At 68.6% G+C, this 57671-nt stretch carries 53 protein-coding genes (1 of these 53 running past the window's edge); 36 read left to right on the plus strand and 17 right to left on the minus strand.

The genetic code is table 11. The features are described 5' to 3' along the window. Positions 1-60 precede the first annotated feature (60 nt). The 3 genes from ACWIGI_RS33510 to ACWIGI_RS33520 are packed head-to-tail and all read right to left on the minus strand — an operon-like array spanning position 61 to position 2698. A complete protein-coding gene (locus tag ACWIGI_RS33510; RefSeq protein WP_454207195.1) occupies positions 61-882 on the minus strand; it encodes an ABC transporter permease in 822 nt (273 codons plus the stop codon). Further along, a complete protein-coding gene (locus ACWIGI_RS33515) occupies positions 879-1694 on the minus strand; it encodes an ABC transporter permease (protein ID WP_454207196.1) in 816 nt (271 codons plus the stop codon). Before ACWIGI_RS33515 ends, ACWIGI_RS33510 begins: the two co-directional genes overlap by 4 nt. Next, on the minus strand, positions 1694-2698 hold the full coding sequence (locus ACWIGI_RS33520) for an ATP-binding cassette domain-containing protein (RefSeq protein ID WP_454207197.1): 1005 nt from the start codon (positions 2696-2698) through the stop codon (positions 1694-1696). Before ACWIGI_RS33520 ends, ACWIGI_RS33515 begins: the two co-directional genes overlap by 1 nt. 370 nt (positions 2699-3068) lie before the next feature. Here ACWIGI_RS33520 and ACWIGI_RS33525 point away from each other — a divergent pair, with 370 nt between their 5' ends. The 3 genes from ACWIGI_RS33525 to ACWIGI_RS33535 all read left to right on the plus strand — a co-directional run bounded on the left by ACWIGI_RS33525 (position 3069) and on the right by ACWIGI_RS33535 (position 5197). Further along, positions 3069-3551 (plus strand): hypothetical protein, encoded by a 483-nt coding sequence (locus tag ACWIGI_RS33525; RefSeq protein ID WP_454207198.1) that lies wholly within the window; start codon positions 3069-3071, stop codon positions 3549-3551. A 120-nt stretch (positions 3552-3671) separates the two neighbouring features. Continuing rightward, positions 3672-4412 (plus strand): ABC transporter ATP-binding protein, encoded by a 741-nt coding sequence (locus ACWIGI_RS33530; RefSeq protein ID WP_454207199.1) that lies wholly within the window; start codon positions 3672-3674, stop codon positions 4410-4412. Beyond that, the gene (locus ACWIGI_RS33535; protein ID WP_454207200.1) at positions 4409-5197 is read left to right on the plus strand and encodes an ABC transporter permease; all 789 of its coding nucleotides are present in this window, start codon (positions 4409-4411) and stop codon (positions 5195-5197) included. The genes ACWIGI_RS33530 and ACWIGI_RS33535 overlap by 4 nt, the downstream gene beginning before the upstream one ends. 82 nt (positions 5198-5279) lie before the next feature. Here ACWIGI_RS33535 and ACWIGI_RS33540 read toward each other — a convergent pair whose 3' ends face one another. After that, entirely contained in the window at positions 5280-7034 is a 1755-nt protein-coding gene (locus ACWIGI_RS33540) for an ABC transporter ATP-binding protein (RefSeq protein WP_454207202.1), read from the minus strand. After that, positions 7031-9661, minus strand: coding sequence for an ABC transporter ATP-binding protein/permease (locus tag ACWIGI_RS33545; RefSeq protein ID WP_454207204.1), 2631 nt, complete (start codon positions 9659-9661; stop codon positions 7031-7033). The genes ACWIGI_RS33540 and ACWIGI_RS33545 overlap by 4 nt, the downstream gene beginning before the upstream one ends. Before the next feature lie 208 nt (positions 9662-9869). Here ACWIGI_RS33545 and ACWIGI_RS33550 point away from each other — a divergent pair, with 208 nt between their 5' ends. Further along, the gene (locus tag ACWIGI_RS33550) at positions 9870-10442 is read left to right on the plus strand and encodes a TetR/AcrR family transcriptional regulator (RefSeq protein WP_354991049.1); all 573 of its coding nucleotides are present in this window, start codon (positions 9870-9872) and stop codon (positions 10440-10442) included. 12 nt (positions 10443-10454) lie between these two features. On the opposite strand, the gene ACWIGI_RS33555 is transcribed toward ACWIGI_RS33550, so the two are convergent. Together ACWIGI_RS33555 and ACWIGI_RS33560 are read right to left on the minus strand one after the other, a co-directional pair. After that, positions 10455-11570 (minus strand): agmatine deiminase family protein, encoded by a 1116-nt coding sequence (locus ACWIGI_RS33555; RefSeq protein ID WP_454207206.1) that lies wholly within the window; start codon positions 11568-11570, stop codon positions 10455-10457. 56 nt (positions 11571-11626) lie between these two features. After that, complete coding sequence (locus ACWIGI_RS33560; RefSeq protein ID WP_454207208.1) at positions 11627-12823, minus strand: serine/threonine-protein kinase; 1197 nt, start codon at positions 12821-12823, stop codon at positions 11627-11629. A 277-nt stretch (positions 12824-13100) separates the two neighbouring features. Here ACWIGI_RS33560 and ACWIGI_RS33565 point away from each other — a divergent pair, with 277 nt between their 5' ends. Both ACWIGI_RS33565 and ACWIGI_RS33570 read left to right on the plus strand, forming a co-directional pair. Beyond that, on the plus strand, positions 13101-14189 hold the full coding sequence (locus ACWIGI_RS33565) for an agmatine deiminase family protein (protein WP_454207210.1): 1089 nt from the start codon (positions 13101-13103) through the stop codon (positions 14187-14189). Between the two features lie 192 nt (positions 14190-14381). Then, positions 14382-15344 carry a ferritin-like domain-containing protein gene (locus ACWIGI_RS33570; protein ID WP_454207212.1) on the plus strand — a complete coding sequence of 321 codons (963 nt, stop codon included), beginning with the start codon at positions 14382-14384 and terminating at the stop codon, positions 15342-15344. A gap of 229 nt (positions 15345-15573) precedes the next feature. Here the strand turns inward: ACWIGI_RS33570 and ACWIGI_RS33575 are convergent, their stop codons facing one another. After that, positions 15574-16368, minus strand: a complete 795-nt coding sequence (locus ACWIGI_RS33575; RefSeq protein ID WP_454207214.1) for an SDR family NAD(P)-dependent oxidoreductase — start codon at positions 16366-16368, stop codon at positions 15574-15576. 581 nt (positions 16369-16949) lie between these two features. Between ACWIGI_RS33575 and ACWIGI_RS33580 the strand changes: the two genes are divergently transcribed. Next, positions 16950-17564, plus strand: a complete 615-nt coding sequence (locus tag ACWIGI_RS33580; RefSeq protein ID WP_454207216.1) for a cutinase family protein — start codon at positions 16950-16952, stop codon at positions 17562-17564. 17 nt (positions 17565-17581) lie between these two features. Here the strand turns inward: ACWIGI_RS33580 and ACWIGI_RS33585 are convergent, their stop codons facing one another. Both ACWIGI_RS33585 and ACWIGI_RS33590 read right to left on the minus strand, forming a co-directional pair. Then, positions 17582-18082, minus strand: coding sequence for a hypothetical protein (locus tag ACWIGI_RS33585; protein WP_454207218.1), 501 nt, complete (start codon positions 18080-18082; stop codon positions 17582-17584). A gap of 191 nt (positions 18083-18273) precedes the next feature. Beyond that, positions 18274-19521 (minus strand): thioester reductase domain-containing protein, encoded by a 1248-nt coding sequence (locus ACWIGI_RS33590; RefSeq protein WP_454207220.1) that lies wholly within the window; start codon positions 19519-19521, stop codon positions 18274-18276. A 321-nt stretch (positions 19522-19842) separates the two neighbouring features. Between ACWIGI_RS33590 and ACWIGI_RS33595 the strand changes: the two genes are divergently transcribed. Then, positions 19843-20748: an Ig-like domain-containing protein gene (locus ACWIGI_RS33595; protein ID WP_454207222.1), complete on the plus strand. Its 906-nt coding sequence runs from the start codon at positions 19843-19845 to the stop codon at positions 20746-20748. 90 nt (positions 20749-20838) lie between these two features. On the opposite strand, the gene ACWIGI_RS33600 is transcribed toward ACWIGI_RS33595, so the two are convergent. Further along, on the minus strand, positions 20839-21192 hold the full coding sequence (locus tag ACWIGI_RS33600; RefSeq protein WP_454207224.1) for a hypothetical protein: 354 nt from the start codon (positions 21190-21192) through the stop codon (positions 20839-20841). 342 nt (positions 21193-21534) lie between these two features. Between ACWIGI_RS33600 and ACWIGI_RS33605 the strand changes: the two genes are divergently transcribed. From ACWIGI_RS33605 to ACWIGI_RS33645, 9 genes are all read left to right on the plus strand, one after another. Further along, a complete protein-coding gene (locus tag ACWIGI_RS33605) occupies positions 21535-21867 on the plus strand; it encodes a hypothetical protein (RefSeq protein WP_454207226.1) in 333 nt (110 codons plus the stop codon). Next, entirely contained in the window at positions 21848-22369 is a 522-nt protein-coding gene (locus ACWIGI_RS33610; RefSeq protein WP_454207227.1) for a DUF6879 family protein, read from the plus strand. The genes ACWIGI_RS33605 and ACWIGI_RS33610 overlap by 20 nt, the downstream gene beginning before the upstream one ends. After that, the gene (locus ACWIGI_RS33615; protein ID WP_454207228.1) at positions 22366-23202 is read left to right on the plus strand and encodes a helix-turn-helix domain-containing protein; all 837 of its coding nucleotides are present in this window, start codon (positions 22366-22368) and stop codon (positions 23200-23202) included. Before ACWIGI_RS33610 ends, ACWIGI_RS33615 begins: the two co-directional genes overlap by 4 nt. 35 nt (positions 23203-23237) lie before the next feature. Next, positions 23238-24203 carry a non-homologous end-joining DNA ligase gene (gene ligD, locus ACWIGI_RS33620; protein WP_454207230.1) on the plus strand — a complete coding sequence of 322 codons (966 nt, stop codon included), beginning with the start codon at positions 23238-23240 and terminating at the stop codon, positions 24201-24203. 48 nt (positions 24204-24251) lie between these two features. Further along, on the plus strand, positions 24252-24668 hold the full coding sequence (locus tag ACWIGI_RS33625) for a hypothetical protein (RefSeq protein ID WP_454207231.1): 417 nt from the start codon (positions 24252-24254) through the stop codon (positions 24666-24668). A gap of 163 nt (positions 24669-24831) precedes the next feature. After that, positions 24832-27060, plus strand: a complete 2229-nt coding sequence (locus ACWIGI_RS33630) for an MMPL family transporter (RefSeq protein ID WP_454207232.1) — start codon at positions 24832-24834, stop codon at positions 27058-27060. A 94-nt stretch (positions 27061-27154) separates the two neighbouring features. Then, positions 27155-28387: a sensor histidine kinase gene (locus ACWIGI_RS33635; RefSeq protein WP_454207234.1), complete on the plus strand. Its 1233-nt coding sequence runs from the start codon at positions 27155-27157 to the stop codon at positions 28385-28387. Further along, positions 28384-29070 carry a response regulator transcription factor gene (locus tag ACWIGI_RS33640; RefSeq protein ID WP_454207236.1) on the plus strand — a complete coding sequence of 229 codons (687 nt, stop codon included), beginning with the start codon at positions 28384-28386 and terminating at the stop codon, positions 29068-29070. The genes ACWIGI_RS33635 and ACWIGI_RS33640 overlap by 4 nt, the downstream gene beginning before the upstream one ends. A 263-nt stretch (positions 29071-29333) precedes the next feature. Further along, on the plus strand, positions 29334-30152 hold the full coding sequence (locus ACWIGI_RS33645; protein WP_454207238.1) for a ParA family protein: 819 nt from the start codon (positions 29334-29336) through the stop codon (positions 30150-30152). A gap of 56 nt (positions 30153-30208) precedes the next feature. On the opposite strand, the gene ACWIGI_RS33650 is transcribed toward ACWIGI_RS33645, so the two are convergent. Then, positions 30209-30631 (minus strand): hypothetical protein, encoded by a 423-nt coding sequence (locus tag ACWIGI_RS33650; protein ID WP_454207239.1) that lies wholly within the window; start codon positions 30629-30631, stop codon positions 30209-30211. Positions 30632-31146: 515 nt separating this feature from the next. Here ACWIGI_RS33650 and ACWIGI_RS33655 point away from each other — a divergent pair. The 12 genes from ACWIGI_RS33655 (at position 31147) to ACWIGI_RS33710 (ending at position 46260) form a co-directional block, all read left to right on the plus strand. After that, positions 31147-33378 (plus strand): SulP family inorganic anion transporter, encoded by a 2232-nt coding sequence (locus ACWIGI_RS33655; RefSeq protein ID WP_454207241.1) that lies wholly within the window; start codon positions 31147-31149, stop codon positions 33376-33378. Positions 33379-33507: 129 nt separating this feature from the next. Then, positions 33508-35718, plus strand: a complete 2211-nt coding sequence (locus ACWIGI_RS33660; RefSeq protein WP_454207243.1) for a SulP family inorganic anion transporter — start codon at positions 33508-33510, stop codon at positions 35716-35718. A gap of 215 nt (positions 35719-35933) precedes the next feature. Beyond that, on the plus strand, positions 35934-36353 hold the full coding sequence (locus tag ACWIGI_RS33665) for a TIGR02611 family protein (protein WP_454207347.1): 420 nt from the start codon (positions 35934-35936) through the stop codon (positions 36351-36353). Continuing rightward, positions 36320-36982, plus strand: coding sequence for a (2Fe-2S)-binding protein (locus tag ACWIGI_RS33670; RefSeq protein WP_454207245.1), 663 nt, complete (start codon positions 36320-36322; stop codon positions 36980-36982). Before ACWIGI_RS33665 ends, ACWIGI_RS33670 begins: the two co-directional genes overlap by 34 nt. A 170-nt stretch (positions 36983-37152) precedes the next feature. Continuing rightward, positions 37153-39210: a threonine--tRNA ligase gene (gene thrS, locus ACWIGI_RS33675; RefSeq protein ID WP_454207247.1), complete on the plus strand. Its 2058-nt coding sequence runs from the start codon at positions 37153-37155 to the stop codon at positions 39208-39210. Next, on the plus strand, positions 39207-39836 hold the full coding sequence (locus ACWIGI_RS33680; protein ID WP_454207249.1) for an HIT family protein: 630 nt from the start codon (positions 39207-39209) through the stop codon (positions 39834-39836). The genes thrS and ACWIGI_RS33680 overlap by 4 nt, the downstream gene beginning before the upstream one ends. Before the next feature lies 1 nt (position 39837). Continuing rightward, positions 39838-40527 carry a phosphatidylinositol phosphate synthase gene (gene pgsA / locus ACWIGI_RS33685; RefSeq protein WP_454207251.1) on the plus strand — a complete coding sequence of 230 codons (690 nt, stop codon included), beginning with the start codon at positions 39838-39840 and terminating at the stop codon, positions 40525-40527. Next, positions 40524-41522 carry a phosphatidylinositol mannoside acyltransferase gene (locus ACWIGI_RS33690; RefSeq protein ID WP_454207253.1) on the plus strand — a complete coding sequence of 333 codons (999 nt, stop codon included), beginning with the start codon at positions 40524-40526 and terminating at the stop codon, positions 41520-41522. Before pgsA ends, ACWIGI_RS33690 begins: the two co-directional genes overlap by 4 nt. Next, positions 41519-42643 (plus strand): glycosyltransferase family 4 protein, encoded by a 1125-nt coding sequence (locus ACWIGI_RS33695; RefSeq protein WP_454207254.1) that lies wholly within the window; start codon positions 41519-41521, stop codon positions 42641-42643. The genes ACWIGI_RS33690 and ACWIGI_RS33695 overlap by 4 nt, the downstream gene beginning before the upstream one ends. Continuing rightward, on the plus strand, positions 42643-43686 hold the full coding sequence (locus tag ACWIGI_RS33700) for an NUDIX hydrolase (RefSeq protein ID WP_454207348.1): 1044 nt from the start codon (positions 42643-42645) through the stop codon (positions 43684-43686). The genes ACWIGI_RS33695 and ACWIGI_RS33700 overlap by 1 nt, the downstream gene beginning before the upstream one ends. Before the next feature lie 196 nt (positions 43687-43882). Continuing rightward, the gene (locus tag ACWIGI_RS33705; protein WP_454207256.1) at positions 43883-44551 is read left to right on the plus strand and encodes a hypothetical protein; all 669 of its coding nucleotides are present in this window, start codon (positions 43883-43885) and stop codon (positions 44549-44551) included. 83 nt (positions 44552-44634) lie between these two features. Further along, complete coding sequence (locus ACWIGI_RS33710) at positions 44635-46260, plus strand: hypothetical protein (protein ID WP_454207258.1); 1626 nt, start codon at positions 44635-44637, stop codon at positions 46258-46260. 345 nt (positions 46261-46605) lie between these two features. Here the strand turns inward: ACWIGI_RS33710 and ACWIGI_RS33715 are convergent, their stop codons facing one another. Both ACWIGI_RS33715 and ACWIGI_RS33720 read right to left on the minus strand, forming a co-directional pair. Next, a complete protein-coding gene (locus tag ACWIGI_RS33715; RefSeq protein ID WP_454207259.1) occupies positions 46606-47736 on the minus strand; it encodes an acyl-CoA dehydrogenase family protein in 1131 nt (376 codons plus the stop codon). Between the two features lie 123 nt (positions 47737-47859). After that, positions 47860-48033 carry a hypothetical protein gene (locus tag ACWIGI_RS33720; RefSeq protein ID WP_454207261.1) on the minus strand — a complete coding sequence of 58 codons (174 nt, stop codon included), beginning with the start codon at positions 48031-48033 and terminating at the stop codon, positions 47860-47862. Between ACWIGI_RS33720 and ACWIGI_RS33725 the strand changes: the two genes are divergently transcribed. The 7 genes from ACWIGI_RS33725 (at position 48020) to ACWIGI_RS33755 (ending at position 55341) form a co-directional block, all read left to right on the plus strand. Further along, positions 48020-48679, plus strand: a complete 660-nt coding sequence (locus tag ACWIGI_RS33725) for a winged helix-turn-helix transcriptional regulator (RefSeq protein WP_454207263.1) — start codon at positions 48020-48022, stop codon at positions 48677-48679. The genes ACWIGI_RS33720 and ACWIGI_RS33725 overlap by 14 nt on opposite strands. 151 nt (positions 48680-48830) lie before the next feature. Continuing rightward, a complete protein-coding gene (pdxS, locus tag ACWIGI_RS33730) occupies positions 48831-49733 on the plus strand; it encodes a pyridoxal 5'-phosphate synthase lyase subunit PdxS (protein ID WP_454207265.1) in 903 nt (300 codons plus the stop codon). Positions 49734-50128: 395 nt separating this feature from the next. After that, positions 50129-51013 (plus strand): MHYT domain-containing protein, encoded by an 885-nt coding sequence (locus tag ACWIGI_RS33735; protein WP_454207267.1) that lies wholly within the window; start codon positions 50129-50131, stop codon positions 51011-51013. A gap of 66 nt (positions 51014-51079) precedes the next feature. Next, positions 51080-51733 (plus strand): hypothetical protein, encoded by a 654-nt coding sequence (locus tag ACWIGI_RS33740; protein WP_454207269.1) that lies wholly within the window; start codon positions 51080-51082, stop codon positions 51731-51733. Between the two features lie 253 nt (positions 51734-51986). After that, complete coding sequence (locus ACWIGI_RS33745) at positions 51987-53258, plus strand: nucleotidyl transferase AbiEii/AbiGii toxin family protein (RefSeq protein ID WP_454207271.1); 1272 nt, start codon at positions 51987-51989, stop codon at positions 53256-53258. Further along, positions 53258-54457 (plus strand): nucleotidyl transferase AbiEii/AbiGii toxin family protein, encoded by a 1200-nt coding sequence (locus ACWIGI_RS33750; RefSeq protein ID WP_454207273.1) that lies wholly within the window; start codon positions 53258-53260, stop codon positions 54455-54457. The genes ACWIGI_RS33745 and ACWIGI_RS33750 overlap by 1 nt, the downstream gene beginning before the upstream one ends. Continuing rightward, a complete protein-coding gene (locus tag ACWIGI_RS33755) occupies positions 54454-55341 on the plus strand; it encodes a nucleotidyl transferase AbiEii/AbiGii toxin family protein (protein ID WP_454207274.1) in 888 nt (295 codons plus the stop codon). The genes ACWIGI_RS33750 and ACWIGI_RS33755 overlap by 4 nt, the downstream gene beginning before the upstream one ends. Positions 55342-55359: 18 nt before the next feature. Here the strand turns inward: ACWIGI_RS33755 and ACWIGI_RS33760 are convergent, their stop codons facing one another. The 3 genes from ACWIGI_RS33760 to ACWIGI_RS33770 form a co-directional block, all read right to left on the minus strand. Continuing rightward, positions 55360-56142, minus strand: a complete 783-nt coding sequence (locus ACWIGI_RS33760) for a DUF1963 domain-containing protein (protein WP_454207276.1) — start codon at positions 56140-56142, stop codon at positions 55360-55362. An 18-nt stretch (positions 56143-56160) separates the two neighbouring features. Then, complete coding sequence (locus ACWIGI_RS33765) at positions 56161-56733, minus strand: DUF1990 family protein (protein ID WP_454207278.1); 573 nt, start codon at positions 56731-56733, stop codon at positions 56161-56163. 149 nt (positions 56734-56882) lie between these two features. Further along, a protein-coding gene (locus ACWIGI_RS33770) for an alpha/beta hydrolase (RefSeq protein WP_454207280.1) crosses the window boundary here: on the minus strand, positions 56883-57671 show its 3' portion. Its footprint extends 192 nt past the window's final position; only the last 789 of its 981 coding nucleotides appear in the window; its start codon lies beyond the right edge, outside the window; the stop codon is at positions 56883-56885.

Consider the following 57671-nt stretch of genomic DNA (forward strand, 5'->3'; position numbering starts at 1 on the left):
CGATACGACAAGGCCCCCGCAGCGTCCGCCGCGGGGGCCTTGTTGCCTGGCTACATCGAATCAGCGCCGCTGTTCAGCCGCGTGCCGATATCCCCGAACCGCGAGCGGCCCGAACACCACGATCAACCCGACGGTCCAGAGCACGGTGATGGCAAGAGGTTCGGCAACCGCCCCGCCCTCGGTCAGTCCCTTGATCGCGTCGATCGCCGGAGTCATCGGCTGATGCCGCACGACCGGCTGCAACCAGCCCGGATATTCGGTCACCGGCGCGAATCCGCCGTTGAAGAACAACAGCAGCAGGAACAAGCCACCCAGTTGCTGCACGGCCTGCTTGCCCGAAGCGACTGCCGCCAAGGCGATCACCGGCACCGCGATGCCGACGGCGAAGATCATCGGAACGACGATCGCGCCCAGCGCGGCCAACAGTCCGTGCTCGAAGCGGAAGCCCAGCGGAATCGCCACCAGGAACAGCACGATGGTCGCCGGCCCGGTGCGCAGGGCCTCGGCGAGCAGTCGCCCCGCGATGAAGCCGGCGCGCGGGACCGGGAGTGTCCAGGTGCGCGCCAGCAGGCCGGAATCCCGTTCGTAGATGAGGGTGATTGCGGTGGCCAGCGTGCCGAAGAGCGCGCCGACCAGGGCTACCAGTCCGGCGTTGCCGTACACGCTGTCCCCGCCGCCCATCGAGGTGACGGTCTTGCCCAGCACCAACTGGAACATCAGCAGCATGAAGGCCGGAAAGACCATGGACTGCACGATGATTCCGGGTTCTCGGGACCACGAGCGCAGCAGCGCGCTCGCGTGCACCAGCGATTGGCGGATCAGGGACACCGAGTGGCGGGCGGGCCAGGTTGGCGCGGTGGGAGTGGTCGTGGTCTGGGTCATCGGCCCACCTGTGCTCGGCCCGCGGCCGTGATCGCGAGCAGGCCCGCGGAGAGGAGTCCGGCCGACCACAGCAGGGCGGCGGTCAATTCGGGATCGGTACCCGCCGCGAGGCCGCGCAGGGCGTCGGCGAAGACCGAGAGCGGCTGGTTGCGGACGAAGGGCTGAATCCAGTCCGGAAAGCCTTCGGCCGGAACGAGACCGGTGGAGGCCATCACCAGGATGAGCTGCGGGATCATGAGGATGCTGGCCACCGAGACCGAGTTGCGCGCCACCGTGCCGATGGCGTCGGTGAGCATGCTCAGGGCCAAGCCGAAGATCACGACCAGGATGATGAACGCCGCGGTGTCGATCGCCGAACCGTGGAATCGGAAGTCCAGGCTGTACCCGATGCCCACACCGCCGGCCAGGGCCAGCAGCATGCGCACGATCACCCAGGCCATGCGGCCGAGGAAGGGCGTGACGCGGGGGATGGGCAGGGACATCATGCGCTCGTGCACTCCGGCGCGGGCATCGTGCCCGGCGACCTCGGTGGCGCTGATGGCGGTGAACAAACCGGCCTGCAACAGGATGATCGGCGTGAGGAATTGCGCGTAATGCCCGCCGCCGAGTTCGAATTGGCGATGCAGCGGCACGTAGAAGCAGACGAAGAAGATGACGGGGCCGAAGACGGCGAAAATGCCGTCACCGGAACGGATCGCGGCCAGAATCTTCTGCCGGGCCAGGGTGGCGGTCGCGGCTCCCAGACCGACCGACGCGCGTGCGGTGGTGCCCGCTCGCGTGACGGCGGCGGGTTCGGCGGTGAGAGTGGACATCAGCGCGACTCCGTGAGCTGGAGGAAGACCTCGTCCAGCGAGGGCTGGCGCAGTCCGATGTCGACGACATCGATGTTCGCGCCGCGCAGGCGCGAGATGACATCGGAGACCGTGGCCATGCCCTCGGGGGCTCGCACCACCAGGCGGGGATGCGCTGCCGCGCCGGAAGCCGTTCCCTCGGAAGGCGATTCGACGATGTCCAAGCCCTCGAGCAGTGCGACCGTGCGCGCGGTGTCCGAGCGCTCGATGAGCGTCACCTCGCACACCGCCGCACCGATTTGCTGCTTGAGCTGTCCCGGCGTGCCCGCCGCCACCACCGCGCCCTGATTGAGCATGACGATGTGGTCCGCGAGCCGGTCCGCCTCCTCCAGGTACTGCGTGGTCAGCAGCACCGTGATGCCCTCGGCGCGCAGGCCGGTGACGGTGTCCCACACCGAGGCTCGGCTGCGCGGGTCCAGGCCGGTGGTCGGCTCGTCGAGGAACAGCACTTCGGGCCGGGTGACCAGTGCGCTCGCGATGTCGACGCGGCGCTGCATGCCGCCCGAGAGCGCGCTCACGCGCCGATCGCGCACCGTGCCCAGATCGAATTGCTCGACCAGTTCATCGATGCGGGTTTTCAGCGCGTGTCCCCGCAGGCCCGTGAGCTTGCCGAAGACCGCGAGGTTCTCCACCGCGGTCAGTCCGCCGTCCAGCGCGGCGTATTGCCCGGTGAGAGAAACGAGTTCGCGCACGCGCCCGGCGTCGGCCACCACATCGTGACCGCAGATGCGGGCGATGCCGGAGGTCGGCCGCTGCAGGGTGGACAGCAGGGTGACCGTGGTGGTCTTGCCGCTGCCGTTGGGGCCGAGCAGGCCGAGTACCTCGCCCGGCGCCACCTCGAACGATATTCCCTTGAGCGCCTTGACTTCTCCGTAGGCCTTGACCAGCTCGCCGACCTCGATCGCCGGCGTTGCCCCCTCGGCGTCGCGCTCCGCCCCCGGTGTACCGGCGTCCGGCGAGGTCACGACGCCCGCGCCACGGTCGGCACGAACCGCGGTAGGGCGTTCGGTGAATGGATCCTCATCGGCATGTCGATTCCCTCCTCGTGAGCCCGTTCGGGCTCGGTTCTTGTTAGGCAAGGCTAGACTAACCAATGGGTGTGTGCTGTGACCCCGCTCTCTCCGGGTCGCCCAGGTAGGAGGCCCTCACATGCGGCGATGGGTACTCCACTTAGGATTGACTTACCTAACTGGCTTGGTTAGCGTGAAGCTTGCCCGCTCGAGCTGCGCCCCGCGATCGCTCCACCCCGCGGGTGAGCGCCGTACCCGGTCTCGCGGCCACACCGTGAATGCCACTGCGGCGCACTGTTTTCGCTCGCCGTCCAGAAGGGCTGTCATGCCAATATTCATTCGCGTCGCCGTCGTTGCGATCGCCGCCGCCATCCTCGGTCTGGGCTTCGCGCAGCCGGCCTCGGCCGACTTCTCCATTCGTGAGGCCCAGGCTTCGGACCTTTATGTCCGTGACGAGGTTCCGAGCCTGCACCAGCTCGAGAAGCAGTTCGCTGCCTTCTGGAACCCGAACATCGGCATGGATCCCAAGATCGAGGTCACCTACAACGGCCCCGGCGCGCGTCCGGCGCTGGAGCAGGTCATGCAGGCCAGCACCATGTACGACTTCTTCTCGATCCAGGGCCGCGCGATCGGTCCGGTGCAGATCTCCGGCGACCGTCTCTCGGTCAAGGTCGAGGGCCTGATGGCCGGTTTCCCCGCGACCAGCACCATGTACCACTTCATCCGGGAGTCCGGACTCTGGAAGTACGACTGGAAGGCCACCTGCGCCGAGATGGAGTGCTCCGGCGATCCGAGCTTCGGATACTGATCCCACCCACTCGGCACCTCGGAGCGACCCCCCGGATGCATTCACACCGGGGGGTCGTTTCGTGTGCGGAGGGTCTCAGAAAGTGAATTCGACTGTGACAGAGTTATTCAGGACAGCGCTGTGATCGCCGTACGCGGGGTCACCAAACGTTTCGGTGGCACCACCGCGGTGGACGAGGTCTCCTTCGACGCCGAAGCCGGCGGCGTCACCTACCTGCTCGGGCCGAACGGCGCGGGCAAGACCACGGTGATGCGGATGATCGCCGGACTGGCGCGCCCGAGCGCGGGCACGATCACCGTCAACGGCCGATCCCTGCGGGACTACCCGAACACCCTGGGGGAGATCGGTTTCAGTCTCAGTGCGTTCGCCCGGAATCCGCACCACACCGCCGCCCGGCATCTGACCTGGCAGGCCAGGCTGGGTGGAATGCCGAAGAGCGTTGTCGGCGAGGCCCTGGACCGGGTCGGCCTCGGGCCGGTCGCGGGGCGCGCGGTCGGCGGTTTCTCCTTCGGCATGTTGCAGCGCCTCGGCATTGCCTCGGCCCTGCTGGGCGATCCCAAGACCGTCGTGCTGGACGAGCCCGCGAACGGCCTCGACATCGAGGGCGTGCTGTGGCTGCGGGACCTGGTGACCGGGCTTGCGGGGGAAGGCAAATGCCTGCTGGTGGCCTCGCACAACCTGACCGAGGTCGAGATCACCGGCACGCGCATCGTCATCATGGGCAAAGGCCGGGTGCTCTCGGACACCACGAAGGACGAACTGGTCGCCAAGGGCACCGGACCGCGCAAGCTGGAGTCCGCCTTCATCGACATCACTCGCAACAGCGTCGAGTACACCGCGACCGGGGGTGCGGCGAAATGATTCTCACCTATTTCGCACAGTCGGTGCGCAGTGAAATCGCCAAGCTCTACCCGCGCAGTTCGCTCTGGTACGCGGTGGTGCCGCTGGCGCTGATCATTCCGGTGGCGATCAATTTCGGCATCGCCAAGGCGACCCAGTCCAATACCTTCCGCGGGGCGGGCGGCATGGACACCAACAACGCCGCCTACTGGATCCTCATCTTCTCCACCTTCATTCTCATGTCCGGCGGGGTGAGCTCGCTGTGCGCGGAGTTCAAGGATCGCACCGCCGAGACCGCGTTCGCGATCCAGCCGCGCCGCTGGCTGCTGCCGGTGGCCAAACTGGTCGTCTACGGCACGATCACGGCGGGTACGGCGTTCGTGGCGACCCTGATCATGCTCGCCGGGTTCCCGCGCATGTTCCCCGAGATCTGGGGTGAGGTGGACGCGACGTCCTCGGACGGCATTCGCCTGCTGATCGGGGTCCCGTTCTTCGCGCTGCTGATCTGCGCTCTGGGACTGGGGATTTCGGCGCTGATGCCCAAGCCCGGCCTGGTCGTGATGGTGGTGCTGCTCTGGAAGTTCGGCATCGAGGTGTTCGTGACCTTGATCCCCGGCGACGTCGGTCTGGTCCTGCAGCGACTGTCGCCCTTCAAGAACGGTGAGCTGGGCGTCGGTCAGCTCTCGACCATCAAGAGCTACTTCGGCGGCCAGAACGGTTCGCTGCTGTTCTTCACGGTGCTGTGCGTGGCGATCTTCGTGATCGGCACGGTGCGCCTGTCGATCTCGGACACCAAGAGCGAGTGAGTTAGCCCGGATACGGCGAAGGCCGCCGCGGGAACCGATCGGTTCCGGCGGCGGCCTTCTCGTTTGTCGGCGAACCCCGGGTTCAGGCCCGGCCGGCGGTGGCCAGGCGCCAGCCGGCGGCGTCGCGCTGGTGGGCCCAGAACTCGGCGAAGCGGCCCTCGGCGGCCAGGAGCTCCTCCACGGTGCCGTCCTCGACCACGCGGCCGCTCTCGAGGAACAGCACCCGGTCCGCGCCGGCGATGGTGCTCAGGCGGTGGGTCACCACGATGCGGGTGCGGGCGCGGGGATCGTCCGCGATCGCGGTCACCACGGCGGCCTCGTTCTCCGCGTCCAGGGCACTGGTGCCCTCGTCCACGAGCAGGATCGCGGAGGGCTTCAGCAGGGCGCGGGCGATCGAGACGCGTTGGCGCTCACCGCCGGACAGGGCCGTGCCCGCGTCGCCGACGAGGCTGTTCACACCCTCGGGGAGCCGGGCGGCGAACTCGTCCACGCGGGCCAGGCGCAGTGCGGCGTCGAGTTCGTCGGCGGTGGCGTCCGGATTGCCCGCCAGCACGTTGTCGCGGATGGTGCCCGCGAACAGGTACGGCTGCTGGAACACCATGGAGGTGTCGGCCGGGCGCTGGGCCGGGTCCAGACCGCCGCGGTCGACGCCGCCGACGGTGACGCTGCCCGAATTCGGGGTCTCGAGACCTGCGACCAGGGAGAGCAGGCTGCTCTTGCCCGAGCCGGACGGGCCGACGATGGCGGTGATCTCACCGGCGCGGAATTCGATGTCCAGGCCGTCGAGCACGAGCGGCGCGGCGTCGTCGTACGAGAACCGCACATCGCGCAGGGCGACCCCGGCGGCGGTGTTCGCGCCGGTGCGCTCGTCTGCCACGGCGGGCCGCTCCGGGCCCGGCGCGTCGACGACGGATCGGATGTCGCGCAACGTGTTCCGGCTGGTCTCGATGGCCGGGGCCAGATCGCCGATGGCCGCGAACGGCTCCAGGAAGCGGACCACGACCACGATGAGCGCGATGGCCTCGGGGGTGCCGACGGTGCCGCGCACCGCCAGCCACGCGGTGGTGCCCGCGAGCAGGATGAGCGCCACCTGGCTCGCCAGGCTGAACAGCACCTGACCCGGAACGTTCAGCAGCAGCAGGCGCACGGTCGCACTGTGCTGGGCGTCCAACGCGGCGCCGGTCTGGCTGCGCGCCGGCTCCACCCGCCGGGCCGCGCGCAGGGCGGCCTGGGTGCGGGCGAATTCCAGAATGCGTTCGGTGAGAACGCTGTTGGAGTCGGCGGCCGCCTTGTCCGCGACGCGGGTGATGCGCCCGGTCGCCCACAGCGCGCCCAGCAGCAGCGGCACGGTCAGCAGTGCGACCACGCCCAGCTGCCACGAGATCGGCAGCAGCGCCAGGCCGATCACGATGGGGAGCAGGATGCCCTGAATGATCGGGGTGACCAGGTAGCCGACCAGGCCGACCAGGTCCGGTCCGGTGGTGGCGATGGCCCGGCGGGTGATCGCGGAGTTGTCCTCGTCGAACCAGCGCAACGGAATGCGCGCCACCTGGCTCGAGACATCGCGCTGGGCGCGGTTGAGAATGCCGAAGCCCAGGTCGAATCCGATGCGCGAGGCGATGGAATCGATGATCCAGCCCGCGATCACGGCCACGGTCAGCGCGCCGACCCAGCGCCAGGCGTCGGCCGGGGTGTCGCCGAACAGCGCCGACACCAGCGGCACCACCAGCACGACCGCGATGGCGCGCACGATGGTGGAGGTTCCGATCAGGGCCAGATATCCGATCCAGCGCCGCCGATCCGCGGGCGGCAGCAGGCTCAATACGGTGCGCATCATCGCACGGTCTCCTTCGTGTCGGCGGTGGCGCCGGCATTCCACAGCTGCTGGTAGCGCCCGTCGACGGCGAGCAGTTCGGTATGGGTACCCGATTGGGTCACCCGGCCTTGTTCGAGCACGACGATGCGGTCGGCTTCGGTGATGGTGCGCAGGCGGTGCGCGATGACCAGCACGGTGCGACCCACCGCGAGCCGGTCCAGTGCCTGCTGCACCAGGTACTCCGACTCCGGGTCCGCGAAGGCCGTCGCCTCGTCGAGGATGAGCACCGGGGTGTCGGCGAGCAGGGCGCGCGCGATGGTCAGGCGCTGCTTCTCGCCGCCGGACAGCGTGGCCGACGCGCCCAGGACCGTGTCGTAGCCCTGCGGCAGGCGCAGGATGCGTTCGTGCAGTTGGGCATCGCGCGCGGCCTGTTCGATGGCGGCGTCGCTCGCGTCCGGCACCGCCAGCGCGATGTTCTCGCGCACGGTTCCGGCGATCACCTGCGCGTCCTGGAAGACGAACCCGATGCGGGTGTACAGCTCGTCCGGGGTGAATTCGGTGATGTCCCGGCCGCCGACTCGGATCGCGCCGCCGTTGATGTCGTGGAAGCGCGCCAGCAGCGCGGCCAGGGTCGACTTGCCCGCACCGGACGGGCCGACCAGGGCGGTGATGGTGCCGGGCTCGAGGGTGAGCGAGATGTCCTGCACGACGGGAACACCGGGGCGGTAGCCGAAGGTCACGTCATCGAAAACGACATGGCCGGGCTGGTTCTCGGTGTTCGCGGCCGCGCCGGCTCGCACGTCGAGTTCGTTCTCGTCCAGGGCGACCTGGATGTTCTTGGCGGCCAGGCGGCCCTCCCGCAGACCCGACAGGCCGTAGCCGATGCCGAGCAGGCGCGAGCCGAAGGTGGTGCCCAGGAACAGGAACGGCAGCAGATCGACCGGCTCGAGGCTGCCGGACACGATCATCGCGGTGCCGACGGTCAGGGTGAGCCACAGGAAGGTGACCGGGCGCGTGATGAGGTCCATGACGGACTTCTTGCCGACGAACGGCCGCTGCCAGCCGTCCAGGAAGCCGATGTACTCGTCCAGGCTGCGCCGGAACGGGGAGGCCGCCGAGCCGCCGAACACGCGAATCACGGGCTGGCCTTCCAGGTACGAGGTGGCCTCGCCGTTCATCTTCTCGGCCCAGCGCTGCGACTGCATGATCTTGGGCCCGGAGGAGGCCATCATGGTCAGCATGGTGAAGACGTAGCCGAGCACCGGCACCAGCAGCACCAGGGCCAGTCGCCAGTCCACCCAGAACAGGTAGCCGAGCACGGCCAGCGGGGCGACCACGGCGGCGACCGCGTCGATGACCGCGTGGGTCACCAGGTAGTGCAGCGACAGGGTGTCGCCGGTGATGAGCTTGTTGATCTTGCCCGGGCCGCGGGCGGTGAACCAGCCCAGCGGGAGCCGCGCCAGCTTGCTCAGCAGCCGGGACCGCAGATCGCGGCTGAAACGCGCGTCGACCGCGTGCAGCCAGAATTGCAGGATCGCTTCCAGCAGCGCGCCCAGACCCATCAGGCCCAGGGCCCACAGGCCGAGCGTCCAGAGCTTGGATTCCTCACTCGCGCCGAGCAATTCGCGCGCCAGCTCGACCAGCAGCACGAACGGCGCGAGCTGGACGAGGGTGATGACGAACTGCAGGACCGCAGCGGCCCACAGCTTGCGGCGGACGCTGTCGAACAGGCGGCTGCCCGCCTGGGAACGCCAGCGGCCGGGGGTGGCGGGCGCGGGGGCGGCGGGGGCTTCGGTGGCGGTGGCCGCGACGGCCGGGGCGGGAGTCGCCTCGACGGCTTTCTCGACGACCGTGGCGGCCGCGCCGTTCGTGCTCTGTGCGGCTTCGGCCTCGGCCCCGTCGCGCTGCTTGCCCATCGCGCGCCCGTGCACCCAGTACGCCTGCGCGTAGACATCGGTCTTGGGGAAGCCGAAATCGTCCTTGAGCCGGGCGCGAATAAGCTTGAGCGACTTGGATTCCGGGCCGGCCCACGCGTACCAGTTGGACCAGTCGCGGGCCTCGAGAGCGGCGGCGAAGGAGGCCTCGGAGGTACGCGGGACCCAGTGCACGCGCGCGAGCGGATGCTCGGTGAGCGGGATCAGCAGGTCGTCGTCGTGGTGCTGCTCGAGGTAGACCTCGACGGCCACGTGCGGAGGCACCGCGGCCAGGATCGAGTTGATCGCCGGAATCGAGGCGGAATCACCGATCAGCAGGTAACCGGCGGGCAGATCGTCCGGGGTGATGGGAAAGCCCTTGGAGCCGAACGAGGTGACCTCGATGGTCTCCCCGCCCTTGACCCGGCCGGCCCACGCGGACGCGGGTCCGGCGGGTTCGTGCAGCACGAAGTCGATCGCGAAGCGGCCGTTGTCCAGATCGGCCTCGGCGATGGTGTAGCCGCGCTGGAATTCCGATTCCGAGCCCTCGGGATCGGGGAACCAGATCCGCAGCCAGGCGGTCGGCTCCATCGTGATCTCGTCGAAGAGCGAGGGTGCGGTCAGCCAGACCCGCAGGTATCGCGGTGTGGTCTGCTCTATCTCGAGCACCGTGGCGGTGTGGTACTGAACGCCGAAGGCGGTCAGCACCGCCCCCTGAAAACCTCTGCGCGCCATTCTCGGCTGTCCTCCGATCGGTGTGCGGCGAGTCGACCCCTCCGCCCGGTGCCGCACGCGCGCGCGTACGACCCCATTGCTTCCGAACCGGAATCCTCACCTCCAACTTTGGTAAGCCTACACATACCCCTGGAAATCGGGTGGGTCAGGACCACGGGTTCGAGCCGCGTACCCGCCCGCCGGGTATCGGTCCGTAAGCTGACAATTCGTGTCCGACCGCCAAACGCAGATATTGGAAGCCGCCGTTCGGGTGATCGCCCACGACGGGGTGCGGGGATTGCGCGTGGAGAAGCTCGCGGCCGAGGCCGGGGTGTCCACCGCGCTGATCTACTACCACTTCAAGGATCGCGCGGGGGTGCTGCAGCACGCGCTGCAGTTCGTGAGCGGGAAGGCCGCCCGGTACACCGAGAGCGCGTTCGCGCAGGCCAACCCGCGCGCGGCGCTGGAGGAGATGCTGCTGCTCGAGATCCAGGACGTGCCCGAGGTCCGGGACAACAGCATCGCCTGGGGTGAGTTGCGGGCCAGCGCGGTGTTCAACGACGAACTGCGCGAGCAACTGCGGGCCGGCACCCAGGAATGGGTCGACGACGTGGCCGCGCTCATCGAGCGGGCGCGGGAATCCGGGCTGGCGTTGCGCGAGGTGAATCCCGCCGCGGCAGCCGCCCGGCTCACCACGCTCGTCGAGGGACTGAGCGAACGGTGGCTGAGCGGCTCGCTCACGGTGGAACGGGCGCGCGAGTTGCTGTCCGGGGCGATCGTCGCCGAACTCGGCCGCGTCTGAGGCGCGCTCGGATCAGGCGGGTTCCTGCTGGGTCGTGCAGTGGATACCGCCGCCGCCCCAGGCGATGGCGTCGATGTCGATCTGCACGATCCGCCGGTTCGGGAACAGCCGCGCCAGGGTCGCGAACGCGGCCGAATCCGCTTCCGGGTCACCGAATTCCGGCGCGATGACCGCGCCGTTGCAGACGTAGAAGTTGATGTAGCCCGCCGCGAAGTCGGCCGACTTGTACTCGGGCCGCACGCGGGTGGGCGCCTTGATGACCTCGACCTGCACGGTGCGGCCGTGCGCGTCGGTCGCGGTCCGCAGAATCTCCAGGTGGCGCCTGGTGACCTCGTGATCGTAGGACTCGGGGTTGGTGTCCAGGGCCGCCACGACGACGCCGGGGCGCACGAACCGCGCGTAGAAGTCGGTGTGCCCGTCGGTGATGTCCCGCCCGGCGATACCGGGCAGCCAGATGATCTTCCTCAGACCGAGGAGCCTGTCGAGTTCGGCCTCGACATCGGATTTGCTCCAGCCGGGATTGCGATTGGCGTTCAGCACACAGCTCTCGGTGATGACGGCGGTGCCTTCGCCGTCGACCTCGATGCCGCCGCCCTCGAGCACGAGGTCGGTGCGCGCGCGCTCCACACCTGCCGCGCGGGTGACGATGTCGGCCACCGCGGTGTCGAAACCGTGCTCCTGCTTGCCGCCCCAGCCGTTGAAGTTGAAGTCGACCCCGGCTCGGCGGCCGCCGTCGGAGACGAAGACCGGGCCGGTGTCGCGCATCCACAGGTCGTCGATCTCCGCCGGAACCAGTTCGACGTTCGCGTCGCCGATCAGCTCGCGGGCGATCGCCAGTTCGGCCGGGCGCACCAGCATGGACACCGGCTCGAAGGCGGCGATGGTCCGCGCGATGGTGGCGAGATTGCGCCGGGCCTCGGGCAGGACGTCGTCGTAGTTCTCGGCGGTCGCGCCGAAGGCCATCCAGGTGCGCCGATGCGGTTCGCCCTCTTCGGGCATGCGCCAGGCCCGTTCGGCGGCGCTGCCGCTGCCGCCGAACGGTGAGCGCGGGAGCAGGCCCTGCTGGTTGGCCATGATCAGGCCGCTGACCACGGTGATTCCCGTCTGTACGAATCGGCGTCGCTGCATGTTCTTACTCCTGAGGTGTCGAGTGATGGGGGGACCGGCGCCGATCTCCGGGGAGATCAGCGGTAGTAGGAATCGGTGGGATAGGGCTCGGTGTCGCTGTATTCGGCCGTCGTGCCGTCGATCACGGCCGGATCGGAGTCCGGGATGGGTTCGCCGAACAGGTAGACCACCCCGATGACGGCGGCGATCGTGAGCAGCGCGCCCGCAGCCCACAGCACGCCCGTGCGCCGGGACTTCGGCGGGGTGGGCGCAAAGGTGTTGTGCGGCACGGGGGTCGGATACGGCGGTGCGGGCGCCACGACGGGCGGCGGCGTCGCCACCGCGGTGCGAGCCGATCGATACGCCGCGTCGGCGGATCGGTACTCCACCGCCGCGGGCGGCAGGACGCGAGCCGCGGGAGCCGTGATCGCCTGCGCGGTCCGGTCGGCGCGGCGACCGGGAACGTGCAGCGCCCGGCGCGCGGCCGCGGCGAATTCACCCGCGCTCGCGTACCGGTCCTCGGGGTGTTTGGACATCGCGCGGATGATGGCCGCGTCGAGCCCCGGCGGCAGGCCCGGCCGCAGTCGGCTCGGGCGCGGGGCGGGGGTCATCAGGTGTCCGGAGACCTGCTGCTCGAGACTGTCGCCGGGGAAGGGCCGGGCGCCGGTCAGCGCTTCGTGCAGGACGCAGGCGAGCGCGTAGACGTCGGACTGCGCACTGGCGTGCCCGGTGCTGAACTGCTCGGGCGCCATGTACGCGAAGGTCCCGATCGCCGAGCCGGAGGTGGTCAGCGGCGGTTCGCCCTCGGCGCGCGCGATCCCGAAATCGATGAGGTACACGAAGTTTCGGTCGCCCACCAGAACGTTCGCGGGCTTGATGTCACGATGCACCAGCCCCGCGGCGTGCGCGGCGTCCAGCGCGGCGGCGATCTGGTCGATGGCGGCGACCGCCGCGTCCGGGTCGAGCGGGCCGTGCCGAGCCAGCAGCGTCTGCAGATCGGTGCCTTCGATCAGGCGCATGTCGAGGTACAGCCGGCCCTCGATCTCCCCGTAGCGATGGATCGGAACCACGTGCGGTTCGCGCAGGCGGGCGGCCGCGTGCGCCTCGCGGCGGAAACGCTCGCGAAAGGCGGGATCGGCGGCGGTGTGCTCGTGCAGCACCTTCAGGGCCACGAAACGGTCGGTGGTCGTGTCGTAGGCCCGGTAGACCCGGCCCATGCCGCCTTCGCCGATGAGTTCGTGCAGGTCGTAGTGGCCGAACGTACTTGCTTCCACGGGGGTTCTCCTGTCGACCGAGCGAGCCTGTCCGGGCGCTGGGGATTCGGTCGTGTTCCGCAAATGAACTGAAAATCTAGTCAGGATCGTAGCGCATGGCTGCGGGGAGGGGCCTGGGCTCGTGTGGCATGTGCAGTATTCATGCAGATAGAGGCACTGTGAAAGCCACCTCACTAGCTGGACTGAAAATTTAGTCAGAACTACCGTGGACGGCAGGTCGCATCCCGCGGCCGGCCGTCGCGCAGGCGGCGGATCGACGAGTCAGGAGTACGGCGGCATGGGTGAGAGCAGATTCGCGCGAATGGGTGAGGCGCTCGGCGCACTGCTGCTGGGCGATCCCGACGGCGCGCAGGACGACGGGCGTCGCTGGATCATGCGTGACGAAGCCGATCCGCATCGGCGCACCTGGATGGCCTTCGGTGCGAGCAAGGACGTGTGGGGTCGGCATCTGCTCGCGCAGGTTCGCCACGATCTGGCGACCATCGCCACCACGATCGCGCGGTTCGAGCCGGTGTCGATGCTGGTCCGGCCCGACGAGTTGCACATCGCCCGGGAGTTGATCGGCGGCGCGAACGTCGAACTGGTGCCCGCGCCGCTGGACGATCTCTGGATGCGGGGCACCGGGCCGGTCTTCGTGACCGGCGAAAACGGCCGGGCCGGAATCGATTTCAACTTCAACGGCTGGGGCGGCAAACAGCAGCACCGTCGCGATCGCAAGGTCGCCGAGCTCGTCACCGCGCACGCGGGGGTGGAGCGGCTCGAGACCGATCTGGTGCTCGAGGGCGGCGGTATCGAGGTCGACGGTGAGGGCACCGCCATCATCACCGAAAGCTGTGTGCTGAACGGCAATCGCAATCGCGGCTGGCGCAAGGGCGATGTCGAGGCGGAACTGCGCTATCTGCTGGGGCTGGAGAAGATCATCTGGCTGCCCGGTATCGCGGGCTACGACATCACCGACGGGCACACCGATTTCTACGCGCGGTTCGCCGGGCCCGGCGTGGTCGTCGCGGGCCTGGACAACGATCCGGACTCCTTCGACTACCAGGTCACCCGCGCGCACCTCGAGATCCTGCACGCCGAGACCGACGCGCGCGGCCGGCGACTGCGGGTGGAGGTGATCGCGGGGCCGTCCCGCGTTCGCCCGCAGTACGACTGCGAGGACTTCGCGGCCGGATACATCAATTTCTACGTCTGCAACGGCGCGGTGATCGCACCCCAATTCGGTGATCCGGAGGCGGATTCGGCGGCCTTCGCGACGCTGCAACGGTTGTTCCCGGACCGGCAGATCGTGCAGATCGCGATCGACGGCATCGCCGCCGGTGGCGGCGGGATCCACTGCACCACCCAGCAGGAGCCCGCGCGCTGATCCGTGCCGCGCGGAAAGGGTTGGACAGCTTGTGAATTGCGCCGTGCGCGGCCGGTGAGTTCGGCGCCCGTTTCGCGCTGCGTGGTCCAAATCGCTTGCGGCGCAATGTTATGAACGGCGGTGCGGGGTATGTCTCTGAAAGGCGCAAATCGCGCCGATCCGAGAAAACACCGTCGAAGGAGAGCGAACCTGATGAATACACGTGACACCTCTCTGTTGCGGGCGCAGCTGCGTTCGGTGCGTGCTCTGACCAATACCGAGATCCAGATCGCCGAGACCCGGACCGGGCAGGCGCGGACGGACGCGGTACGCGAGGAGCTGGCCGCCAACGCGGCCGACGCCCGTGCTCGGGCCGAGGCCATCGGGTCGGCCGAGCGTGAACTGGGTGGGGTGCCGGAGGTCATCGGACCCTTCCTCGGCAAGGCCACGGCCGTGGTGAAGACACTGCGGGAACAGGCCCAGCCGTTCGATGAGGCGCTGCTCGGCGATCTCGCGCTCGAGCATCAGCTGCTCGACCGCGCCCGCTACATCAAGGCGCTGGCGACCAACGCGCGCGAGCCGCAGGTGGTCCTCCTGGCCGATCGCCTGATCAAGGCGCATTCGGCGACCGTGAACTGGCTCGGCACGGTGCTGGCGGAGGAGGCGCTCGGCGGCCCGGCCGCGTTGCGCCGCACCCCCTTCCAGGCCGTCACCGGTACCGCGGTCAAACTGGCGAACCTGCCGGTGACCTGGTCCACGCGCGGCATCGACCGCACGCTGGACGCGTTCCGTTCGGCCCCGCCCGCACTGGGCGAGCTGCTGTCCCGGGGTGCGCACGTCGGTGACGTGGCGGTGAAGTCGCTCGGGGCGTCGCGGGACGCGGTGCTCGAGAGCGTGGAGGAGGTCACCCGCCGCGAGGGCGAGCCGCGCGCCGCCGACTCGGTGCACGCGGTCCGGACCGCGACCGGTGTCCTGACCCCCGCCGAGCTCCCCATCCGCCGCTTCGACGAGCTGAACGTCACCCAGGCCTCGGCCAAGCTCAAGGAGCTGACCGAGCCCTCCGACGTCCGCGCCGTCCTGGCGTACGAGGAGGCGAACAAGAATCGCCACGGCGTGGTCTCGGCCGCCGAGAACCGCCTCGCCGCGATCGCCCAGGATGTCGCGGGCCTGAATTGATCACCCCGCCACGATGTCCGGCGGTCGCGGTCGCGAGACCCGCATGACCACAATCGCTTCGGACATCCGAAGTAATGGTGTGACGGTGCCCCCTCCCTAGAGGGGGCACCGTCGTTTTCCTGGCTTCCTGACGCGACCGGAAGCCAACGCGGTCGGAGGCCCGAGCCGGAACGAGCGCGGTTCCGTGGGCTCGGTCCCTCGAATTCAATTGGGGCAGAGAGCCGTTTATTTATGTCCGATGCGCCCCGGATTCAAGCGGCGTTACCATGGCGTACGTCCGGGCCGCCGCCTGTCGCGCGAGCGAACGCGGAAGATGCCGCATCAACACCCCCGTGAGTGCGGTGAGACGTCCGGGAAAGACCAGGGCTCGCCCACGCTCGCTGGCTCGCAGCGCCTGTTCGGCCACGAACTCCGGTTCGTGCCACACGGATCGGGGGAGCGCCGAGGCGTCGACGCCGGCTCGGGTTTGCAGCTCGGTCCGGGTATAGCCGGCGCAAACACAGGTGACGGTGATCCCAGCAGGGCGCAGTTCGTGGTGGAGTGATTCGCTCAGCGAGATCAACGCGGCTTTGCTCGCACCGTAGGAGGCCAAGCGGGGTGCCGCCGCGATTCCGGCAAGGGACGCGATGTTGATGATTTGCCCGCCGGCCGGCATCGACCTGGCAGCGACGTGGCACAACCGCAGTGGCACCACAGCGTGCAGGATCAGTTGACCGAGTTCGTGTTTCACCTCGAGCTCGGGGAAGGATCCGTAGGTGGTGTAGCCGGCGTTGTTCACCAGTATGTCCACGCCGTTCCGGGCTCGCTGTTCGACGACACCCAGATCGTGTTCGTCGAGCAGATCGGCGACCAGTACTTCGGCGTCGATTTCTCGGGCGAGGGCTTCGAGCCGGGTTCGGTCCCGGCCGACCGCGACGACATGCCGGCCCCGTCGGGCGAGAGCGCGAGCAAAAGCGGCTCCTATCCCGCTGCCGGCTCCCGTGACCAGTGCGGTGCGTACTCGATCGTGGTTTGTGGATCGCATCGGTATTCCTTCTGATCAGCCCTCGTATTGCGCTGCGACGCAATGTCGGTGGGGTGTAGGGGAGGGCCAGGGCGGGAATCGTTGGGGCCCAATGCCTCTGTCGATCGTCGAGCCCCCGATTACCACGTTCGTGCCCATGGATCCCCCCGCTCCTCGCGATGTGGCACTACGGTCGCGTTGAACATCACTTGCTGCATGCAAGTCACTTTCAAAGACTAGCGATGCTTGAAAATGCCTGCAAGTGGCTGTCCGGGTTGGGGGCCAAGGAACGGCGCGCCACCGACCTGATGATCGAGGCGGTCGCGGCGGTACTGCGCGCCGGCGGGTGACGCGAATCCTTGGCTATGCCATTCACGGGTGCGCGGCGACGGTTTCGTGACCGTGTGCGCGGGGGCCGGGACGTCGATTCTCCGGCGCTGTTCGTGAGCTTCCGGATGTTGGTCTCCGACATTGCGTTACGGACTAGGAAAACGCGCCGGATGTAACTGTTTCGCCAGGTGGATTGGGGCCCAGCAATTTCTGGGTACACCCAGCTGGAGCCGGGCGCGTCCCGGAGGATCGAAAAGTTAAGAAGTACCACCATGCGTAGAGCAACGGCGCTCTTCGCCGCATTACTGCTGGCCCTGCTCCTGTCCCTGACCAATGTGTCGGGTGCGGCAGCCGAGGCCGATGTCTGCGTTGGCGATTGGGCAATCGGTGTCGGCGGACTCGGCGACAATACGTCGTCGACATTCATCCCATTTGTTAATCAGCCCGTTGGTTACAACTCGCTGGACCCGATGTCGGGTCTGAACGAAATCAACCGGCTCTTCTGGCAGCATCGCAATCAGTGCCCGGGAGATCACATCCGCCTGATCGGGCACAGCGAGGGCGCGGGCCTGGTGCACGCGTGGGTCACCGCGAATCAGGGCGTGGACAATGCCAACGCCATTCTGCTCGCCGATCCCAAGCGGCGCGGCGGGCCCGGCTGGGGCGGCCTGGCCTCCACCCCCGGCAGTGGCATCATCGGCTATCCCCTTGCGGGCGTCGATGATTGGTTCGGTGCCTTCCCGGTGCTGACCGTCTGCAATCGCGACGATCAGATCTGCGACACCTCCGCTGGTTGGTGGGGGTACCTCTTCGGAGGCGCGCATCAGCGTTACGATTTCAACGTCTGGAACTACGGCGCCTGGGATTCCGGCGTCTGGTACCGGTAGACGGTGATTCATGGGGATCAGTAGCCGTGCGGCACTGGTCCCCATTGACCGAACCCACGCCCGAGGGAAGTGCACACCGCCGCGCCGTTGAAGGTGAGCTGGCAGGTGGCGCCCGCGTGGGTGACGGAGAACTGCGGGTCGTGATAACTGGCCTGAATCAACCGCGGCAGTGCGGGGTTTCCACCGGGCAGCGTGTGGCTGCCGTTCGAGTTCCACTGGGGATGCGCGGGCCAGCCCGACGAATCGATAATGATCGCGGGCACATTCGGCAGCGAGATCTGCGCTCCGGCGATGAGGACATTCATGCTCGCGGCCGGGACGGCGAGGTCGCAACCCAGGACGCCGTCGCCGCGAATCGAGCAGTTCCAGTTGCCGAGCGCGAAATACAGTGTGTCGCCGACCAGTGCGGGGCCGGGTGCCGGGTCGGCGTGGGCCGGGGTCACACCCAGCAGGCACGCCAGGGTTCCGATAATTACTCCGCAAACCCTTGCGACGATTGTATTTCCAGCTCTGGACACGGTACTTCCTCTAGGTGTTTCCGACGCTTGCCATGGCCCCGACCATAGAAAAAAGCTATCACCAATTGATGCGAGCACACGAGATCTGTCCAGACCCCTTACATGCTAATTCGGGGGCGGTTACGGGTTGATCGGTCTGGTTACCGCGACAGAACAGCAGTTCCGAGGTCCGGCGGGGCCTCTCGAAGCTGTCACCCGAGTTGTTCGGGCACCTTGACAGGACGCGGCAGGAACCCCGCCTCGATCAAATAATCCAGATGCCGATCGATCAGATCGCGGCTCATGGGCGGGCACGAGATGCCGGATCGGACCAGCGCGCGGCGGGCATTGGTGTCATCCCAGCGGCACGGCCCGGGGCCGCTCAGCGAACTGATGATCAGCGCGCGGGCCATTCCCAGGTCGGTTCGGGCGGCCTCGGACAGTGCCGTGAGGAACTGCGGGACCGGGACCGATCGCACCGGAATGCCGGTGGCGCGCAGTCGATCCAGCACCGTGCCGACCGGAATGGAGGTGTGGTTCACCAGATGGTGGACCGGCGCGTGCCGGTGTCGGTCCGGTGGGTGGGCCACCGAGTACGCGATCGCGCCGGCGACGTAGTCCGCGGGCACCAGGCTCAGGGGTTCGGGCGGCGCGGGCGGTGCCATGCCCAGCCGGGCGATCGCCCGAATCACCGTCCAGAAGGCGTCATCCGTACCGGTCGCGCCGGTGCCCGCGGGTCCGCACACCCGATCGGGCCGATGGATGAGCACCGGCAGCCCGCGCGCGGCCGCCTGGGTCATCAGCATCTCGCCGACCCATTTGCCGACCACGTACCCGCTCGCGTCACCCGGTCGCTCGGGCACCCGTTCCGGAACCGGGCCGTGCGGGCGGGCCGCGACCGAGGTCGAGGATACGAAGTGCACCGGGATCGCGCCGCGATGGCAGGCCAGCCGCAGCACCGACACGGTGCCGAGCACGTTGGGAACACGCAGGCGCTCATAGGATTCGGCGTGATTGACGCGCGCGCCGTTGTGCACGATAGCGTCGGCTGCGGCGGCCAGTCGCTCGTAGTCGGCGCTCGTGAGGCCGAAGCGCGGTGCGCCGAGGTCTCCGGGCACGGCGATCACGCGCCGCATGAGGGCGGGGCTCCACAGGCCGTATCGGCGCAACGCCGTCGCGATTCGTGCGCGCGCCGCGCCCGGGTCCGTCGCCCGCACCAGGCACAGCACCCGGACCCCGAGCCGAAATGCCAGCTCGTGCACCAGATATGCGCCGAGGAACCCGCTGGCGCCGGTGAGCAGCACGGAGTCGAGACCCGGGGGTCGCCGGGTGCCGGGCATCACGGCGGCGTCCAGCACCGCATCGCCGAAGGCGCGCGCCGGGATCGGCGTCGAATGTCCTGCCCCCGTGGTGAATCCGCCCAGTTCGGCCAGTGATCTGGGTCGTGCGAGCATTCCCATCGCGGCCCGTCCCTTCGCCCCCGGCAGTGGGTCGATGCTAGGGCGATGGCGGGGTGTGTCAGCAGACCCTGATTCCTGTGCCACCGGTCTCGGTGACCGGGACGCCCGCCGGTGTCGGCCCGTGGGTTCGGTGCTCGTTCGGCAAATTTCATCTTGATCTTCAAAACGAGCTGCCTGCCTGTTCAGGACTGTATTGTCCGGCGAGAACCTGTTTCAGGTTCGACTACCTGGACATCTGACTTACATTCATTTCGGATTCTCGTCCGCAGGGGTGTCCCGGCGTGATCTACTGCTCGCCAGTTCGGGTGAATCAGCGCCTCGATGACGACATCGCAGGGCACCCGGCTGTACGTGGAGGCAAAGATGGTGGATAGAGGAACGCAGCGAGCGGCAGGCTCGTTGGCCGCGTTCGCGGTCGCGGCCGGTTTCGCGGCCGCGATGATGCCGGCGACGGCTTCGGCCGCACCGGGATCGATCACCTGGGAAGACGGGAACAGCAAGTTCACCCGCACGGTGTCGAACACCAACCCGAAGGTCGGTGACGTCGTCACCGTCACGACGAAGTGGGAGCGGACCGGTATTCCGGTCGAGTACATCTACAACGTCAAGGATCTCAAGCCCGCCTGCCTGACCCCCGTCGCGGGCTCGGCCAAGATGGGCGGCGACCAGGTCTCGCTGGACACCTCGTCCTCGGACTGGGTGCGCGCGGAGTTCGGCATCACCAAGTACCCGGTGTACCCGAACATCAACCCGAAGTCGCAGACCTTCGAGGTGCAGTACAAGGTGGGCGTCAACTGCGCCCGCGACACCCCGCTGCCGACCTCCATGCACTACGGCGGCTCCCTGGGCGATGGCACCTACCAGGGCAAGGGCCCGGCCATCACCGTCTCGAGCGACGCCCTCTCGACCACCGCCCTGGCCGACGTCTCCGGCGCCAAGGTCGGTGTGGCCGTGACCCTGGAGGCGACCGTGAACCCGGCCGCCGCCGGTGGCACCGTGCAGTTCAAGGCGGGCGACAACGTCCTGGGCGACATCCCCGTGAACGCCAACGGCAAGGCCACGATCAGCTGGACCCCCGGCGCCGCCGGCTCCTACACGATCGGCGCGACCTTCTCCGGCCGCGAAGGCGTGGCGGGCTCGACCACGACCAAGACGGTGACGGTCGCCGAGCAGCCCACCGATCCCGAGCCCCCGACCAAGCCCGGCACGGGTTCGTTCGGCTCGTAGTAGTTCCGCTGTAGTCGAATGCGGCTGCGACCGAGCGTTTTCGGTCGCAGCCGCTTCGCGTTCGCGCCGGTTCCGGGGCGTCGGCCCGGTTCAGGTCCCGTCCGCGACCGGTCCATGCCGCAGTGGTGACACCGCCCGCCGAGCGTAGGTCTGCTCCGGCTCGACCGTGATCACGTCCAGCCGTCGAACCAGCCCCTCCGGCACCCGCCCACCCTCGAAGTGCTCGGGCCCCGGCACGATCACGGCCTCGGCGTCCAGCCGCGTGGCCTGCGCTTTGAGACCTGCCAGCGGCGGCCGCCCCGAGGAAGGGTCGAACACCACCGCCCCGGCGAAGTCGTAACCGAGCCGCGCGGCGAGCTTTCGTATCCGGTCTTCGTCCCGGAGTCGAGCCGCGCCGGACACGTCGGTCCGCAGATAGCCGAGACACGTTGGCCTGTAACGCATTGCGCGATCATCCTCGTGATCGTCGGAGTGAAGTCCGAGGGGGACGTCCGGCTCGCCGCCGACCGTCCCGTACGACCTGAGCTCCAACAGGCCGCCCGCAAACTCGAAAAGCCTGGTGTTCCTCGCCATCTCGCCCCCTGGGTCGCGGATGTGTGGAGAGGTCGACGTGGCGGATGCCCCATCGCACCTCGGCTCCGACGTTAGAGAGCGGCCTAGTGCGTCAGCCACAACTATGCTCGAAGATGCTCGGATTTCGTCATTGCTGCTCTAATCGGTGTCTGGCGGAGGATGATTGAAAAGGTATGAGCATTACCGTGCATTAGATCCGATGGGAGACTGATCATGCGGGTTCATTTCCTCGGCAAGGGCGACTCCGAAGGTGGCGGGTGCCCCAGCATGTACGACACTGATCGGGCGACCTATGTCGTCCAGGGCTGGAAGACGGAGGTCGTCGGAACGATCGAGATTCCGCAACGGCTGCTGGGGTTCGTTCACCCCGATACGTACATTGACGCGACGATGATCGACACGGGCAGAGGGACTTTCGCGCTGTCCGGAATTCCGGTCACCGACGGTGACGCGCTGGCACAGATGGACATCTACCCCAACGAGACGGCCATCGAGGTGCCCAAGGCGGAGAGGACGTTCTACGGCAATGCTGCTAGTGCAGGGTGAGGCGTTCAACGACCTGTTCCGAGAGGCGAAACGTGAAGCCTTCCACCTCGAGGTCAGGGACGACTACTACCCGCCGAATTATGGCCCGCTCGTTCGGTTCCTGGCCGGCGAGCCGGAGGACTACGAGTGGTTCCAGCCCTGGTTGACCCTCGTTCGCGACACCGCGAACCGCGGGGTGTCGATCAATCGTGCGCGGGTCGTGTCGACCCCGCACAACGATTACACGCGGTACGCCAAGCATGTCGCGCGCCTGAACGTGGAGGCGGGTGAGCAGGTGCGTTATCTGTCACGCGACTCGATCGACGCGGACCTGCTGACCCGTGACGACTGGTGGCTCTTCGACGATTCCGTCGTCGCTTTCACCGCTTTCGAGCCCGGCGAGAACGGGCGCTGGCTCGGGGGAGCAGTCACCACCGACCCGCGGATCGTCGAGTACGTCCGAGGCGTGAAAGAGCGGGTCTGGGCCCTCGCGGTTCCGTTGTCCGAGTACGGGGACTCGTGACGGGTTCGATCGACCAGGCCAGGGAGGCTCTCGGGGCGCGGCTCCGGGAGCTTCGCCTCGACGCCGGGATGTCGGGAAGTGAGCTCGCCCGGCGAGCCGGGTGGCATCAGACCAAGATTCCGAAGATCGAATACGGCAAGACCAAACCCACCGATGCCGACCTTCGTGCGTGGTGCGTGCACACCGGTTCCCAAGCGCAGCTGCCGGATCTGATCGCGACGCTGCGGAACCTCGAGGCCGCGTGGCTCGAGTGGAGACGGGTACTCGGGAGCGGAACCAAACGGCGGCAGCAGGTTTCGATCCGATTGGAAGCCGAGACGGAGGTGATGCGGGTCTACCATCCGTTCCTGGTGCCCGGCCTGCTCCAGACGGCGGAGTACGCCGAAGGCGTCCTGCGCAGCGTCGTCGAGTTTCAGCGGGTGCCGGACGATGTCGACGAAGGCGTCGCCAAACGGATGGAACGTCAGCAGGTTCTGTACCGGCGTGATCACCGGTTTCATTTCGTGATCGCGGAGCAGGCCCTGCGAACGTCGGTCGGCGGTGACCGGACGATGATCGGGCAGCTGGACCGACTGCTGGCCGTGATCGGCATGCCGAGGGTCGTCCTCGGGATCGTTCCGGCCGAATCGCCCTATCGGGTCTCGATGACGAACTTCCTCATGTTCGACAACACGAGAGTCATGGTCGAGACCGTGACGGCCGAGCTGACCATTACGCAGCCCAGGGAGATCGCCCAGTACGGGCGCGCGTTCGACGTGCTGGCGAGCCAGGCGGTGACCGGGGACGCCGCGCGGGGCCTGATCCGCAAGGCCCTCGAAACGCGGGGTAATTGAGGGCGACCGTCCGGTTCGGCCGTTAGGGTCGGGGGATGGCCGGTAAGTCTGGTTCGCCTGCGGTCGAGGTGGAGGTCGGGGACCACGTGGTGCGGGTGTCCAACCCGGACCGGGTGTACTTCCCGGAGACCGGGGCCACCAAGCTGGACCTGGTTCACTACTACCTCAGTGTGGGGGACGGGATCGTCAACGCGCTGCGGGAGCGGCCCTGCATGTTGCACCGGTTCCCGAAGGGGCTGCCGGGTGGGAAGGTCCATCAGAAGCGGGTGCCGGCGGGGGCGCCGGACTGGATTCCTACCGTCCAGCTCTTCTTCCCGCGATACGGGCGGACCGCGGACGAACTGTGCGTCGAGAAGCTGGCGGACGTCATCTGGGCCACGCAGATGTCCACCGTCGAATTTCATCCGTGGAACTCGCGGCGGGCCGACACCGAGATGCCGGACGAGTGGCGGATCGACCTCGACCCCATGCCGGACTGTCCCTGGTCGCGGGTGCAGCGGGTGGCGGGGGTCGTGCACGAGGTCCTGGACGAGCTCGGCGCGGTGGGCTGGCCCAAGACCTCCGGCGGCAAGGGCATGCACGTCTACGTCCGGATCGAACCGGCGCACGGATTCCAGGAGGTGCGCCGCGCCGCACTGGCTTTCGCGCGCGAGGTCGAGCGCCGCCTGCCCGAGGACGTCACCACCGCCTGGTGGCGCAAGGACCGCGACCCCGCCCAGCTGTTCGTCGACTACAACCAGAACGCCCGCGACCACACCATCGCCGCCGCCTACTCCGTTCGAGGAGTCCCCGAAGCGACCGTCTCCACCCCGGTCCTGTGGTCCGAAATCCCGGACCTGCACCCCCGCGACTTCACCATGACCACCGTCCCGCCCCGCTACGCCGACCTCGGCGACCTGCACGCCGGCATCGACGACGCGGTCTTCGCCCTCGACCCCCTGCTGGAGTGGGCGGACCGGGATCGGATCGTAGTGGATCTGGACGACACTGCGGAAGACTGAGATTGTTTTGCCTCGCAGCACTTTCCGCCGCTGGGTAGAAACGCTCGTATGAGACTCGCAGGAATGACCGCGGCCGCCGCCGGTGCACTGTTTCTTCCGGCGTTGCTGGCGCCCTCGGCGGGCGCGGAAGTAGAGGACATCACCGTCATGGTGCTCGGCGGGGACGTGCCGTCCGCGTGCGACACCGTGGGGCAGAGCTGCCGCGTGATGGCCCGCATGTTCGGGGAGGACTACGCGCTGCCCGCCACCGTGACAATCAACGGCAAGCCGCTGGCCTCGGCCGAGCGGCTGGACTACCCGCACCTGGAGCGCAGCGCGATCGTGGGCGAATGGCGGCCGACGGCCAAGGGCAAATACACGATCGTCGCCACCCAGGGTTCCTCGACCAAGTCACTCGTCGTGGAGATCACCGGCATCGACACCGGCTCGCTGTCGGGTGTGCTGCCCAGCGGTTCCGCGGGCTGATCGGCCGCACCGAAGACCGTCGCGCCCCACCCCACCCGGGGCCGCGCGCATCCGCGTCCTGCCGATCACGTAGAACACCGCCGCGCGTACTGCGAACGCAGTACGCGCGACGGCCTCCGCTCGCACGATGCCGACTACGGAAGCCTCGGACGAGCATGATCGCATGGCGAAACTCCTGTACCGGCTCGGCCGGTTCGCGTTCGAGAAGCGGCGGCTCGTCGCACTGCTCTGGGTGGGGATCATGGGCGCGCTGGTGGTCGGGGCCGCCGCCGCGCCGACGCCCCCGCCGGACACCTTCTCCATTCCCGGCACCGAATCCCAGCGGGCGTTCGACCTGCTCGAGGAACGGTTCCCCGGCACCAAATCCGATGGGGCGCAGGCGCGTATCGTCTTCGTCGCACCCGAGGGCCAGCGCATCGACGCCCCGCAGAATCAGGCGGAGGTCGAAAAGGTCATTGCCGACGTGGCCGGCGGTACGCAGGTGAAGGGCGTACTGGATCCGTTCCAGGCGGGCGCCGTGAGCGCGAACGGCACGACCGCGTACGCCACGGTGAGCTACGGCGAGACCACCGAGAACCTCACCGACGCCACCAAGGCCGCGCTCACCGACGCGGTCGAGAACGGCAAGAACGGCGGGGTCACCGTCGAAGTCGGCGGCACCGCGCTGCTGGCCGAGCCGGAGATGGGCATGGCCACCGAGCTGGTCGGCATCGCCGTCGCCGCCATCGTCCTGATGATCACCTTCGGCGCGTTCGCCGCCGCCGGGCTGCCGCTGATCACCGCGCTGATCGGGATCGGCGTCGGTATCGCCGCGATCGTGGCCATCGGATTGTCCACCACGACAACGACTCTCGCCATGATGCTCGGCCTCGCCGTCGGCATCGACTACGCGCTGTTCATCGTCTCGCGCTACCGCACCGAACGCGCCGAGGGCTACAGCGCCGCGGAAGCGGTGGGCCGGGCCGTCGGCACCGCGGGCTCGGCGGTGGTCTTCGCCGGACTCACCGTGATCATCGCCCTGGCCGGACTGGCCGTGGTCGGGATTCCGGTGCTCACCACGATGGGCCTGGCCGCGGCCGGCACGGTGGCCGTCGCGGTCACCATCGCCCTGACCCTGCTGCCCGCGCTGCTGGGCTTCTTCCAGAACGCGGTCATGCCGCGCGCCTTCCGCAAGGCGATCCGGCCCGGCGAGGAGACCGAGGCGAATGCCCGGGCCGCGAGCCAATTGCGCGAGGACAAGCCCGGAATGGGCACGCGCTGGGCGCGATTCATCGTGCGCCGCCCGGTCGCGGTCCTGCTGATCGGCCTGGTCGGCATGGGCGTGCTCGCACTGCCGGTGCAGAGCCTGGAACTCGGTATGCCGGGCGACGAGTCGCAGTCCACCTCCACCACCCAGCGCCGCGCCTACGACGCGCTCGCCGCGGGCTTCGGCCCGGGCTTCAACGGCCCGCTCACCATCGCGGTGGATCTCGAGGGCGCGGCGGATCCGCGGGCCGCGCTGGATCGGGTCGCGCAGACCCTGGCCGGCACCGCGGGCGTGGTGTCGGTGACCCCGCCGATCCCCAACGAGTCCGGCGACGCCGCCATGCTCACCGTGATCCCCGAGACCGGCCCCTCCTCCAGCGAGACCAAGGACCTCGTGCACGAATTGCGTTCGGAGGCAGGCGATCTGAAGGACGCCACCGGCGCCACCGTGCTGGTCACCGGCGCGACCGCCATGAACATCGACGTCTCGCAGAAGATGTCCGACGCCCTGCTGCCGTACCTGGCGGTGGTGGTCGGACTCGCGATCCTGTTGCTGATGCTGGTGTTCCGCTCCATCGCGGTGCCGATCAAGGCGGCCCTGGGCTTCCTGCTCTCGGTCGGCGCGGCCTTCGGCGTCATCGTCGCGGTGTTCCAGTGGGGCTGGCTGGCCGGGCTCATCGGCGTGGAGCAGACCGGACCGGTCATGAGCATGATGCCGATCTTCCTCATCGGCGTGGTGTTCGGCCTGGCCATGGACTACGAGGTCTTCCTGGTCACCCGCATGCGCGAAGCCTTCGCGCACGGTGAGAGCGCGACCGACGCCATCGTCACCGGATTCCGGCACAGCGGCCGGGTGGTCGTGGCCGCGGCGGCGATCATGATCGCGGTCTTCGCCGGCTTCGTCGGCGGCGGCGAACCCATGATCAAGATGATGGGTCTGGGCCTGGCCGCCGCGGTGTTCTTCGACGCCTTCGTGGTTCGCATGACCCTGGTCCCGGCGGTGCTCGCGCTGCTCGGCGACAAGGCCTGGTGGCTGCCGCGCCGACTGGACCGCATCCTGCCGAACGTGGACGTCGAGGGTGAGGCGCTGACCGTCCACACCGCCCCCGCGCCGCGCGAGCGCGAACTCGAGGACGCGCGCGCCTGAGTTCCACCGCACCGGCAGGCCGTCCCGCGCGGGTGGCCTGCCGGTTCCGGTGCGGCCCGCCGATTAGGGTTCTCAACGACGAGAAGGGACGCACATGACCGCCGAATGGTCGCAGTGGCCGCGACGGCACAGCCGTGCCGTCGACGTGATGGTCGCGGTGCTGCTGTGCGTACTGACCACCTACGCCAGCCGCCTGATCGATCACGGTGACGGTCGCGGGCCCGTGGTCGACCAGCCCGCGTCGATCGCGGTCTTCGGCCTGTCCGCGGTGGCGTCACTGGCCCTGCTGTGGCGGCGGCGCTTCCCGCTCGGGGTACTCGGCGTCACCACCGGCTGCGGGATCCTGATCGCGGTGTGCGGATTCGAGCCGTCGATTCTCACCGTGGGCGCGGCCCTGGTCGCGGCCTACTCGGCCGGTATCTGGGTGGCGGATCTGCGCACCGCCAAACTCGCCCCGGTACTCGCGGGCGGCGCGCTGCTGCTGACCTCGCTGGTCCACGATTTCACGCCGATCCTGACCGGCGGGCGCATCACCCTCATCGCCGCGATATTGGTCGCGGGCGCCTTCGCCGAGGCCGGGCGCAGCCGGCGCGGATATCTCGCCGCGCTGCACGCCCGCGCCGAACTGGCCGAACGCACCCGCGAGGAGGAGGCCCGCCAGCGCGTGGGCGAGGAGCGGGTGCGCATCGCCCGCGAGCTGCACGACATCGTCGCCCACCACATGGCCCTGGCGCACGCCCAAGCCTCCACCGCCGCATACCTTCTGCGCAGTCAGCCGGATCAGGCGCAGGAGATGCTCGACCAGTTGGCGGGCACGACCTCGGCGGCGCTGCGCGAGCTCAAGGCCACGGTGGGGCTGCTGCGCGAGGACGATTCCGACGCGCCGCTGGAGCCGACCCCGGGCCTGGACCAATTGGCCGAGCTGCTCGGCTCTTTCGAGCGCACCGGGCTGCGGGTGGAACTCGCGGTCGCCGGGGAGCCGCGCCCGCTCTCGCCCGGCGCGGACCTCACCGCCTACCGGATCATCCAGGAGGCGCTCACCAACGTCACCAAGCACGCGAGCACCGCGACCGCGACGGTGCGCCTGGTCTACTCCCGCCTGCTGCTGACCATCAGCGTGAGCGACGACGGCGGCGCCGAAACCGTTCGCGCCGAGCCTGATTCGGCGTCCGACGAGCAGGGTTACGGTCTGATCGGCATGAACGAGCGCGCGGTGTCGGTCGGTGGTCACCTGCGCGCGGGCCGCCGTCCGGACGGCGGATTCGAAGTCACCACCGAACTTCCCCTCGAACCGATCCGCGACGCCGACCACGAGGACAAGCCATGACCATCCGGGTACTGCTGGCCGACGATCAGGCCCTGCTCGCCGGGACCTTCCGGCTGCTGATCGATTCCGCCGACGACATGGAAGTGGTTGGCATGGCCGGAAACGGCCGGGAAGCAGTGGATCTGGCCCGGGCGAGCATCCCCGACGTGGTGGTCATGGACATCCGGATGCCCGGGATGGACGGTCTGGCCGCGACCCAGGAGATCTGCGCCGACCCGGCGCTGCGTGAGACCCACGTGCTCATCCTCACCACCTTCGAACTCGATGAGTATGTGGCGCAGGCCCTTCGCGCCGGGGCCAGCGGCTTCCTCGGCAAGGACGTCGGCCCGGAGGAACTGCTGCGCTCGATTCGCGCCGTGGCCGCGGGGGAGGCGCTGCTCTCGCCCACCGCCACCCGCACCCTGATCTCGCGCTACCTCGCCCGCCCCGAAAGCCGGGTGAGCGCAGCCGAATCGCTCGAGGTGCTCACCGCCCGCGAGCGGGAGGTGGTCGCGATGGTCGCCGAGGGGCTCTCCAACGAGGAGATCGCCGAGCGGATGTACGTCAGTCCGCTGACGGTTCGCACCCACGTGCAGCGCGCGATGTCGAAAGTCGGTGTGCAGAACCGCGCCCAGCTCGTGGTGATCGCCTTCCAGTCCGGGCTGGTCCGGGTCGAACCGCCGCGCCGCGGGACCGGTAGCTGAGGTTAGCTCGTTCGCTGATTCGGTCGCCGAAAACCGTTCCGGCGTCGGGTCCGTCGGGTGCCCGCTCGAATTGCTTTGGTGCCATTGATGCCTAACGTGACTCCTGTGACTGTGGTTGTCAATCACCCCGTGGCGTTCCCGCGTTTCGTCCGATTTCTCGGTTAACCTAGCGACATTTCGGCAAACTGCTCGTGTCCGGTTCGCCCTGTTGTTCGGGGCCGTGGCGGTCGGGGGCAAGCAACGAAGAGGAGTGTCGGCGGATCGTGACTGTCATCAGTGCGGACAAATCCGAGATTCGGTCCCAGGCGCCACAAGCCGAAGCGCAGATCATCGCGCTGTGCAATCAGAAAGGGGGAGTGGGGAAGACGACCTCGACGGTCAATCTCGGCGCGGCACTGGCCGAAGCCGGGCAGCGAGTGCTGCTGGTCGATCTGGATCCGCAGGGCGCGCTGTCCGCGGGTCTGGGTGTGTCCCACTACGACCTCGCCATGACCGTGTACGACCTGATCGGCAAGGACACCCCGCCGGTCGACGAGGTGCTGCTGCACACCGGTGTGGAGCGACTCGACCTGCTGCCGAGCAACATCGACCTGTCCGCCGCGGAGATCCAGCTCGTCAACGAGGTGGCCCGCGAGTACTCGCTGCGCCGGGTGCTCGACCCGCTGCGCGACCGCTACGACTACATCCTGATCGACTGTCAGCCCGCGCTGAGCCTGCTCACGGTGAACGCGCTGGCCTGCGCCGACGGGGTGATCATCCCCATGGAGTGCGAGTTCTTCTCCCTGCGCGGGCTCGCGCTGCTCACCGACACCATGGAGAAGGTGCGCGAGCGGCTCAATCCCCGGCTGAACATGCTCGGCATCGTGATCACCATGTTCGACTCCCGGTTGCTTCACGCGCGTCAGGTGCTGACCCGGGTCGAGGAGATCTTCGGCGAGCAGGTGTACAAGACGATGATCACCCGCACGGTCCGCTTCCCCGATGCCAGCATCGCGGGCGAGCCCATCACCTCGTGGGCGCCCAAATCCCGTGGCGCGGACCAGTATCGGGCGCTGGCGCAAGAGGTGCTCGACCAACGCTGAACCCGGTCGCCGCGGCCGGCGGGTGACAAGCGTTGCGGCCGTGGCGTCGGGCGGTCTCAGCCCACGATGTAGGCGGGCTGCGGACCGGTCGTGGCGATCGTGCGCCCGCCCTGTGTGAGATTCACGGTCACCTGACCGCCCGAGCTGTTCGGCAGAATGCGCCCGGGCGCAACGAGATTGCCGGTCCAGCGGTGCGCCGCCCCGTCGCAGTCCACCTGAACCGGTCCATCGAGCCGAATGGCGATGGGCCCCCCGATCCCGCCCTGGAACATCTGCTCCAGTGAGCCGTCCACGACGTCGACCCCGGCCGTCCCGCCGCCCTGACAGGTGGCGCTGCCGCTGATGGCCAGCGTGGCGACGTTGTAGACGAGTTCGGCATCGGCCGAGATGGCGGGCGATTGCGCGCCCGCGGGTCCGGCGAGAATTCCGGCGCAGGCCGCGGCGGCCAGCAGCGACAGCGGTAGTCGAATGGGGAGCATGACGGGCCTCGAATCGAATCGATGATCGCGATCTTGTCCCAATCATGCGCGCGTCCCGCGGCCCCGCCCGCGAATATTGCCGAAACGTTGCCCTGGTGCGCGAGTGCAATGCGTCGGAAATGTCCGATTGCGAAGAACTCGCCTAGATCTGGCAAATCGGACGAAAGTAATCCGGCGATCGTCGCCGAAATTCCCTGGCGTGTCGATGCGGACGTTTGCCCAGTATGTATGCGCTCTCGGCGCTCACATTCTGATCCGAGCATTTTTAGACATATGACCACCAGAGAAGCGCGTGAAAGGACTGGTCATTCGCCCAAAGTGGCGTAGGTCACAGTTTGATAGAAGTTCGCCCCACGTGCCGCAAACCCTTTTCAGCTTCTTTGGAGAGTCTTTACGATTACGCCGTTCCGCTCCGAATAGCGTCGTGCCTACACAGCTTCGCCCGCCGCTCGCTCTCGATGCCAGTACATGTTGACCGATGAACCGGACCGTAAACCGTCCGGCGAAGGAGAAATATGTCCACCGACACCGAACAGCTTCCCCGGACGTCGCTGCCCGGATTCCACGACCTGGTCCGCCACGACCTACCGGCCTCACTGGTCGTCTTCCTCGTCTCGCTACCGCTGTCCATCGGCATCGCGGTGGCCGCCGGCGCGCCCGTCGCCGCCGGCCTCATCGCCGCCGTCGTAGGCGGTCTCGTCGCCGGGTCGCTCGGCGGGTCCACTCTCCAGGTGAGCGGGCCCACCGCCAGCCTCACCGTGGTGGTCGCCGAGTGCATCAATCAGTTCGGCTGGGCCGTCACCTGTTTCATCACCGTGGCGGCCGGTCTGTTACAGATCGTGTTCGGGCTCAGCCGAATCGCCCGCGGCGCGCTCGCCATCGCCCCGGTGGTGGTGCACGGCATGCTCGCCGGCATCGGCGTCGTCATCGCCCTGCAGCAGGTGCATGTGCTCTCGGGCGGTAGGTCGCTGAGTTCCTCGTGGGATGCCATCAGCGGGCTGCCCGGCCAATTGCGCTCCGCGCGCCTGGGCGACCTGTTCGTCGGGCTGCTCGTCATCGCCATCCTGGTGGGCTGGAAGCATGTCCCCGAACGGGTTCGGGCCATCCCGGCCCCGCTGGTGGCGGTGGTCGCGGCCACGCTGGTGGCTTTCGTCCTCCCGGTGAGCGTCGAGCACATCGTGCTGAACGGCTCGCTCGTCGACGAGCTGAACCTGCCGGGGCTGCCGCACGGCGGCTGGGGCACCGTCGTGCTCATGGCCGTCACGGTCGCGCTGATCGCGAGCGTGGAGACGCTGCTCTCGGCGGTCGCGGTCGATCGCATGCAGAAGAACTCCGCCCGGCGCACCGATCTCGATCGCGAGCTCATCGGCCAGGGCAGCGCCAACGTGGTGTCCGGTCTGATCGGCGGGCTGCCGATCGCGGCGGTCATCGTCCGCAGCATCACCAACGTGAAAGCCGGTGCGCGCGGGCGGGCTTCGACCATGCTGCACGGGCTGTGGATTCTGGTGTTCTCGGTGGCGCTGGTCGGGGTGGTGCGCCAGATCCCCAAGGCGGCGCTGGCCGGGCTGCTCATCGTGGTCGGCATCCAGCTCATCAAGCTGGCCCACATCCGGCTCGCCAAGCGCAACGGTGACCTGGTGGTCTACGCGGCCACGGTGACCGTCGTGGTGTTCTGGAACCTGCTGCTGGGGATGCTGGTCGGTCTGGCACTGGCCTTCGGGCTGCTGCTGTGGCGCGTGGTGCGGGTCTCGGTGTCGGCCGCGGAGGTGGGGCCGCTGCGCTGGAAGGTGACCGTGGACGGCACCTTCACCTTCCTCGCGCTGCCCCGGCTCGCGCCCGAATTGGCCAAGGTGCCAACCGGATCCGACGTCACGATCGAGATGACCGTCGACTTCCTGGACCACGCGGCCTACGACGCGATCCAGGAGTGGGTATCGGAGCACCGGGCCGACGGCGGCACGGTGGAGTTCGTCGAGCGGGGCAGCGCGCGCATGGCCAACGCCGTGTCCGGACCGCCCGCGCGCGGGCATTCGCGGCACATGGTCGACGAGGTGCTCTCGCCGTGGCGGCGCAGCGGGCAGCGGGTGGATCCGGTGGTCGCGGGGGTGGCGGCCTATCACCGCAATCACGCCCACGCCATGCTCCCGCACCTGGATGTGCTGCGAAATGGCCAGGAGCCCGATTCGCTCTTCGTGACCTGTGCGGATTCGCGCATCGTGCCCAATGTCATCACCAATAGCGGGCCCGGGGATCTGTTCACTGTCCGAAATGTCGGGAATTTGATTCCGGCCGATCGCCGGGACTCCTCGATGGAGGCCGCGCTGGTCTACGCCCTGGACAAACTCGACGTGCGATCGGTGGTGGTCTGTGGACATTCCGGCTGCGGCGCGATGGAGGCGCTGCACGCCGAGTCCGTGACGGGCTCGGGTCTGGACGACTGGCTGGCCAATGCCCGGCCCAGCCTGGACCGATTCCGTTTCGGGCACGTGGTGGCCGAGGCCGCGGCGGCGGCGGGATTCGGTCCCGTCGATCAGCTCGGCATGGTCAATGTGGCGGTGCAGTTGGAGACGCTCTACGCGCACCCGGTGGTGCGGCGCGGGGTGGATGAGAGGGGGGTGGTGCTTTCCGGTCTGTTCTTCGATATCGCGACAGCCCGAGTGGTGGAGGTCACGGTGGACGGAATACGTGAGATCGACGATGTTGAGGCCGATAGCCATTGTGGCTCAGGTTTTCTCAGCCTTTGCTAAGTCTTTACTTCTAGCCTGGCACGACTCGTCCGGTGAGTTGTGGCCAACGCCGTCCACAGCATCTTTCGATGCCTTCAGAACATGTTCGACATCTTGCGGACCGCCCAGCGGTCCGGAGTAGGAGCCGAAATGTCCACAGACACCGATTCACCGCCCGGCAGAGCGGACCACTGGTCCACCACTCTGCTGCGCCACGATCTGCCCGCGTCATTCGTTGTATTCCTGGTAGCCCTACCCCTGTCCCTGGGCATCGCCGTGGCCTCGGACGCCCCGATCGCCGCGGGCCTCATCGCCGCGGTCGTCGGCGGCGTGGTGGTCGGCATTCTGGGCGGCGCGCCGCTCCAGGTGAGCGGTCCGGCCGCCGGTCTGACCGTGGTGGTCGCCGAGACCATCAACCAATTCGGCTGGAAGATGGCCTGTTTCGTCTTCGCCGCGGCCGGCGTCCTGCAGATCCTGTTCGGCTTGAGCCGGATCGCGCGCGCCGCGCTCGCCATCGCGCCGGTGGTGGTGCACGCCATGCTCGCGGGCATCGGCATCACCATCGCGCTGCAACAGCTGCACGTGCTGCTCGGAGGGGCGTCGCACAGTACAGCTTTCCAGAACATCGTGCAGCTGCCGGGGGAGCTGACTTCTCTGCACGGTGACGACGTACTCGTCGGCGGTGTGGTCATCGCCATCATGCTGGGCTGGAAGTACGTTCCCGACCGCCTGCGCGCGCTGCCGGGACCGCTGGTGGCGGTCGCGGTCGGCACCGCGCTGTCGCTGGTCCTGCCCGGCAACATGGAGCGAATCGTGTTGAGCGGCTCGCTGTTCGACGCCATCGGCCTGCCCGAGGTGCCCTCCGGGAACTGGGGTTCGGTCGCGCTGGCGGTCCTGACCATCGCGCTGATCGCGAGTGTGGAGAGCCTGCTGTCCGCGGTGGCCGTGGACAAGATGCAGACCGGCCCGCGCACCAATTTCGACCGCGAGCTGGTGGCCCAGGGCGCGGCCAACGTCACCTCGGGCCTGCTCGGCGGTCTGCCGGTCACCGGTGTGATCGTGCGCAGCGCCACGAACGTGCAGGCGGGCGCCAAGTCCAAGAATTCGGCACTGCTGCACGGCATCTGGATCCTGGTGTTCTCGGTGCTGCTGGTCGGCGTCGTCGAGCAGATCCCCAAGTCGGCCCTGGCCGGCCTGCTGATCGTGGTCGGTATCCAGCTGGTGAAGCTGGCCCACATCCGGCTGGCCCGGCGCACCGGCGATCTGCTGGTGTACGTGGTCACCGTGCTGGGCGTGGTGTTCGCGAACCTGCTCGAGGGCGTGCTCATGGGCCTGGTGCTGGCGTTCGCGCTGCTGCTGTGGCGCGTGGTGCGCGTCGTGGTGACGGCGGCGCCGGTGACCGGGACCGACCGCTGGCTGGTGACGGTCGAGGGCACCTGCACCTTCCTGGCCCTGCCCAAGCTCTCCTCGGAGCTGGCCAAGGTGCCCGAGGGCGCGGAGGTGCTGCTCGAGATGAGCGTGGACTTCCTGGACCACGCCGCCTACGAGGCCATCCACGACTGGGCCAAACAGCACGAAAGCACCGGCGGGAACGTGGAATTCGTCGAGCTGGGCACCGCGCCCATGGCTGACGCCGTGAGCGGTCCGCCCGTGCGCGGGCGGTCGCGCGGCCTGCTCGACGCGGTACTCAAGCCGGGACAGGACGGCGACGGCAACCCCGTCACCTCCGGTGTGGCGGCCTACCACCGCCGGCACGCCCACGTGGTGCGCCCGGCCCTGGACGAGCTGCGCGACGGTCAGAATCCGCATTCGCTCTTCCTGACCTGTGCCGATTCGCGCATCGTGCCGAACGTCATCACCAGCACCGGTCCGGGTGACCTGTTCACCGTCCGCAACGTCGGCAACCTGGTGCCGCCGCAGGGGCGCGACAGCTCCATCGAGGCGGCCATCGTGTTCGCGCTCGAGGAGCTCGAGGTCGATCACCTGGTGGTGTGCGGGCATTCGTCCTGCGGGGCGATGCAGGCCCTGATGTCGGGCGCGCCCGCGGGTCCGGGCCTGGGCGATTGGCTCGGGCACGCACAGAGCAGTGTCGAGCGCTGGATGCAGCGGCATCCGGTCGGCACGGCCGCCGCGGACGCGGGTTTCCGCGCGACCGATCAGCTCGCGATGGTGAACGTGGCCGTGCAGCTGGAGAATCTGCAGGCGCACCCGGTGGTGCGGCGCGCGATCCTCGAGCGGGGCGTCACGCTGTCGGGCATGTTCTTCGACATCGGGACCGCGCGGGTGCTCGAGGTGTCCCACGACGGCATCGCCGAGATCACCGACGCAGACCTATCGGCCCTGGCCGCCGCGCTCGGCTGAGGCAACGACCGGGGCGCGGCGGCCACCGCGCCGCCTTCGCCCCGGTCGCGGCCCCGTCGGCGTGCCCCCGTGCGGGTTCTCGCACGGGGGCCGGCCGCGTGTCACGCACGTACGCTGGCGGTGTGCGCACAGAGAACGACACGGCGGGGATCACGGCCGCCGCGAACGATCCGGCCGCCGCCGGAGCCGACACCGCCGCGGCCGACACCGCCGCGATCGACGCGATCACCGAGAACGAGCCGGGTCGCTGGCGCGCCTTGCGGGCCTCGATCGCCGCGCGCCCTACCCTGAACATCACCTACCGGATCGCGGTGGGAGTCCTCGGCCTCGTCGTACTGACGCTCGGGATTCTCGCGATTCCGTACCCCGGCCCGGGCTGGCTCATCGTCTTCGCGGGCCTGGGCATCCTGGCCACCGAATTCGCCTGGGCGCACCGGACACTGCACTGGACGCGCGGGAAATATCGGACCGGCATGGACTGGCTGGCCCGCCGGGGGATCCTCGTGCGCGGGCTCGCCGCACTCGGTACCGTCGCCATCGTGATGGCGACGCTGTGGTTGCTCGGCACCTTCGCTGTCCTCGCCGGTCTGATCGGAGTCGAATGGGAACCATTGAGCAGTCCGCTGTTTCGGTGAACACCGGACCGGTGATCGTGCCCGGCACGCACCTGCTGGACGCGCGCTGGCTCGGTGAGCGGATTGCCGACATGGGAGTGTCCTGGGGGACGGGCAACACCCGTGTCGCCGGGACGCTGTGGTGGTGCATGGCCGCTTCCTCCCTCGTCGCGCCGGTGGTCGGGGCGTACGCCGCCGGTGATCCGGCGCCCGATACCGATATCGAGCGGATCTCCTGCGAGATCCGGCCCGACGGCGGCGTCGAGCGGGTGTTCGCGCTCGGCACGGTGGCAGCCGACCAGCAGGCGGGCCAGGTGCTGCGGCATACGCTCTCGCAGGTCGTTCCGGTCGTGGCCGAGGCGTCCGGGGCGGGCATCGCCTCGCTGTGGGCGATCGTGGCCGACGCCATCGGAAATCGCGCGCTCGACCTGGGCGATCAGGAGGCCGGGGCCCGTCTGGCCCGGGACGTGGCCGGCCGGCTGCCGGTGCCGCGGTTCAGTGATGTGGGCGCCCGCACTTTTGTGCGCCGCATCTCCTGCTGCCTGGTGTTCGAGGTCTCGGGCTGCGAGATGTGCACCAGCTGCCCCAAACGCCCTGCCGCCCAGCGCGAAGCACTGCTCAGCGAGCTCGCCGCCCGCGGCGAGGGCTGACCGCACCGCTTCCGGCGCCCGGCCGCGGCACCCCGCGCGTCGGGCGGCGCGGGCGCGGACACCCCGGCGGCCGGTCCATCGGCACGCCCCCGTCACCATGCCGATAGCATGGTGCGCGACCAAGCGGCGGGCTTTCGCCCGTCCACGACAACTCCAAGGAGCGCTCAGCCGTGACCACCTCAGTGCCGAAAACCCCAGTCGCCCTCGTCCGGGTGTCGGCCGGGACTACGGCGGGTGCCGCGGTGCGCGAGGCCGACCTGCCCAGCAAGGGCCCCGAGGCCGTGATCGCCGTGCGTGACGGCGAGGGCAATCTCAAGGACCTGTCCTGGATTCCCGAGATCGACGAAGAGGCCGAGGCCGTCACCGCCGATTCCGAGGACGGGCGCTCCATCATCCGGCACTCGGCCGCCCACGTGCTGGCCCAGGCCGTGCAGCAGGAGTTCCCCGAGGCCAAGCTCGGCATCGGCCCGCCCATCAAGGACGGCTTCTACTACGACTTCCAGGTCGATCGCCCCTTCACCCCCGAGGATCTCACCAAGCTGGAATCCCGGATGAAGAAGATCATCAAAGGCGCGCAGCGCTTTTCGCGCCGCGTCACCGATGTGGAGTCGGCGCGGATCGAACTGGCCAAGGAGCCGTTCAAGCTCGAGCTCATCTCCGACAAGTCGGGCATCGACGATCCGGAGATCATGGAGGTCGGCGGCAAAGAGCTGACCATCTACGACAACCTGGATCCGCGCACCGGCGAACGCGTCTGGGGCGACCTGTGCCGGGGCCCGCACATCCCGACCACCAAGTACATCCCCGCCTTCAAGCTGACCCGCAGCTCGGCCGCCTACTGGCGCGGTGATCAGAGCCGCGAGGATCTGCAGCGCGTGTACGGCACCGCGTGGGAATCGCAGGAGGCGCAGGACGAGTACCTGGCGCTGCTGGCCGAGGCCGAGAAGCGCGATCATCGCAAGCTCGGCGTCGAGCTGGACCTGTTCTCGTTCCCGGACGAGCTGGGTTCGGGCCTGCCGGTGTTCCACCCCAAGGGCGGCATCATCCGCAAGGCGCTCGAGGACTACTCGCGCGATCGGCACATCGCCGCCGGCTACGAGTTCGTGAACACCCCGCACATCACCAAGGGCCACCTCTTCGAGGTCTCGGGCCACCTGGACTGGTACCGCGACGGCATGTTCCCGGCCATGCACCTCGACGCCGAGTACAACGACGACGGCACCGTGCGCAAGCCCGGGCAGGACTACTTCGTCAAGCCGATGAACTGCCCGATGCACAACCTGATCTTCCGTTCGCGCGGCCGGTCCTACCGCGAGCTGCCGCTGCGGATGTTCGAGTTCGGCTCGGTGTACCGCTACGAGAAGTCCGGCGTCGTACACGGCCTGACCCGCGTGCGCGGCATGACCCAGGACGACGCGCACATCTACTGCACCAAGGAGCAGATGCACGCGGAGCTGACCACGACCCTCGGGTTCGTGCTCTCGCTGCTGCGCGACTACGGCCTGGACGACTTCTACCTCGAGCTCTCCACCAAGGACCCGGTCAAGTTCGTGGGTTCGGACGAGCTGTGGGAGGAAGCCACCGAAACCCTGCGCAAGGTGGCCACCGATTCCGGGCTGGACCTGGTGCCGGATCCGGGCGGCGCGGCCTTCTACGGCCCGAAGATCTCGGTGCAGGCCAAGGACGCCCTCGGGCGGACCTGGCAGATGTCGACCATTCAGCTCGACTTCAACCTGCCCGAGCGGTTCGAGCTGGAGTACACCGGCTCCGACGGCGCCAAGCATCGCCCGGTCATGATCCACCGCGCGCTGTTCGGCTCCATCGAGCGGTTCTTCGGCGTGCTCACCGAGCACTACGCGGGCGCGTTCCCGGCGTGGCTGTCCCCGGTGCAGGTGGTGGGCATCCCGGTCGCGGAAGCCTTCGCCGAACACCTCGAGGGTGTGGTGGATCGGTTGCGGGAGCACGGCATTCGCGCCGAGCTCGATCGCAGCGACGACCGCATGCAGAAGAAGATCTTCAACCAGACGGCCCAGAAGGTGCCGTTCATGCTGCTGGCCGGCGCCCGCGACGTGGAGGGCGGCGCGGTCAGCTTCCGGTTCCGCGACGGCACCCAGGTCAACGGCGTCCCGGTCGCGGACGCGGTGGCGACCATCGTGGACTGGGTCAAGCGGCGGGAGAACACCTCTCCGACGGCCGAGGGCTTCGAGATCCGATCGGCAGGCGTATGAGTGAGCGTGGGGTTTCCGGTGGTCTCGCGGAAGGGGCTGCCGGGCAGGAGGATTCGGTAGGCACGATCGTGGATCACGGTGCGGGCGAGCCGGATCGGCTGCAGCGGCTGTGGACGCCGTACCGCATGTCCTACATCACCGGGGCCACCGCCGAGCGCAAGGAACGCGCGGAGCAGGATCCGGACGCGCCCAAGAAGACCGGGCACCCCTTCACCGACATCCCGCAGATGTCGGATGAAGACGGCCTGGTGCTGGCGCGCGGTGAATGGGTGTACGCGGTGCTGAACCTGTACCCCTACAACCCCGGTCACATGATGGTGGTGCCGTACCGTCGCGTCGCCAACCTCGAGGATCTGACCCCGCAGGAGAGCGCCGAGCTGATGGCGTTCACCCAGCAGGCGATCCGGGTGATGAAGCGGGTCTCGCGGCCCGAGGGCTTCAACGTCGGCCTGAATCTCGGTGGTGTTGCCGGTGGTTCACTCGCCGATCACCTACATCAACACATCGTGCCCCGCTGGAGTGGCGACGCGAACTTCATTACCGTCGTCGGCGGTGTGAAGGTGATGCCGCAGCTGCTGCGCGAGACGCGGGCGCTGCTGGCGGAGGCATGGAAGGAATCCGAATAGCGTGCTGAGCTTCTTCGGTCGCGAAACGTTCGCCAAAGCGACCGCGCCCCTGGGCAAAGCGCTGGTGGGCACCGGTCTGACCCCGGACGCGATGACGCTCATCGGTACCACCGCCACGATCGCCGCGGCGGTGACGCTGTTCCCGTCGGATCATCTGTTCTGGGGAACGATGGTGATCTGGCTGTTCGTCATGTTCGACATGCTGGACGGCGCCATGGCACGGGCGCGCGGCGGCGGCACGAAATACGGTGCGGTGCTGGACGCCACCTGTGATCGGGTGGCCGACGGCGCGATCTTCGGCGGCCTGGCCTGGTGGGCGGTGTACAACGAGGGTTCGCGCGAGCTGTTCGTGGCGACCCTGGTGGTCCTGGTGACCTCGCAGGTCATCTCCTACGCCAAGGCCCGCGCCGAGGCCAGCGGGCTCTCGGCCGACGGCGGGCTCATCGAGCGGCCGGACCGGCTCGTCATCGTGCTGGTCGGCGCTGGATTCACCGGTATCGGCGGGCATTTCGGCATCGAATGGCTCTCGTACGCGGTGTACGCGGCCATGTACGTCCTGGCGGTGCTGAGCATCGTCACCGTTTTCCAGCGGGTGCTGGCCGTGCGTAATTCGCCCGGCGCCCGCGAGGTCATCGCTCCCGTGGCGGCGACCGGCAAGTCGAAGAACGCGCCGGAGGAACCGCAGCGGTGAGCACCGATTTCACGTCCGCGATGACCGACAAGGCATACGCGGCCGGGTGGCGACTGGTGCGCGGGCTCCCGGACGGGACCGCGCGCCGGATCTTCGACGCGGGCGCGGACGCCGCCGCCCGCCGGGCGAATCGCGCGTCGCACGCCGGGCACCCGAATCAGTTGCGGCGCAACCTGGCCCGCGTCATCGGCACCACGCCCGAGGCGGTGCCGGACACGCTGATCCGGGACAGCATGCGGGCCTACGCCCGGTACTGGCGCGAGGCGTTCCGGCTGCCGTCCATGGATCACGCGGAGATGGCGCGCTCGGGCATCATCCAGGTCGCGCAGATCGAGAATCTCGAAACGGCGCTCGAGGCCGGGCGCGGCGTGGTGCTGGTGCTGCCGCATTCGGGCAACTGGGATATGGCCGGCATGTGGCTGGTGCAGAACTACGGGCCGTTCTCCACTGTCGCCGAGCGGCTGCAGCCGGAATCGCTGTTCAAGCGGTTCGTGGAGTATCGCGAGAGCCTCGGCTTCGAGGTGTTCGCGCTGACGGGCGGCGAACAGCCCCCGTTTCCCGCGCTGGCCGAGCGACTCCGGCAGAACCGGGTCGTGTGCCTCATGGGCGAGCGCGACCTGACCGGCAAAGGTGTGCCGGTGAACTTCTTCGGCGAGCGCACCTGGATGCCCGCCGGCGCGGCCAAGTTAGCCGTCGAGACCGGCGCGGCACTGATCCCGGTGCACGGCTGGTCCATCGTCGACGAACAGGGTCGCGAGGCGTGGCGCTTCAAAACCGAACAGCCCCTTGACGTCTCGGACGGGGTGGAAGCCGCGACGCAGGCGCTGGCCGCGCGCTTCGAGGCCAACATCGCCGAGCACCCCGCGGACTGGCACATGCTGCAACCGCTGTGGGAGGGTGATCTGTCGCCCGAACGGCTCGATCGCATCGCGGCCGCACAAGGCCAACTCGGCTATCGGGCACCGGATATCGCGCGGGGGGACAGCGCACTATGAGAATCGGCATGGTCTGCCCGTACTCGTTCGACGTGCCGGGCGGCGTGCAGTCGCATGTCGTGGAGTTGGCGCAGGTCCTGATCGAACGCGGGCACAAGGTGAGCGTGCTCGCCCCCGCCTCGGAGGACACCCCGCTGCCGGACTTCGTGGTCTCGGCCGGGCGCGCGGTCGCCATTCCCTACAACGGGTCGGTGGCGCGACTGTCGTTCGGGCCCACCGCCTACACCCGCATCCGGCGCTGGATCACCGACAACGATTTCGACGTGCTGCACATTCACGAGCCGAACGCGCCGAGTCTGTCCATGCTGGCGCTCAAGATCGCCGAAGGTCCCATCGTGGCGACCTTCCACACCTCGACCACGAAGTCGTTGGTGCTCAGTACTTTTCAGGGCGTACTGCGCCCGTACCACGAGAAGATCAGCGGGCGGATCGCGGTCTCCGAGCTGGCCCGGCGCTGGCAGGTGGAGGCCCTGGGCGGAGACGCGGTCGAGATTCCCAACGGCGTGGACGTGCCCGCCTTCGCCAATGCTCCACTGCTGCCGGGCTATCCGCGCGCCGGCGGCAGCGTGCTGTTCCTGGGCCGGTTCGACGAGCCGCGCAAGGGCATGGACGTGCTGCTGGGCGCGTTGCCCGAACTGGTGCGCCGCCACCCCGAGGTCGAAGTGCTGATCGTGGGCCGCGGCGACGAGGACCGTCTGCGCCGCGAGGCCGGGGAGAACGCCTCGCACCTGCGGTTCCTGGGGCAGGTCTCGGACGCGGACAAGGCCTCGGCCATGCGCAGCGCCGACGTGTACTGCGCCCCCAACATCGGCGGCGAGAGCTTCGGCATCGTGCTGGTGGAGGCCATGGCCGCCGGAACCGCCGTGGTGGCGAGCGATCTGGACGCCTTCCGCCGGGTGCTGCGCGACGGCACCGCGGGCATGCTGGTGCCGGTGGGCGACTCCGATCGGCTCGCCGAGGCCCTGGACACCGTGCTGACCGATGTCGAACGCCGCGAGGAACTCGTGCGCACCGCCAATCAGGTGGTCGGCGAATACGACTGGCCGGTGGTGGCCGAGCAGATCCTGCGGGTCTACGAAACCGTCACCGTGGGTGACCTGCGCGTCAGGACCGCCGGGTGATCACTTTCTCCGCGACGGCCATTCTGGTCCTCGCACTCGTCGCCGCGCTCGTCATCACCATCGGCGTCTGGGCGTACACCACCGCCAATCGCCTGGACCGCCTGCATGTGCGCTCGGATCAGGCGCGCAACGCGCTCGACGCGGCGCTGGCCCGGCGCGCGGTGGTGGCCCGATCGGTGGCCGCGGTGCTCGGGGTGCCGAGCGCGGACCCCGAGTTGTTCGAGCAGTCGCGGCGGCTCATCGCCCTGGCGGACCGGGCCGAGCGCTCGGACTGGCAGGCCCGCGAAGCGGTGGAGAACCAGCTGGCCGGCGCGCTGTCGGCGGTCGACATCGATTCGCTGCCACCGCAATTGGTGGCCGAGCTGGCCGACGCCGAGGCGCGCGTGCTGATCGCGCGGCGCTTCCACAACGACGCGGTGCGCGACACCCTGGCCCTGCGCACCCGCCGCCTGGTCCGCGTGCTGCACCTGGGCGGCACCGCGCCGCTGCCCACCTATTTCGAGATCGCCGAACGCGTCACCCCCGCCGCGTCCACCGGCCTCGAGGTCGACACCGTGCGCACCTCGGCGCGCGTGGTGCTGCTGGACGAACAGGACCGCGTCCTGCTCCTGCGCGGGCGCGACCCCAAGGTGCCGGACGTGGATTTCTGGTTCACCATCGGCGGCGGCGTCGAGACAGGGGAGTCGCTGCGCGAGGCCGCGATTCGTGAACTCCACGAGGAGACCGGCCATGTCGCGGACCCGGCCGGGCTGCGCGGCCCGCTCTGGCGTCGCGTGGCGGTGTTCCCCTTCAACGGCGAGCTGATCCGCTCCGAGGAACTCTTCTTCGCCCTGCGGGTGCGCAATTTCGAGCCCGTGCCCGCGAAGCTCGACTTCATCGAGCGCCGCTCGATCACCGGCAACAAATGGTGCGCGCCGGAGGACATCAAGACCCTGGACCACTCCGGGGAGACCGTGTATCCGTACCACCTGGACGAACTGCTGGCCGAGGCGATCACCGCCGCCGACGCCACCGCCGATCCCGAGGTCCGCTCGATCCGCTGACAGGCGGAACCGGGCCGTCGCGCCCGGCTCGGGTCGCCCGCGGTGGTGGCGTATTCGAAGGGCGTCGTCCATCGCGCCGATGCCTCGGTCGGTATCGCGTTCCAGTGGCCGGGACTTTAAGCGAAAGTTCTTAGTTTCGGCGGTGCGGGCGGTTACCGTGGGCCGGTCAATGGTGATCGGTGGCAAGGATTTCGGTATGAAGCTGATGTACGCGCTGTGGGGTTCGGGGTTGGACGAGCGGCTGCACGCCGCGGAACTGCGGAACCGGCTGGCCGATGTCGGGGCGAGCGAGTGGCAGGTCAACGTCCGCGACGCCGACGTGGCGGCCGCGCAGGTGCGGCATTCGACCTACGAGACCCCGATCGACGCGATCGTCAGCGTGCGCACCCGGGGCGGGCACGAGGCCGTGACCGCGGCCGTCGCCTCGGTGGCCGACGAGGTCAACGGCTGGATCGTGGACGAGCGGACCCCGATCGTCCCGCCGCGGGTGGAGAACGGCACGCGCACCGACGCGCTGTCCAACTTCGCGCTGCTGCGCATCCCGGCAGAGCTCACCCGCGAAGAGTGGCTGCACATCTGGCACGATCGGCACACCACCGTCGCCATCGAAACCCAGGACACCTTCGGGTACGTGCAGAACACCGTCACCGAGCCGATCACCCCGGGCAACCGGGTCGACGCCCTGGTCGAGGAACTGTTCCCGATGGCGGCCATGACCAGCGCGCACGCCTTCTACGGCAGCGGCGGCGACGACGCCGAGCTCCAGCGCCGGGTCACCCGGATGATGGAGAGCGTGGTCAGCTTCGGCGCGCACCTGAACCTGGATCTGGTGCCCACCAGCCGGTATGTCTACTCCCTGACCTGATCCGGGGGCGAAAACCAGGCGCAGGCAACGGTATGCGCGCGCTAGTCTCGGGGCCACTGTCCCGACGGAAGATCTGAATCATCATGACGCATACCGTGCCCGGTGCAGCGCAGCCCCGAGCCGACGACCGGTACGACGAGTTCCTCGCGGGCGTGCGAACCCGATTCGCGGAGCGGGACCCGGGGGAGTTCGACCTCTTCACCGTCGACACCGACGGCCTGTTCGAGGTGTTCCTGGGCGAGCTGCCGCCGGATCTGGTGGCGGAGAACACCTGTGGGACCTGCCGCGCCTTCGTGCGCAGGTACGGCGGACTGGTGACGATCGGCCCGGACGGTACGGCCGAGTCGGTGCTGTGGCACGGCGACGGCACCCCGCCGATGTACGCGAAGGCGGTCGCGGCCCTGGCCGAGGTGGTCGAAAACCGTCCTGTCACTTCGGTTTTCCGCTCCGCAGAGCACAGTTGGGGCGCCGGGGAGGCCGGTGGCTGGACCCACCTGTCGGTGACCCCGCCCGCCGAGTTGATCTTCTCCGCGGGCGGGCTGTACACCGCGCGCCAGTACGCCGCGGCCAAGCGTGAGGACCGCGCGACGCTCGAGCGCGCCCTGGCGGAGTTCCCGCACGAGGTCGTGAAGAAGGCGGTGGCGCTGCTGCGCACCGAGCAGCTGTATCGTTCGGACGCCGTGCTCGGCGCGGGCTCGTGGCTGCTCGCGCTGCACGAGCGGCTCGCATCGGTGCGCGGCAAGGGCGTGGCCGCACGGCGGCAGCGCGAGAATCTGCTGTGGCTGGCGACGGCTTCCGCTCCGGCGGGCTACTGCCACGTCAAGAGCGGCATGATCGGCACGCTGCTCACCGACCTGGCCGACGGGCTCGCGCACGCGGATGTGACACGCCGCTTCGCCGAGAAGATGCACCCGCTGCAGTATCGCCGCCCCACCGCGGCCCCGACCGACCAGATGATCGCCCGGGCCGAGCGGGTGATCAGCGAGTTGCGCGCGGCCGGCTCGCTCGAGCGCCGGTTCGCCAGGCTCGCGGACGTGCATCCGATGTGGTCCCCGGCCGCGGTCGACGCGGCGCCGGCCGAGGGCGTGTTCGGGCATCTGAAGCCGGCCCGGAAGCAGCGCGCGGCAACCGATCTCGACGGCGACCCGGTCGTCATCACGTGGGAGAAGTTCGCCCGCACGGTGCTGCCCGGGGCCGAGCACATCGAATTCTCGGTGCCCGAGGGCAAGGCCGGTTACGGCGCGATGGTGACCGCGGCCGACGCGGACGCGCCGCCGATCATGCAGTGGGACAGGCCCGATCGCCGAAATCCGGTGACCTGGTACGTGTACGTCAACGGCTCGCCGGCCACACAGTGGGGACTGCGCCCGGGGAAGTACCACGACGTGACCGCCGTCGTCGCGCATCCGGCGACCTGGCACGTCGAGGCCGACACCACGCACCGCGAGCAGGCCGTGCTGTTCGCGCTCGCGGGTGCGACGGACACGACCTACACCAAGGGCGCGGGGTTCTTCCCGGAATTCCTGTCGAGCGAATTGCACGAGATTCGAAAGACATTGGAGGCGTACGCGAAAGACGCGGTGGTCGCGGACAGGGACGCCGCCGAGGTGTGCGGACTGCTGGTGTCCAAAGGCGGCGCACTCAATCACACCTTCCGCGTGACGTCGGGGGGAATCCGAACCCGCTATACCCTCGATCGCTGGGATTAACCACCGGAACGAGAAATCGGTGGTGGCACCGGCCACCACCGATTGTGCACTCGATGCCGTTCGAGCGGTTGCGGATGTGGGCTCCGCACATGTGGGCTAGGGTCGGACACGCTTGCCGCACACCGGGTGTGGTGAGCTGGAACTGGAGGTGACTCGTTCGTGTCCTACCTGCTCTATGACTTTCTCATGCCCTACATGGGTCCCGCGGCCGCGGAATACTGGGCGACGGTATTCGTGCTGGAGCCGCTGAGCAATCAGTAGCCGAACCGTGCCGGATCACCGCGTCGGGGACCGTGAATTACCGGTCCGGCGCACTGATCCGGCGGTTCGAGACGCTCCGGAATATCAGCCCAGCGGGCTGTGACCCAGGAGCACATGGCCGGTGAAGCGGAGCTGCTTGGCACGCGGGAGCGGGTGGAACAGGCAGCCGTGAATATCGCGGTACCACATTTCCAGCGGAAGCCCGCGGGAATAGCCCGCGCCGCCCACGGTTTCGATGGCCAGGCGAACGGTTTCGATGAGCTTGTCCGCGGAAACCGTTTTGCGGCTGAGGATCCGGGCGGCGTTGGCATCGGTGTTGTCGAAGTTCAGATCGTCCGAGGCGGTGAACATGGCCTCGATCAGATCGACGGCCGTGACGTACGCGTTCATCATCTCGCCCGCCGAGCCGACGGTATGCGCGTCGGCCCGCCCCGCCAGCAGCTCCGTCACCGTTTCCACCGCACGATCGGCGATGCCCAGGTAGGCGGCCATGACCAACGGCATGGCCGCGCCGATCACCGTGTTGAGCACCGGCGGCCAGCCGGTCGCCGGACGATTCAGCGAGACGGCGGCGTCGGGCACGAAGACATCCTCGAACACCAGGGTGTGTGAGCCGCTGGCCCGCAAACCGATGGTGTCCCAGGTCTTTTCGATGCGCACGCCGTCGGCGGCGAGCGGTACCGCGAAGTGGAGCACGCGCGGGCCCTCGGGGGAATCCTCCCAGCGGACGCTGGTCACCGCGATGGTGCCCGACTCGCAGCCGCTGGCCGGCGCCTTGCGCGCGGTGATGCGGTAGCCGCCCTCGACCTTGACCGCGTGGCCGTTGGACTCGACCCAGTCCGAGGCGCCGGTGCTGACCAGGATCGCGCCCGCGGCCACCTTGCCGAAGACCGCGCTCGCGTCGATGCCGTGCTTGTGCCGCCAGACCTGCGCGGCGACCAGGTGGGTGTGCATGGCGAAGGCCACGGCGGTGGAGGGGTCGTGCCGGCCGAGAACGCGCAGGATCTCGCCCATCTCGCGATGGCTCACCCCGCCGCCGCCGAACTCCACCGGCACCAGCGCGGCGCTCAGGCCCGAGGATCGCAGCAGGTCGAAGGCCTCGGTGGAGAATTCTCCGGTGCGGTCACGCTCGGCGACGCCGTCGCTCAGTTTCGTCCCGACGGCGGTGGCGGTGGCGATCCAGTCCAGGGTGGTGGGTGCGGTGGTAGTCGTCATGTGCGTTCGGCGCCTATACCTTTCGAGCGAAAGGTATCGAGGGGTAGCGCCTTCCTCCTTGTGATGCTGGGTGGATTGGGGGTTGTCGTCGTGGGCGGGCCCTGCGCGGGGCCGGCGTTCTGGTTATTGATCGTGTGGATCGGGCTGAAGCGCAACAAAGGCTCTGTTGATGAAGGTAAAGACGAGCGCGATAACCGAATAGTCCAGAAAATGGACCTGTCGGCGCCGGGTCCATCGGACCCGGTCGCGGCGGCGGAACGGCTCGATCTCGGTGAGGTGCACGATGAAGACGACCACTGTGGCGGGCTACGGCCAGTACTGCCCGATATCGCGGGCGCTCGATCTGCTGGGGGAGCGCTGGTCGCTGCTGATCCTGCGCGATCTGATCACCGGAACCACGCGCTTCAACGATCTGGCCCGGGGTCTGCCCGGTTTGTCGCGCAGTCTGCTCGCCAAGCGACTACGCCAGTTCGAGCGTGCCGGACTGGTCGAGAAAGTGGATGTTCGGTATGTGCTGACCGATGCCGGGCGGGAGCTGGAACCGGTGCTGTTCGGGCTCGGGGCCTGGGGTGCGCGGTGGTCGTTCGGGGAGCCCGAGCCCGCGGAACTCGATGCCCAGTTGCTCGTGTGGTGGATGCACACGCGCTTGGACACGTCCTCGTTCCCGGGCAAGCGGCACGTGCTCTACGTCCGTTTCAGCGATGATCCGCACCGGTACTGGATCGTGGTCGAGGGGGGTGTGCCCTCGGTCTGCGACTCCGATCCGGGTTTTCCGGTCGATATCACCATCGCCTCCGATGTGAGTTCGCTCTATCAGGTGTGGCTCGGGCGCATACCGCTGCACCACGCCGTGCGCACCGGCAGGCTGCAGTTCCAGGGCCCATCGGACCTGACCCGCCGCATGTCCAGCGTGCTTCGGCTCTCGCCTGTTGCGGCGGGTTAGCCTGTCCGCTGTGATGTGCGTTACTGGCCGCGAGGCCAGGCAGTCCAGTGGCGCCCAACTGGCTATGAAGTGGCCTCGAGTGGACGCTTAGAATCGGGGTGTTCGTATTCGAGTGAATCCCCGATTGGCCCAGATGACACAGGAGTTTGCCGTGACCTCGTCCGACACCACCCCCTCCATCGGCACCGCCCGCGTGAAGCGCGGCATGGCCGAGATGCTGAAGGGCGGTGTGATCATGGATGTCGTCAACGCCGAGCAGGCCAAGATCGCCGAAGACGCCGGCGCCGTCGCCGTCATGGCGCTCGAGCGCGTGCCCGCCGACATCCGCGCCCAGGGCGGCGTCTCGCGCATGTCCGATCCGGACATGATCGACGGCATCATCGCCGCCGTCTCCATCCCGGTCATGGCCAAGGCCCGTATCGGCCACTTCGTCGAGGCGCAGATCCTGCAGTCGCTCGGTGTGGACTACATCGACGAGTCCGAGGTGCTGACCCCGGCCGACTACGCGAACCACATCGACAAGTTCAACTTCACCGTGCCGTTCGTCTGTGGCGCGACCAACCTGGGCGAGGCGCTGCGCCGTATCACCGAGGGCGCGGCCATGATCCGCTCCAAGGGTGAGGCCGGCACCGGCGACGTCTCCAACGCCACCACCCACATGCGCACCATCCGCGGCGAGATCCGTCGCCTGACCTCGCTGTCCGAGGACGAGCTGTACGTCGCGGCCAAGGAACTGCAGGCCCCGTACGAGCTGGTCCGCGAGGTCGCCGAGACCGGCAAGCTGCCGGTCGTCATGTTCACCGCCGGTGGCATCGCCACCCCGGCCGACGCCGCGATGATGATGCAGCTCGGCGCCGAGGGCGTGTTCGTCGGCTCGGGCATCTTCAAGTCCGGCAACCCGGCGCAGCGCGCGGCCGCCATCGTCAAGGCCACCACCTTCTACGACGACGCCGACGTGCTCGCCAAGGTCTCGCGTGGGCTGGGTGAGGCCATGGTCGGCATCAACGTCGAGGAGATCCCGCAGCCGCACCGGCTCGCCGAGCGCGGCTGGTAAGCGCTCTCCGTGTATCGAATTCACCGCCGGATGGTCTTTCGAGATCATCCGGCGGTTCTTTTGGTTTACCACCCTTTTCGCGGTCTCGATGCCGAATGTGACCGCCTTTCGGTGCCTCTGGCCCTAGACAAATCGGCGGGGCTGTGCCGCAGTGTGTTTCACGATGCGCGACCATTTGCTGAGAATGGCGAAATGTCAAGGATGCCATACGCGGCAACGGATTCCGCCGTGCGCCGCGCCGCACCGTTGCTGTCCTGCGGAGTTGGGTTTCAGCTGACCCCGGCAACTTTTCCGCATTGTGCCGGAACAAATTTACTACCTGGTGGTTCGTCGCTAATGTTCGGCTCAGCCGCCGGTGGGACGGTCCCGGCGCAGCCTTCCGGCAAGGAGCCCGCATGCTCGAAATCAATCAGTTCACCTACGGGTGGCTGACTCCGCTTCTCGCGTATGTCATGTCGGTCACCGGGTCGTTGCTGGCCCTGCGCTGCATGGTGCGGGCGCGCGGGTATTCCGGGCACGGCGGCTGGATAGCGACGGGTGCGGTGGCGCTGGGCGGCACCGGGATCTGGGTTATGCATTTCATCGCGATGCTCGGCTTCTCGGTGCACAACGCGACCATTCGTTACGACATCCCGGTGACGATATTGAGCGCGGTGATCGCGATGGGCGTGGTGTGGCTGGGTCTGTCGATCGTGGTGAACCGGCACGGGGGCGAGGGCTTCGCGCTCTGCGTCGGCGGGGCGATCACCGGGCTCGGGGTCGGGGCCATGCACTACTCGGGCATGTACGCCATGAAAACCGATGTGGCCGTGCGATTCGACCCGTGGATCGTGTTCCTGTCGCTGGTGGTCGCGGTGGTGGCGGCGACGGCGGCGCTGTGGTTCGCGCTGCACGTGGACGGCCTCGTGGCCACCATCGGCGCGGCGCTGATCATGGGAATCGCGGTGTGCGGCATGCACTACACCGGGATGTTCGCCATGCGGGCGCATGTCGCCGAGCACGTGAGCGCGCCGTCGGGCGCGCAGGCCGGCCAGCTGCTGACCCCGCTGATCATCGCGGTCAGCATGGTGACCATGCTCCTGCTGCTGCAGGTGGGCATCACCGATATCGACGAACCGGACCTGAGCCGGATCCGCGGTCAGTACGCCAGCCGGTACTGGCCCGTGCCCGAAAGGCCCAGGCGCCGTTTCCGTTCCGAGGACCGCCCGCGCCCGCGCTTTCGCGCCGACGACTTCCCGACCGAGAAGTTCGACCCCCGCCACCGCCGCATGGACGGCTGAGGATCTGCCCGCCGCCAGAAAACCGCCGTGACGTAGGGGTGCCCGCTTTGCCAGGATGGGGCGGTGATGACCGCGCCACCGACCTTCCGCGGCGAGTTCGAGACGCACGTGACCGTGCGCGCCGACTCCCCGGCCACCCTCGATGCCTTCGAACGCTACGCCGCCGCACGGGATCTGAAGTTCACCCACATCCGGCTCGCGCGCGGGCGCGTCTGCGATCAGCCGATGCTGACGGCGGGTTTCACCGGCGAGTACGACGCGGTGCGGGATGCGGTCCAGCGGCTGGTGGCGGATGTCGCGGCGGCCGGTTTTCCGGTGGTGCGCACGAAGATCGAGGCCACGCCCTGGGCCGACGGCGTACCCGGCGATGACGAGCGCGCTCGCGCGATGGGCCCCGACTACTACTTCGAGCACCACGTGAAGCTGCTGCTCCCGCCGGGCGCCGACACCGCCTCACTCGCGTCGACCGCCGCCGCCCACGCGGCCCACCTGTCCGCCAACGCCCGCCGCACCCGGCCCGACGGTCGCGCCGAGCGGTTCGTCACCCAGCGCTGCCGACTGGTTGGGGATGCCTCCGCCGCCGCGCGCGTACACGCGCTGCTGGCGGAGCTGGAGTCGGGCGGCTACGAGATCCTGTCCGTGGAAAGGGAGTTCGTCGTCCACGACAGCGACGAGTCCGTCGACGCGGGCTGGATCGACGAGCTCGGCGCGCGGTCGTGAGGTCGAGGTTCGGCTCGTGGCCGGCGGAGCCACACGTGGCCGACCCCGCGCGGAACTCGGGCTGGTTCGCCGAGGTGGCGGTGCCGGCTCGGTGGGAGCGGGCCGGGATCGCTGCCGGACGGCCGGATCCCCGGCCCGTCGGCGCGGGATTGTCCTGACCGCCCGATTCCACCGGGACCGCCGCGGAAGTGCGGCGTGAAGAACGATATCGAGTCCGCCCGATCAGGTGGACCGCAACGAAGGAGGGGACGTCGTGACTGCGACATCGTGGGACGAGCTCGGGTACGGGCCGTGGAGTGCCGATCTGGTCGTGCCGGGGGAGGCGCCGTCGGAGGAGGTGCGGGCCGGGCGGGGGTTGCCGCACACCCTGCGGCCGGTGCCGGGGTACGGGGTGGTGCAGCGGCCGGTGTTCGACCCGGCGGCAGCGGGGTTCTCGTACGGGATGCGCTTGAGTGAGCCGCATTTCGAGGACGCAAGCCGGGCGGCGGGATGGTTGGCGGCGCGGCGGGCGGCGATCGATCACGTGCTGGCGGCGGTGGCCGGGTCGGAGTGGGCGGGACAGCTCATGGTGCGCGGGAGCGTGCTGCTGGCGGCGTGGTTCGGCGCTGCCGCGCGGGAGCCGGGCGACGTGGATTTCGTTGTGCTGGACCGGGGGTGGGAGGTCGGCTCGGATCGGACCACCTCGATGTTCGGGGACCTGGCGGCGCGGGCGGAGGCGGAGTCGCGGGCCGAGGGCAGCGATGTGCGCATCGACGCGGCCGGGGCGATCGACGGTGAGATCTGGACCTATGATCGGGTGCCGGGGCGCAGGCTGGTGCTGCCGTGGACCTCCACGCGGCCGGGAATCCCTTCCGGCACGGTGCAACTCGACTTCGTCTTCAACGAGAGCCTGCCGCAGGATCCCGGGTGGACCGAGATCGAGCGCGTCGGTGCGGGCGGGCCGCCGGCCCGGTTGCTCGCCGCGAGCCCGGAGCTGTCGCTGGCGTGGAAGCTGCTGTGGATCTACACCGACGTCTACCCCGAGGGCAAGGATCTGTACGACGCGGTCCTGCTCGCCGAGAACTCCACGCCGACCGCGGATCTGCTGGAGCGGGTGGTCGGTCAGCTGTCGCTGGCGAACCTGGGATACGCGGTGTTCCAGGTGGATTGGGCGGAGTTCGCCAAGGACCGTCCGGATCTGGCGCCCGAGCAGGACGCGATGATCTGGCGATTGACGGTCGCGCTCGCGCCGGCGTTCGCGCCCGGGCTCGGCGCACCGCTGTACGACGCGATAGCCATGTTCCTCGCGCTGGAAATCGACTCGCAGCGTGCGCGATACGCCGCGCGGGGCCAGGTGGTGATCGACGAGCTGATCGATCGCCCCTATCCGCCGACCGCGCACCTGCTCGTCCTGCTGCGCGAGATCCTGGGTCCCGCCGAGTATTCCCTCGACGACGTCGCCGATCTGGTGGTGGCGCGGGGGCTCGAGACGGGGGCTAGCGTGAGCCGTATGAATCCGCACGAGATCGCGTCGGGGTTGAGGTAGTGAGCGAAACAACATGGGATCGTGCTGTTTACGATCCGGCCGCCGAGCATTCCGGGCTCGACGGCGCCGACGTCGGCGGGTGGCTGGCCGCCCGGCGGGAGGCGATGGACATCGTCGTGGCGGCCATCGCCGAGTCGAGCTGGGTGGACCACCTCGTGCTGCGGGGCAGTGCGCTGTTGAAGGCGTGGTTCGGGGACGCGGCGCGGGAACCGGGGGATCTGGATTTCGTTGTGACGCCGGTCGAATGGCGGATCGACGACGCGGAGGTGGCGCGCATGCTGCCCGATATCGCGGCGCGGGCGGCGGCGCTCTCGCGGATCGCGGGGACCGTGCGTATCGACGCCGAGCCGTTCGTCTCCGATATCGAGCAGCACATCTGGACCTACAACGGGGTGCCGGGCTGCCGGCTCGAGCTGACCTGGGAGTGCCCCGAGCGCGGTCGCGGTGATCTGCACCTGGACTTCGCCTTCGGTGAAGAGTTGCCGGACGCACCGGTGCGCACCGCGATCGCGCGCCTGGGGATTCCGGGGCCGGCGGTCACGCTGCGGACCGCGACCCGGCCGTTGAGTCTGGCGTGGAAACTGCTGTGGCTCGGCGCCGACATGGACGAGGGCGGCGCGAGCGGCAAGGACCTGTACGACGCGGTTCTGCTGGCCGAGCACGGCACCGTTCCCCGCCCGCTCCTGGACGAGGTGCTCGACCTGGGTGACGTGGAATGCTATTGGTCGCCCGAGTCCCGCACCCGCCTGGACGCGCTGCTCGCCGCCGCCGAGAACGTGGAATGGGACGGCTTCGCCGCCGCCTACCCCCACCTCGACCGCGCGCGAGACGATTTCATCTGGCGCCTGGTGGTGGCCGTGGCCCCGGTCTTTCCACCCGGCCTGGAAACCCTCTACGAACGCCTGGCCCTGACCCTGACCGACCGGGTCACCTACCTGCGCAACCGGATAACGGGCCCGCTACCCGACTACATCGAGCAGACCTTCGCCGCCCGCCCACCCTCGACCGTCGAACAGCTGGTGGTGACCCGCGAGTTGATGGGCCGCGAATCGACCTCGCTCCACACCGCGGCCGACGCGGTGGCCGCGATGCAGTCCCGCCGCACGACCCGCCCCTACCCCGGCTTCCAGCGCGGCTTCGGCGATCCCCACCGCATAGCCGCGTCCCTGGAGCCGCACTCGGATCGATCCCTTCGGTGACCGAATCACCTTGGGAGCGGACTATTTACGACGTCGCGGTGGCCGAGGGATTTCTGTATCGGGACATGGCCGAGCAGTGGCTCGATGCGCGCCGCGAGGCCATGGACCATCTCGTCGGGGCGATTGCCCTGTCGAGCTGGGCCGACAACCTCGTGCTGCGGGGGAGCGTGCTGTTGAAGGCGTGGTTCGGCGCGCTGGCCCGCGAACCCGGCGACCTCGACTTCGTTGTCCGGCCCGAGGATCGGCGCATCGACTCCGATTCGGTGGACGACATGTTCGAGGAGATCTCCGACCGGGCCGAGGCGTTGTCGCGATCCGGGGGCACCGTTCGGTTGGCGGCGCATCGGTCGGATTACGAGGTCGAGCGCCGGATCTGGACCTACAGCGGCACCCCGGGCCGAAGGCTCGAACTGTCGTGGGAGTGCCCGTATCGCGGCTACGGCGCGCTCCACCTCGACTTCGCCTTCGGTGAGCCGCTGCTCGACGCTCCCGTTCGCGTCGATATCCCCCGTTTCGGCAGTCCCGGTCCCCCTGTGTCCCTGCAGGCGGCCAGCAGGTCGCTCAGCCTGGCGTGGAAGCTGTTGTGGCTGGGGGAGGAGTACGACGTGACACCCGGCAAGGATCTCTACGACGCGGTCCTGCTCGCCGAGCACTGCGCCCCCGCCGAGCTCCCGAACACCCTGCTCTACCGGCTGTTCGCGACCGCTGACAGCGAACGATACTGGCACGAGGGCCTCGGCGGTCCGAATGACATCCGGTCCCGGGCGGCGGCGGTCGATTGGCAGAGTTTCGTCGCGCACTACCCCCTGTTGGAAGACGCCCACGAGGAGTTCACCGAGCGCCTCACCCGGGCTATGTCCCAGATCTTCCCCGCTGCCCCGTAACCGTCCCCCGAATCCCGGTCAGCAGCAGTCCATGTAGACGCTCGCCGCCGACAGATCGTGGTCGGCGAGCGCCTCGGGCGGGATGAAGGCGTAGATGATGCCGTGGTCGCCCCACATCATGTGGGTGCCGGGGTCGGAGTCGATCTGCATGAGGAGCATCAGGTCGCCCGACCCCTCATCGCCGTAGATGAGGGCATCGGCGGGAGTGCCGGGGAGGACGCCGCGGTCGTTGTCGCTCTGCAGTTCCAGTGCCCAGCCGCCGATTTGGTGGAGGGGCTCGGGGTTGGCGTCGAGTGCGTCGTCGATCGCCTTCGCGCCGCGCGCCAACTCGGCATCCTGCTCGTCGTCGTAGCCGTCGAGTTCGGCCAGTGGCATGTCGCCCGCGCGCGGCAGGCTATGGATCAGCGCGCAGGTCAGGTTCGCGCGGTGATTGATCCTCGTGGACTGGGTGTACTCCGCAGGAAGTGGCGTCTCGTGCAATTCGACGTCACCCGGGAAGTAATACAGCAGCGGGTCGCCGTCGAAGAACAGCGAATAGTGGCCGTCGGCGGGGAGATTGAGGTCTATCGGGGGCAGCTTGCTCAGATCGAGCGTCATGACGTGCTCGTAGCCGCTGTGTTCGTGTGCGGGCCAGTCGAAGCCCGCCGGCAGCAGCGGCAGTCCGCCGAGGTGTCCGACCACGTCGTCGCCCGCGCCCGCGTGCCGCAGCCGAATGGCCTCGCGGACCGCGAGCCGATACAACTCTTGATACCGCTCGGGAATGTGCTCGCCGATCAGTGCGTAGAGATCAATTTCCGCCACGCGCCCATGGTGGCACGGCTATCCGACAGGCGAGCCCGGGAGGAGAGAGCGGAGATAGCGGCGGCGGTAGAGACGTTGAGGCACAAGGAGGATGGGGAACAGGGGGCGCCAGGGGGTGGTGGGGGCGGGGCGCGTCAGGGAGCGGAGGGTCAGGTGGACTGTGTCGTCGGGGGTGCGGTGCACTATGAACGCCTCCTCGCCGGAGACGGGGTGGCCGGGGAGCGTCCCGTAGGCGAAGCCGCGGCGGGTCGGGGTGTCGACTACCGCCACCACCCGGGCGGGTTCGTGGATCTTGATTGGGCCGATGGTGGCCGTTATTCGGTAGTCGGCGTCCAGGGTCGCCCGGAGCTCGGTGGTGGACAGGGGTGTCACGCGAAATCCGCTGCGCTGTTTGACTTCCCAGTGCATCAGGGCCTCGGAGGCGGAGTCCCACAGGGCGTCGCCGCGGCCGAGGGGGACGGTCCGCTCGAATCGGCGGAACCCCGCGCCGGGGTCGGTCCAGCGTTCGGCGGCGGGGGCGGTCGCACCTACGTTCGGGTAGCTCGGCTCGGCCGGAAACCCTTGGCGCGCACCGGTCTCGCGCCGGTTCACCGCGCACTCGCCGTCGTGCCGGGCAGCTCGATGCCCGGGCCTCGGGATGACCTCACGTCACGCGCTCCTCGTTGTCGGTGCCCGTACCCAAGGTTCCACCTGATTCGGTCGGTCTGGCAATACGTCGGTCGCCGTGACTCTCCGGTCGGTCAGACGGCGCCGCGGAGGGGGACCGCGCCGGGGACCGCGGCGACCGCCTCGGCGCCGGCCGCGGTCGCGGCGGCGTAGAAGTCGGCGGTCGTCGCGCCGGCGAAGAAGTCGCCCGCCCAGCCCGCGGTGAGCAGCTCGACCGCGTCGATGTTCGTCGCGTCGGGGGTGCCGCACAGGGCCTCGCCGAGGGCGTCGGAGCTGGTGCCCTCGGCGTCGGTGTGCGTGCCCGCGGGGAGGCGGACGCCGAGGAAGGGGCGGTGCAGCAGGGACTCCAGAGCCGTTGTGCCGGTGCCGAAGTTGTTGCACAGGGACGGGGGTGCGGAGATCGCGAGGATCGGGAGGTCGGTGCCGTCCAGGTCGGTGAGGGCGCGGTCGGTGTTCGAGCCGAGGAACGATTTCACCGGGTCCAGGAGCACCACGCCACGCAGGTGGTCCCAGGTGTCGGGGTGGCGCACGTGCAGGCTGTGCGCGACGTACTCCACGGCCTCACCGCCCGCGGAGTGCCCGACGAAGACGAAGTTCGGGGGGATGGCGGGCGGTGTCACACCCTGGCGGGCGGCAGCGTCGGACAGGCTGCGGGTCAGCGGACCGGCGGGGTCGCCCGCGGTGGCGAAGAGCTCGGCGACCTCGTCGAGGAACGGCGTGTTGTCGCCCAGGTTCTGCAGGGTGCAGCCCGCGAGATCGAAGAACGGCAGGCTCGGGGCGAACACGAGGTAGCCGGCGTCGGACAGCGTCCGCGCGAGCGACGCGACATTGCCGGAGTTGCGCGCGAATCCGTGCTGCACCCA

It is taken from the genome of Nocardia sp. NPDC055321 (assembly GCF_053645575.1).

Bases quoted from the DNA above. Each gene is read 5' to 3' on its own strand.
- ACWIGI_RS33510 (WP_454207195.1), bottom strand. From the start codon at position 882: ATGACCCAGACCACGACCACTCCCACCGCGCCAACCTGGCCCGCCCGC.
- ACWIGI_RS33515 (WP_454207196.1), bottom strand. From the start codon at position 1,694: ATGTCCACTCTCACCGCCGAACCCGCCGCCGTCACGCGAGCGGGCACC.
- ACWIGI_RS33525 (WP_454207198.1), top strand. From the start codon at position 3,069: ATGCCAATATTCATTCGCGTCGCCGTCGTTGCGATCGCCGCCGCCATC.
- ACWIGI_RS33535 (WP_454207200.1), top strand. From the start codon at position 4,409: ATGATTCTCACCTATTTCGCACAGTCGGTGCGCAGTGAAATCGCCAAG.
- ACWIGI_RS33540 (WP_454207202.1), bottom strand. From the start codon at position 7,034: ATGATGCGCACCGTATTGAGCCTGCTGCCGCCCGCGGATCGGCGGCGC.
- ACWIGI_RS33545 (WP_454207204.1), bottom strand. From the start codon at position 9,661: ATGGCGCGCAGAGGTTTTCAGGGGGCGGTGCTGACCGCCTTCGGCGTT.
- ACWIGI_RS33555 (WP_454207206.1), bottom strand. From the start codon at position 11,570: ATGCAGCGACGCCGATTCGTACAGACGGGAATCACCGTGGTCAGCGGC.
- ACWIGI_RS33565 (WP_454207210.1), top strand. From the start codon at position 13,101: ATGGGTGAGAGCAGATTCGCGCGAATGGGTGAGGCGCTCGGCGCACTG.
- ACWIGI_RS33570 (WP_454207212.1), top strand. From the start codon at position 14,382: ATGAATACACGTGACACCTCTCTGTTGCGGGCGCAGCTGCGTTCGGTG.
- ACWIGI_RS33575 (WP_454207214.1), bottom strand. From the start codon at position 16,368: ATGCGATCCACAAACCACGATCGAGTACGCACCGCACTGGTCACGGGA.
- ACWIGI_RS33580 (WP_454207216.1), top strand. From the start codon at position 16,950: ATGCGTAGAGCAACGGCGCTCTTCGCCGCATTACTGCTGGCCCTGCTC.
- ACWIGI_RS33590 (WP_454207220.1), bottom strand. From the start codon at position 19,521: ATGGGAATGCTCGCACGACCCAGATCACTGGCCGAACTGGGCGGATTC.
- ACWIGI_RS33595 (WP_454207222.1), top strand. From the start codon at position 19,843: ATGACGACATCGCAGGGCACCCGGCTGTACGTGGAGGCAAAGATGGTG.
- ACWIGI_RS33600 (WP_454207224.1), bottom strand. From the start codon at position 21,192: ATGCGTTACAGGCCAACGTGTCTCGGCTATCTGCGGACCGACGTGTCC.
- ACWIGI_RS33605 (WP_454207226.1), top strand. From the start codon at position 21,535: ATGCGGGTTCATTTCCTCGGCAAGGGCGACTCCGAAGGTGGCGGGTGC.
- ACWIGI_RS33610 (WP_454207227.1), top strand. From the start codon at position 21,848: ATGCTGCTAGTGCAGGGTGAGGCGTTCAACGACCTGTTCCGAGAGGCG.
- ligD (WP_454207230.1), top strand. From the start codon at position 23,238: ATGGCCGGTAAGTCTGGTTCGCCTGCGGTCGAGGTGGAGGTCGGGGAC.
- ACWIGI_RS33625 (WP_454207231.1), top strand. From the start codon at position 24,252: ATGAGACTCGCAGGAATGACCGCGGCCGCCGCCGGTGCACTGTTTCTT.
- ACWIGI_RS33630 (WP_454207232.1), top strand. From the start codon at position 24,832: ATGGCGAAACTCCTGTACCGGCTCGGCCGGTTCGCGTTCGAGAAGCGG.
- ACWIGI_RS33635 (WP_454207234.1), top strand. From the start codon at position 27,155: ATGACCGCCGAATGGTCGCAGTGGCCGCGACGGCACAGCCGTGCCGTC.
- ACWIGI_RS33640 (WP_454207236.1), top strand. From the start codon at position 28,384: ATGACCATCCGGGTACTGCTGGCCGACGATCAGGCCCTGCTCGCCGGG.
- ACWIGI_RS33650 (WP_454207239.1), bottom strand. From the start codon at position 30,631: ATGCTCCCCATTCGACTACCGCTGTCGCTGCTGGCCGCCGCGGCCTGC.
- ACWIGI_RS33655 (WP_454207241.1), top strand. From the start codon at position 31,147: ATGTCCACCGACACCGAACAGCTTCCCCGGACGTCGCTGCCCGGATTC.
- ACWIGI_RS33660 (WP_454207243.1), top strand. From the start codon at position 33,508: ATGTCCACAGACACCGATTCACCGCCCGGCAGAGCGGACCACTGGTCC.
- ACWIGI_RS33670 (WP_454207245.1), top strand. From the start codon at position 36,320: ATGGGAACCATTGAGCAGTCCGCTGTTTCGGTGAACACCGGACCGGTG.
- ACWIGI_RS33680 (WP_454207249.1), top strand. From the start codon at position 39,207: ATGAGTGAGCGTGGGGTTTCCGGTGGTCTCGCGGAAGGGGCTGCCGGG.
- ACWIGI_RS33695 (WP_454207254.1), top strand. From the start codon at position 41,519: ATGAGAATCGGCATGGTCTGCCCGTACTCGTTCGACGTGCCGGGCGGC.
- ACWIGI_RS33705 (WP_454207256.1), top strand. From the start codon at position 43,883: ATGAAGCTGATGTACGCGCTGTGGGGTTCGGGGTTGGACGAGCGGCTG.
- ACWIGI_RS33710 (WP_454207258.1), top strand. From the start codon at position 44,635: ATGACGCATACCGTGCCCGGTGCAGCGCAGCCCCGAGCCGACGACCGG.
- ACWIGI_RS33715 (WP_454207259.1), bottom strand. From the start codon at position 47,736: ATGACGACTACCACCGCACCCACCACCCTGGACTGGATCGCCACCGCC.
- ACWIGI_RS33725 (WP_454207263.1), top strand. From the start codon at position 48,020: ATGAAGACGACCACTGTGGCGGGCTACGGCCAGTACTGCCCGATATCG.
- ACWIGI_RS33735 (WP_454207267.1), top strand. From the start codon at position 50,129: ATGCTCGAAATCAATCAGTTCACCTACGGGTGGCTGACTCCGCTTCTC.
- ACWIGI_RS33740 (WP_454207269.1), top strand. From the start codon at position 51,080: ATGACCGCGCCACCGACCTTCCGCGGCGAGTTCGAGACGCACGTGACC.